The sequence below is a fragment of the Dankookia rubra genome (assembly GCF_004355005.1).
Lineage (GTDB): Bacteria > Pseudomonadota > Alphaproteobacteria > Acetobacterales > Acetobacteraceae > Paracraurococcus > Paracraurococcus ruber_A.
This window is the reverse complement of record NZ_SMSJ01000003.1, coordinates 223,631-279,228: the sequence shown is the minus strand read 5'-3', so window position 1 is coordinate 279,228 and position 55,598 is coordinate 223,631. Positions and strand designations below refer to the sequence as shown.

General features: G+C 72.4%; 50 protein-coding genes and 1 pseudogene (2 of these 51 running past the window's edge). 15 read left to right on the top strand and 36 right to left on the bottom strand.

All coding sequences use genetic code 11. The annotated features are described in order from the left end of the window. From E2C06_RS04385 to E2C06_RS04330, 12 genes are all read right to left on the bottom strand, one after another. On the bottom strand, positions 1 to 961 hold the 5' portion of the coding sequence (locus E2C06_RS04385; RefSeq protein WP_133287342.1) for a branched-chain amino acid ABC transporter permease. Its footprint begins 35 nt before the window's first position; only the first 961 of its 996 coding nucleotides appear in the window; its start codon is at positions 959 to 961; the stop codon falls past the left edge of the window. A 2-nt stretch (positions 962 to 963) separates the two neighbouring features. After that, a complete protein-coding gene (locus tag E2C06_RS04380; RefSeq protein WP_133287341.1) occupies positions 964 to 1,848 on the bottom strand; it encodes a branched-chain amino acid ABC transporter permease in 885 nt (294 codons plus the stop codon). A gap of 30 nt (positions 1,849 to 1,878) precedes the next feature. Next, positions 1,879 to 3,099, bottom strand: a complete 1,221-nt coding sequence (locus tag E2C06_RS04375; RefSeq protein WP_133287340.1) for an ABC transporter substrate-binding protein — start codon at positions 3,097 to 3,099, stop codon at positions 1,879 to 1,881. Positions 3,100 to 3,121: 22 nt separating this feature from the next. Further along, the gene (locus E2C06_RS04370; protein WP_133287339.1) at positions 3,122 to 4,351 is read right to left on the bottom strand and encodes an ABC transporter substrate-binding protein; all 1,230 of its coding nucleotides are present in this window, start codon (positions 4,349 to 4,351) and stop codon (positions 3,122 to 3,124) included. A gap of 57 nt (positions 4,352 to 4,408) precedes the next feature. Next, complete coding sequence (locus tag E2C06_RS04365; protein WP_133287338.1) at positions 4,409 to 5,638, bottom strand: ABC transporter substrate-binding protein; 1,230 nt, start codon at positions 5,636 to 5,638, stop codon at positions 4,409 to 4,411. 20 nt (positions 5,639 to 5,658) lie between these two features. Next, positions 5,659 to 6,897 carry an ABC transporter substrate-binding protein gene (locus tag E2C06_RS04360; RefSeq protein ID WP_133287337.1) on the bottom strand — a complete coding sequence of 413 codons (1,239 nt, stop codon included), beginning with the start codon at positions 6,895 to 6,897 and terminating at the stop codon, positions 5,659 to 5,661. A gap of 64 nt (positions 6,898 to 6,961) precedes the next feature. Beyond that, the gene (locus E2C06_RS04355) at positions 6,962 to 7,654 is read right to left on the bottom strand and encodes an ABC transporter ATP-binding protein (protein ID WP_206664429.1); all 693 of its coding nucleotides are present in this window, start codon (positions 7,652 to 7,654) and stop codon (positions 6,962 to 6,964) included. 50 nt (positions 7,655 to 7,704) lie between these two features. Further along, entirely contained in the window at positions 7,705 to 8,481 is a 777-nt protein-coding gene (locus E2C06_RS04350) for an ABC transporter ATP-binding protein (RefSeq protein ID WP_133287335.1), read from the bottom strand. 258 nt (positions 8,482 to 8,739) lie between these two features. Continuing rightward, entirely contained in the window at positions 8,740 to 9,324 is a 585-nt protein-coding gene (locus E2C06_RS04345) for an amino acid synthesis family protein (protein WP_133287334.1), read from the bottom strand. 91 nt (positions 9,325 to 9,415) lie between these two features. After that, a complete protein-coding gene (locus E2C06_RS04340) occupies positions 9,416 to 10,525 on the bottom strand; it encodes a radical SAM protein (protein WP_133287333.1) in 1,110 nt (369 codons plus the stop codon). A 3-nt stretch (positions 10,526 to 10,528) separates the two neighbouring features. Beyond that, positions 10,529 to 11,488 carry a lysylphosphatidylglycerol synthase domain-containing protein gene (locus E2C06_RS04335; protein ID WP_165982209.1) on the bottom strand — a complete coding sequence of 320 codons (960 nt, stop codon included), beginning with the start codon at positions 11,486 to 11,488 and terminating at the stop codon, positions 10,529 to 10,531. 77 nt (positions 11,489 to 11,565) lie between these two features. Further along, entirely contained in the window at positions 11,566 to 12,765 is a 1,200-nt protein-coding gene (locus E2C06_RS04330) for an amidohydrolase family protein (RefSeq protein ID WP_133287331.1), read from the bottom strand. 140 nt (positions 12,766 to 12,905) lie between these two features. Between E2C06_RS04330 and E2C06_RS04325 the strand changes: the two genes are divergently transcribed. Genes E2C06_RS04325 through E2C06_RS04310 form a run of 4 tightly spaced genes read left to right on the top strand, consistent with a single transcriptional unit; the run spans position 12,906 to position 18,779 of the window. Further along, positions 12,906 to 13,769 carry an FAD binding domain-containing protein gene (locus E2C06_RS04325; protein ID WP_133287330.1) on the top strand — a complete coding sequence of 288 codons (864 nt, stop codon included), beginning with the start codon at positions 12,906 to 12,908 and terminating at the stop codon, positions 13,767 to 13,769. Continuing rightward, positions 13,766 to 16,462, top strand: coding sequence for a molybdopterin-dependent oxidoreductase (locus tag E2C06_RS04320; RefSeq protein WP_133287329.1), 2,697 nt, complete (start codon positions 13,766 to 13,768; stop codon positions 16,460 to 16,462). Before E2C06_RS04325 ends, E2C06_RS04320 begins: the two co-directional genes overlap by 4 nt. Further along, positions 16,459 to 17,943, top strand: a complete 1,485-nt coding sequence (locus tag E2C06_RS04315; RefSeq protein ID WP_133287328.1) for a 6-hydroxynicotinate reductase — start codon at positions 16,459 to 16,461, stop codon at positions 17,941 to 17,943. Before E2C06_RS04320 ends, E2C06_RS04315 begins: the two co-directional genes overlap by 4 nt. Further along, positions 17,928 to 18,779, top strand: coding sequence for a UPF0280 family protein (locus E2C06_RS04310; RefSeq protein WP_133287327.1), 852 nt, complete (start codon positions 17,928 to 17,930; stop codon positions 18,777 to 18,779). Before E2C06_RS04315 ends, E2C06_RS04310 begins: the two co-directional genes overlap by 16 nt. Here E2C06_RS04310 and E2C06_RS04305 read toward each other — a convergent pair. The 11 genes and pseudogenes from E2C06_RS04305 to E2C06_RS04260 form a co-directional block, all read right to left on the bottom strand. After that, the gene (locus E2C06_RS04305; RefSeq protein WP_133287326.1) at positions 18,776 to 19,477 is read right to left on the bottom strand and encodes an ABC transporter ATP-binding protein; all 702 of its coding nucleotides are present in this window, start codon (positions 19,475 to 19,477) and stop codon (positions 18,776 to 18,778) included. The two genes, E2C06_RS04310 and E2C06_RS04305, sit on opposite strands and share 4 nt — an antisense overlap. Beyond that, positions 19,477 to 20,235 carry an ABC transporter ATP-binding protein gene (locus E2C06_RS04300; protein WP_133287325.1) on the bottom strand — a complete coding sequence of 253 codons (759 nt, stop codon included), beginning with the start codon at positions 20,233 to 20,235 and terminating at the stop codon, positions 19,477 to 19,479. Before E2C06_RS04300 ends, E2C06_RS04305 begins: the two co-directional genes overlap by 1 nt. Continuing rightward, positions 20,222 to 22,069: an ABC transporter permease gene (locus tag E2C06_RS04295; RefSeq protein WP_133287324.1), complete on the bottom strand. Its 1,848-nt coding sequence runs from the start codon at positions 22,067 to 22,069 to the stop codon at positions 20,222 to 20,224. The genes E2C06_RS04300 and E2C06_RS04295 overlap by 14 nt, the downstream gene beginning before the upstream one ends. Before the next feature lie 10 nt (positions 22,070 to 22,079). Then, positions 22,080 to 23,282 (bottom strand): ABC transporter substrate-binding protein, encoded by a 1,203-nt coding sequence (locus E2C06_RS04290; RefSeq protein WP_370451413.1) that lies wholly within the window; start codon positions 23,280 to 23,282, stop codon positions 22,080 to 22,082. 204 nt (positions 23,283 to 23,486) lie between these two features. Further along, positions 23,487 to 24,632: an acyl-CoA dehydrogenase family protein gene (locus tag E2C06_RS04285; RefSeq protein ID WP_133287322.1), complete on the bottom strand. Its 1,146-nt coding sequence runs from the start codon at positions 24,630 to 24,632 to the stop codon at positions 23,487 to 23,489. A gap of 6 nt (positions 24,633 to 24,638) precedes the next feature. Next, positions 24,639 to 25,841 carry an acyl-CoA dehydrogenase family protein gene (locus E2C06_RS04280; RefSeq protein WP_133287321.1) on the bottom strand — a complete coding sequence of 401 codons (1,203 nt, stop codon included), beginning with the start codon at positions 25,839 to 25,841 and terminating at the stop codon, positions 24,639 to 24,641. Between the two features lie 13 nt (positions 25,842 to 25,854). Further along, positions 25,855 to 26,436: an AMP-binding enzyme gene (locus tag E2C06_RS39145; RefSeq protein ID WP_241671109.1), complete on the bottom strand. Its 582-nt coding sequence runs from the start codon at positions 26,434 to 26,436 to the stop codon at positions 25,855 to 25,857. 22 nt (positions 26,437 to 26,458) lie between these two features. After that, positions 26,459 to 26,836, bottom strand: a pseudogene (locus E2C06_RS39140) (AMP-binding protein); the annotation flags it as partial. Next, positions 26,836 to 28,923 carry a 3-hydroxyacyl-CoA dehydrogenase NAD-binding domain-containing protein gene (locus tag E2C06_RS04270; protein WP_133287320.1) on the bottom strand — a complete coding sequence of 696 codons (2,088 nt, stop codon included), beginning with the start codon at positions 28,921 to 28,923 and terminating at the stop codon, positions 26,836 to 26,838. The pseudogene E2C06_RS39140 and the gene E2C06_RS04270, both read right to left, overlap by 1 nt. A 75-nt stretch (positions 28,924 to 28,998) precedes the next feature. Further along, positions 28,999 to 29,544 carry a chromate transporter gene (locus E2C06_RS04265; RefSeq protein ID WP_133287319.1) on the bottom strand — a complete coding sequence of 182 codons (546 nt, stop codon included), beginning with the start codon at positions 29,542 to 29,544 and terminating at the stop codon, positions 28,999 to 29,001. Next, positions 29,537 to 30,091 carry a chromate transporter gene (locus E2C06_RS04260; protein WP_206664425.1) on the bottom strand — a complete coding sequence of 185 codons (555 nt, stop codon included), beginning with the start codon at positions 30,089 to 30,091 and terminating at the stop codon, positions 29,537 to 29,539. The genes E2C06_RS04265 and E2C06_RS04260 overlap by 8 nt, the downstream gene beginning before the upstream one ends. Positions 30,092 to 30,219: 128 nt before the next feature. Between E2C06_RS04260 and E2C06_RS04255 the strand changes: the two genes are divergently transcribed. The 3 genes from E2C06_RS04255 (at position 30,220) to E2C06_RS04245 (ending at position 33,641) form a co-directional block, all read left to right on the top strand. Beyond that, a complete protein-coding gene (locus E2C06_RS04255) occupies positions 30,220 to 31,158 on the top strand; it encodes a Bug family tripartite tricarboxylate transporter substrate binding protein (RefSeq protein ID WP_133287318.1) in 939 nt (312 codons plus the stop codon). Positions 31,159 to 31,172: 14 nt separating this feature from the next. Next, entirely contained in the window at positions 31,173 to 32,138 is a 966-nt protein-coding gene (locus E2C06_RS04250; RefSeq protein ID WP_165982208.1) for a Bug family tripartite tricarboxylate transporter substrate binding protein, read from the top strand. Between the two features lie 171 nt (positions 32,139 to 32,309). After that, complete coding sequence (locus E2C06_RS04245; protein ID WP_133287316.1) at positions 32,310 to 33,641, top strand: MFS transporter; 1,332 nt, start codon at positions 32,310 to 32,312, stop codon at positions 33,639 to 33,641. Positions 33,642 to 33,714: 73 nt separating this feature from the next. On the opposite strand, the gene E2C06_RS04240 is transcribed toward E2C06_RS04245, so the two are convergent. From E2C06_RS04240 to E2C06_RS04225, 4 genes are all read right to left on the bottom strand, one after another. After that, the gene (locus tag E2C06_RS04240) at positions 33,715 to 34,716 is read right to left on the bottom strand and encodes a hypothetical protein (RefSeq protein ID WP_133287315.1); all 1,002 of its coding nucleotides are present in this window, start codon (positions 34,714 to 34,716) and stop codon (positions 33,715 to 33,717) included. Positions 34,717 to 34,782: 66 nt separating this feature from the next. Then, positions 34,783 to 35,817: a Bug family tripartite tricarboxylate transporter substrate binding protein gene (locus E2C06_RS04235; protein ID WP_133287314.1), complete on the bottom strand. Its 1,035-nt coding sequence runs from the start codon at positions 35,815 to 35,817 to the stop codon at positions 34,783 to 34,785. A 34-nt stretch (positions 35,818 to 35,851) separates the two neighbouring features. Further along, on the bottom strand, positions 35,852 to 37,012 hold the full coding sequence (locus E2C06_RS04230) for a benzoate/H(+) symporter BenE family transporter (protein ID WP_133287313.1): 1,161 nt from the start codon (positions 37,010 to 37,012) through the stop codon (positions 35,852 to 35,854). 114 nt (positions 37,013 to 37,126) lie between these two features. Then, positions 37,127 to 38,230 (bottom strand): mandelate racemase/muconate lactonizing enzyme family protein, encoded by a 1,104-nt coding sequence (locus E2C06_RS04225; protein WP_165982207.1) that lies wholly within the window; start codon positions 38,228 to 38,230, stop codon positions 37,127 to 37,129. Positions 38,231 to 38,302: 72 nt separating this feature from the next. Between E2C06_RS04225 and E2C06_RS04220 the strand changes: the two genes are divergently transcribed. After that, a complete protein-coding gene (locus E2C06_RS04220) occupies positions 38,303 to 39,271 on the top strand; it encodes a Bug family tripartite tricarboxylate transporter substrate binding protein (RefSeq protein ID WP_133287311.1) in 969 nt (322 codons plus the stop codon). A 17-nt stretch (positions 39,272 to 39,288) separates the two neighbouring features. On the opposite strand, the gene E2C06_RS04215 is transcribed toward E2C06_RS04220, so the two are convergent. The 3 genes from E2C06_RS04215 to E2C06_RS04205 all read right to left on the bottom strand — a co-directional run bounded on the left by E2C06_RS04215 (position 39,289) and on the right by E2C06_RS04205 (position 41,867). Continuing rightward, positions 39,289 to 40,131, bottom strand: coding sequence for a TauD/TfdA dioxygenase family protein (locus tag E2C06_RS04215; RefSeq protein WP_133287310.1), 843 nt, complete (start codon positions 40,129 to 40,131; stop codon positions 39,289 to 39,291). Positions 40,132 to 40,198: 67 nt separating this feature from the next. After that, the gene (locus tag E2C06_RS04210) at positions 40,199 to 41,167 is read right to left on the bottom strand and encodes a Bug family tripartite tricarboxylate transporter substrate binding protein (protein ID WP_165982206.1); all 969 of its coding nucleotides are present in this window, start codon (positions 41,165 to 41,167) and stop codon (positions 40,199 to 40,201) included. A 52-nt stretch (positions 41,168 to 41,219) separates the two neighbouring features. Then, positions 41,220 to 41,867 (bottom strand): histidine phosphatase family protein, encoded by a 648-nt coding sequence (locus E2C06_RS04205; protein WP_165982205.1) that lies wholly within the window; start codon positions 41,865 to 41,867, stop codon positions 41,220 to 41,222. A gap of 65 nt (positions 41,868 to 41,932) precedes the next feature. Between E2C06_RS04205 and E2C06_RS04200 the strand changes: the two genes are divergently transcribed. Next, a complete protein-coding gene (locus tag E2C06_RS04200; protein ID WP_133287308.1) occupies positions 41,933 to 42,709 on the top strand; it encodes an SDR family NAD(P)-dependent oxidoreductase in 777 nt (258 codons plus the stop codon). An 11-nt stretch (positions 42,710 to 42,720) separates the two neighbouring features. Further along, positions 42,721 to 43,443, top strand: coding sequence for a substrate-binding domain-containing protein (locus E2C06_RS04195; protein ID WP_165982204.1), 723 nt, complete (start codon positions 42,721 to 42,723; stop codon positions 43,441 to 43,443). A gap of 40 nt (positions 43,444 to 43,483) precedes the next feature. On the opposite strand, the gene E2C06_RS04190 is transcribed toward E2C06_RS04195, so the two are convergent. From E2C06_RS04190 to E2C06_RS04175, 4 genes are all read right to left on the bottom strand, one after another. After that, complete coding sequence (locus tag E2C06_RS04190) at positions 43,484 to 44,920, bottom strand: NAD-dependent succinate-semialdehyde dehydrogenase (RefSeq protein WP_133287306.1); 1,437 nt, start codon at positions 44,918 to 44,920, stop codon at positions 43,484 to 43,486. Positions 44,921 to 45,061: 141 nt separating this feature from the next. After that, a complete protein-coding gene (locus tag E2C06_RS04185) occupies positions 45,062 to 46,015 on the bottom strand; it encodes a glycosyltransferase (protein ID WP_133287305.1) in 954 nt (317 codons plus the stop codon). Between the two features lie 172 nt (positions 46,016 to 46,187). Then, a complete protein-coding gene (locus E2C06_RS04180; RefSeq protein ID WP_133287304.1) occupies positions 46,188 to 47,147 on the bottom strand; it encodes a hypothetical protein in 960 nt (319 codons plus the stop codon). Then, positions 47,144 to 48,610 (bottom strand): glycosyltransferase family 4 protein, encoded by a 1,467-nt coding sequence (locus E2C06_RS04175; RefSeq protein WP_133287303.1) that lies wholly within the window; start codon positions 48,608 to 48,610, stop codon positions 47,144 to 47,146. Before E2C06_RS04175 ends, E2C06_RS04180 begins: the two co-directional genes overlap by 4 nt. 113 nt (positions 48,611 to 48,723) lie before the next feature. Here E2C06_RS04175 and E2C06_RS04170 point away from each other — a divergent pair, with 113 nt between their 5' ends. From E2C06_RS04170 to E2C06_RS04155, 4 genes are all read left to right on the top strand, one after another. Further along, positions 48,724 to 50,001 carry a hypothetical protein gene (locus E2C06_RS04170; protein ID WP_133287302.1) on the top strand — a complete coding sequence of 426 codons (1,278 nt, stop codon included), beginning with the start codon at positions 48,724 to 48,726 and terminating at the stop codon, positions 49,999 to 50,001. Between the two features lie 74 nt (positions 50,002 to 50,075). Then, positions 50,076 to 50,837, top strand: coding sequence for an SDR family NAD(P)-dependent oxidoreductase (locus E2C06_RS04165; protein ID WP_133287301.1), 762 nt, complete (start codon positions 50,076 to 50,078; stop codon positions 50,835 to 50,837). 14 nt (positions 50,838 to 50,851) lie between these two features. Next, positions 50,852 to 52,033: an MFS transporter gene (locus E2C06_RS04160; protein WP_133287300.1), complete on the top strand. Its 1,182-nt coding sequence runs from the start codon at positions 50,852 to 50,854 to the stop codon at positions 52,031 to 52,033. Between the two features lie 141 nt (positions 52,034 to 52,174). After that, a complete protein-coding gene (locus tag E2C06_RS04155) occupies positions 52,175 to 52,696 on the top strand; it encodes a hypothetical protein (protein WP_133287299.1) in 522 nt (173 codons plus the stop codon). A 15-nt stretch (positions 52,697 to 52,711) separates the two neighbouring features. Here E2C06_RS04155 and E2C06_RS04150 read toward each other — a convergent pair whose 3' ends face one another. Continuing rightward, positions 52,712 to 53,938, bottom strand: coding sequence for a CaiB/BaiF CoA transferase family protein (locus E2C06_RS04150; protein WP_133287298.1), 1,227 nt, complete (start codon positions 53,936 to 53,938; stop codon positions 52,712 to 52,714). Continuing rightward, positions 53,935 to 54,894, bottom strand: coding sequence for a hydroxymethylglutaryl-CoA lyase (locus E2C06_RS04145; protein WP_133287297.1), 960 nt, complete (start codon positions 54,892 to 54,894; stop codon positions 53,935 to 53,937). Before E2C06_RS04145 ends, E2C06_RS04150 begins: the two co-directional genes overlap by 4 nt. Before the next feature lie 150 nt (positions 54,895 to 55,044). Between E2C06_RS04145 and E2C06_RS04140 the strand changes: the two genes are divergently transcribed. Then, positions 55,045 to 55,598: the 5' portion of an enoyl-CoA hydratase/isomerase family protein gene (locus E2C06_RS04140; RefSeq protein WP_133287296.1), read on the top strand. The gene runs 253 nt beyond the window's last position; the window shows 554 of its 807 coding nt (coding positions 1-554); it begins with the start codon at positions 55,045 to 55,047; the stop codon falls past the right edge of the window.

Here is a 55,598-nt window from a genome sequence, read left to right as displayed (position 1 = left end):
CGATGAGCCCGCGCCGGAAGGCCAGCACGCAGGCAACGAAGATCACGCCCTGGATGACGGTGACCCAGGCGCCCATCTCCGCCAGGTAGTTCTGCATGGTGACGATCACCGCGGCGCCGACCACCGGCCCGAAGACGGTGCCGAGCCCGCCGACCAGCGTCATCAGCACGACCTCGCCCGACATGGACCAGTGCACGTCGGTCAGCGTGGCGATGCCGAAGACGATCGACTTGGTGGCGCCGGCGACGCCGGCCAGCGTCGCCGAGAGAATGAAGGCCATCAGCTTGTAGTCGTCGGTCCGGTAGCCGAGCGAGGTGGCGCGCGGCTCGTTCTCGCGGATCGACTTCAGCACCTGGCCGTAGGGCGAGTGGATGATGCGGTGGATCAGCAGGAAGCCGAGCAGGAAGATGCCGGCCACCATCCAGTACATCGCCATGTCCTGGTCGAGCGGGAAGAGGCCGAGGAAGCTGCCGCGCGGGATGGCCTGGATGCCGTCCTCGCCGCCGGTGAAGGGCGCCTGGACGCAGAAGAAGTAGACCATCTGCGCCAGCGCCAGGGTGATCATGGCGAAGTAGATGCCCTGGCGGCGGATGGCGATCCAGCCGGCGACCACGCCGAGCAGCCCGGCCGTCGCGCCGCCGATGATGATCGAGACCTCCGGCGTCAGCCCCCAGGCCTTGGCGGCATGGCCCGCGAGGTAGCCGCCCATGCCGAAATAGGCGGCATGGCCGAAGCTGAGCAGCCCGACATAGCCGATCAGCAGGTTGAAGGCGCAGGCGAAGAGCGCGAAGCAGAGCAGCTTCATCAGGAAGACGGGGTAGAGCACGAAGGGCGAGACCACCAGGAAGGCGACCAGGACCCCGAGCGCCACGAGCTGCGCCCGGGTGAAGCCCCAGACGCCGTCGGATTCCTTGGCGTGGTCCGGAATGGCGAGCGCGGTGATGGAGGTGGTGTCGGCCATGCTCAGGCCCTCCCGAAGAGGCCGGCGGGACGTGCGAGCAGCACGATCGCCATGATGACGAAGATGACGGTGGCGGAGGCTTCCGGCCAGAAGACCTTGGTCAGTCCCTCGACGATGCCCAGCGCGAAGCCGGTGAGGATGGAGCCGAGGATCGAGCCCATGCCGCCGATGACGACGACGGCGAAGACCACGATGATGAGGTTCGAGCCCATCTGCGGGTTCACCGAGTAGATCGGCGCCGCCAGCACGCCGCCGATGGCGGCCAGCGCCACGCCGAAGCCGTAGGTCAGCGTCACCATGCGGGGCACGTTGACGCCGAAGGCCTGGACCAGCGCGGCATTCTCGGTCGCCGCGCGGAGATAGGCGCCGAGCCGGGTCTTCTCGATGATCAGCCAGGTGGCGAGGCAGAGGATCAGCGCCGCGACCACGACCCAGCCGCGGTAGATCGGCATGAACATGAAGCCGAGGTCCCAGGCGCCCGAGAGCTCCGGCGGGATGCGGTAGGGCAGGCCGGAGGAGCCGAATTCGTTGCGGAACACGCCCTCGATGATCAGGGCGAGGCCGAAGGTCAGCAGCAGCCCGTAGAGGTGGTCGAGCTTGTAGAGCTTACTGATGAAGAGCTTTTCCAGCACGATCCCGGTGAAGCCGATGATGATCGGCGACAGGATCAGCGCCCACCAGTAGCCGATGCCGGCCCAGGCGAGCAGCATCCAGGCGCAGAAGGCGCCCATCATGAACTGCGCGCCATGCGCCATGTTGACGATGTTGAGCAGGCCGAAGATCACCGCGAGGCCAAGCGAGAGCATCGCATAGAAGGCGCCGTTGATCAGGCCGAGCAGCAACTGCCCGAAGAGCAGCGGCGCGGGGATGCCGAAGATGTCGTCCATGCGGGTGGTCTCGGTCCTTGGTTTCTTGGATCAGCTGCGGACGAGCGGGCAGCCGCCCTCGGCGAGCGGCCGGAAGGCCTCCTCGCCCGGGGTGGTGGCGGCCAGCTTGTAGAGGTCCCAGGGATTGCGGGATTCGCCCGGCGCCTTGACCTCGAAGAGGTAGGCCGGGTGGATGCAGCGCCCGTCGGGCCGGATGGTGCTGGCGCCGAAGGCGTCGTCGTCGGCCGGCATCGCCTTCATCCGGTTCACCGCCTCGACGCCGCTCGCCTTGGCCGCCGGGACGCCCATGTCGGCCACCGCCTTCAGGTAGTGCAGCACCGCGCCGTAGCAGCCGGCCGGCACCATGGCGGGCGGGCGGCCCTCGTTCTTCGCCCGCACGCGCTCGGTCAGCGCCCGGGTTCGGTCGTTGAGGTCCCAGTAGAAGGCCTCGGTCAGGTTGAGCCCCTGCCCCGCCTCGAGCCCGAGCGACTTGACGTCGACGATGCCCATCAGCAGCGCGGCGAATTTCATCGACCGCTGCAGCCCGAATTCGCGGGCGCCCTTGATGCAGTTGACCGTGTCGGTCGAGGCATTGGCGAAGCCGAGCACCTTGGCGCGGCTGGCCTGCGCCTGCAGCAGGAAGGCGGAGAAGTCGGTGGTTGCCGGGAAGGGATAGCGCACGTTGCCCAGCACCCGGCCGCCCGCCGACCTGACGAAGTTGGAGGTGTCGCGTTCCAGCGCATGGCCGAAGGCATAGTCGGCGGTGATGAAGAACCAGCTGTCGCCGCCGGTCTTGACGATGGCGGCGCCGGTCGACTTGGCCAGCATGTAGGTGTCGTAGGTCCAGTGCACCGTGTTCGGACTGCACTGCGCACCGGTCAGGTCGGAGGTCGCGGCGCCCGAGTTCAGGTGGACCTTGTTCTTCTCGCGGGCGATCTGGTTGACCGCCAGCGCGACGGAGGAGGTCGGCAGGTCGACCACGGCGTCGATGCCCTGGTCGAACCATTGCCGGGCGATGTTGGCGCCGACATCGGGCTTGTTCTGGTGGTCGGCCTGCAGCACCTCCACCTGGAAGCCGCGGCTGCCGAAATCCTGCACCGCCTGCTGGGTCAGCACGACGCTGCCCGGTCCGGTGGTGTCGCGGTAGGGCCCGGACATGTCGGTGAGGACGCCGAGGCGGATCACCTGACCACCCTGGGCGCGCGCCCGCGGCAGCCCGCCGAGCGCCGTGGCGGCCCCGGCGGCAAGCATTTCGCGCCTGTTCAACGACATGTCCGTTCCCTCCCGTTCGATGCTATGCCTTCACGAGATTGCAGCCACCCTCGTTCAGCGGCCGGAAGGCTTCCTCGGCCGGCGTGGTCTGCAGCAGCTTGTAGTAGTCCCAGGGCGCCTTGCTCTCGGCCGGGGATTTCACCTCGAAGAGGTAGGACGGGCAGAGCTTGCGGCCGTCCTCGCGGATGCGGCCCGCACCGAAGGCGTCGTCGTCGCAGGGTATCGCCTTCATGCGGCTGACGACATCGATGCCCGAGGCCTTGGACGCCGCGACGCCCATGTCGGCGACCGCCTTGAGGTAGTGCAGCGCCGCCGAGTAGTTGGCGATCGACGCCATGTTCGGCTTGATGTCCTTCAGCCGCGGCTTCAGCCGCTCGGTCACCGCGCGGGTGCGGTCGTTGAGGTCCCAGTAGAAGCTCTCGGTCAGCACCAGCCCCTGCGCGGTCTGCAGGCCGAGCGCGTGGACGTCGGGCAGGAACATCAGCAGCGCGGCCAGCTTGGTGCCGCCCTTCATGATGCCGAACTCGGCGGCCTGCTTGATGCTGTTGACGGTATCGGCGCCGGCATTGGCCAGGCCGATGACCTTGGCGCGGGAGGATTTCGCCTGCAACAGGAAGCTGCTGAAGTCGGAAGTCGCCGGGAAGGGATAGCGCACCGCGCCGTTGACCTTGCCGCCGGCGGCCTTCACGAAGGTGCCGGTGTCGCGTTCCAGCGCATGGCCGAAGGCATAGTCGGCGGTGATGAAGAACCAGCTGTCGCCGCCGGCCTTCACCATGGCGCCGCCGGTCGACTTGGCCAGCATGTAGGTGTCGTACATCCAGTGCACGGTGTTCGGGCTGCACTGCGCGCCGGTCAGGTCCGAGGTGGCCGAGCCGGTGTTGATGTACGCCTTGTTCTTCTCCTTGGCGACGTTGTTCACCGCCAGGCCGACCGAGCTGGTCGGCACGTCGAGGATCAGGTCGACGCCCTGGTCGTACCACTGCCGGGCGATGTTGACGCCGACATCGGGCTTGTTCTGGTGGTCGGCGAAGATGACCTCGACGTTGAAGCCCTTGTTGCCGAACTCCTGCACCGCCTGCTTCGTGCATTCGACGCCGTAGGGGCCGGAGATGTCACGGTAGGTGCCGGACTGGTCGTTCAGGACGCCGATGCGGATGGTATTGGCGGCCTGGGCGTGGGACAGGCGCGACAGGGCCGGCATCATGGTGGCGCCGACCGAGGCGGCAAGCAGGCTACGACGCGACACACTCATACAGACTTCTCCTGTGGGGCAGTGACGCCGCGGGGGGCCTCCCCCGGACGCTTGGATCTAGCTGCGGACCATCGGACAGGCGCCCTCGGCCATGGGCCGGAAGGCGTCCTCGGCCGGCGTGGTCTGCAGCAGCTTGTAGTAGTCCCAGGCGCCCTTGCTCTCGTTCGGCGCCTTCACCTCGAAGAGATAGGAGGGATGGATCTTCCGCCCGTCGGCGCGGATGGAGCCGGCGCCGAAGCAGTCGTCCTCCGTCGGCATCGCCTTCATCCGGGCGACCGCGGCGGCGCCGTCCGCCTTCGCCGCCGCCGCGCCCATGTCGGCCACGGCCTTCAGGTAGTGCAGCGCCGCGGCGTAGCAGCCGGCATGCGACATCGAGGGCAGGTTGCCCGCCAGGTGGGGCTTCACCTTCGCGGTGAAGGCGCGGGTGCGGTCGTTGAGGTCCCAGTAGAAGGTCTCGGTGCAGACCAGCCCCTGCGCCGCCTGCAGGCCGAGGCCGTGCACGTCGTTGATGAACATCAGCAGCACCGCCAGCTTGGTGCCGCGCCGGGTCAGGCCGAACTCGGCCGCCTGCTTCACCGCGTTGATGGTATCCGCCCCGGCATTGGCCAGCCCGACCACCTTGGCGCGGGAGGACTGCGCCTGCACCAGGAAGGAGGAAAAGTCGGTATTGCCGAGCGGGTGGCGCACCGTGCCGATGACCTTGCCGTTCTGCGCCTTGACGAAGTTCGAGGTGTCGCGCTCCAGCGCATGGCCGAAGGCATAGTCGGCGGTGATGAAGAACCAGCTGTCGCCGCCGGCCTTCACCATGGCGCCGCCGGTGCTGCGCGCCAGCATCCAGGTGTCATAGGTCCAGTGCACCGTGTTCGGGCTGCATTGCGGCCCGGTCAGGTCGGCGGTCGCCGCGGTGCTGTTCAGGTAGACCTTGTTCTTCTCCCGCACCACGCCGTTCACCGCCAGCGCCACGGCGCTGTTGGGCACGTCTAGGATGACGTCGACGCCGTCGCGGTCGATCCATTGCCGGGCGATGTTGGAGCCGACATCGGGCTTGTTCTGGTGGTCGGCGACCAGCACCTCGACGTTGAAGCCGTGGCTGCCGGCATCCTGCACCGCCTGCCGCACGCAGGCGACCGAGGTCGGGCCGGAGATGTCGCGGTAGACGCCGGACTGGTCGTTCAGCACGCCCAGCTTGATCGTGTTCGCAGCCTGCGCGCGGGGGGACCGTGAGGCGAGGCCGCCCAGCGCAAGCGCGGACCCGCCGGCAATCAGGCTGCGACGATCGAATTGCATGAGGGTGCTCCCTCCCCGGTTCAGGCCTTGACGAAGCTGCAGCCGCCGTCGCCGAGCGGCCGGAAGGCCTCCTCGGACGGGGTGGTCTGCAGCAGCTTGTAGTAGTCCCACTCGCCGCGGCTCTCCTCGGGCTTCTTCACCTCGAAGAGATAGGCGGGGTGCAGCTTGCGGCCGTCCTGGCGGATCTGCCCGGGGCCGAAGCAGTCGTCGTCGCAGGGCATCGCCTTCATGCGGTTCACCGTCTCGACGCCGTTGGCGCGCGCCTGGGCCACGCCCATGTCGGCCGCGGCCTTCAGGTAGTGCAGCACCGCGGCATAGCCGCCGGCGTGGTTCATGCAGAGCGGCACGCTGATGTTCGGCCGCATCTTTTTCGTGAAGGCCCGGGTGCGGTCGTTGAGGTCCCAGTAGAAGGTCTCGGTGCAGATCAGCCCCTGCGCCGTCTGCAGCCCGATCGCATGCACGTCCGGCAGGAACATCAGCAGCGAGGCCAGCTTGATCCCGCGCTTGGTCAGCCCGAATTCCGCGGCCTGCTTGATGCAGTTGACGGTGTCCGACCCGGCATTCGCCAAGCCGATCACCTTCGCCTTCGAGGCCTGGGCCTGCAGGATGAAGGAGGAGAAGTCGGTGGTGCCCGGGAAGGGAGTCCGCACGCTGCCGAGGACCTTGCCGCCCGCATTGCGGACAAAGGTCGTGGTGTCGCGCTCGAGCGCGTGGCCGAAGGCATAGTCGGCGGTGACGAAGTACCAGGTGTCGCCCCCGGCCTTCACCGTCGCGCCGCCGGTCGACTTCGCCAGCATCCAGGTATCGTAGGTCCAGTGCACCGTGTTGGGGGAGCACTTCGACCCCGTCAGGTCCGAGGTGGCGGAGGAGGTGTTGAGGAAGACCTTGTTCTTCTCCCGCACCACGTCGTTCACCGCCAGCGCGACCGAGGATGCCCCGCCATCGACGACGACGTCGACGCCGTCCCGGTCGATCCATTGCCGCGCCAGGTTGGAGCCGACATCCGGCTTGTTCTGGTTGTCGCCGTAGAGCACCTCGACGTTGAAGCCGCGGTTGGAGAACTCGGCCGCAGCCTGGCGGATGCAGGCGAGTTCGGTCGGCCCCGTCACGTCGCGGTAGGTGCCGCCGAAGTCGCAGAGCAGGGCGATCTTCACCGTGTTCGCCGCCTGGGCCCTGGCGCTCCGCCACGGCAGGCCGCCCATCGCGGGCAATGCCGCTGCGGCCTTCAGGATCCCTCTGCGGCTCGTGCACTCCGTCATCTCCCGGTCCCTCCCTGTCGCGCCGCTTCTTTTGGCGGCATCGGTTACGCGTCGTGCTGCTCGGTCAGACGCCGAGATACTCGTGCAAGCGGTCCATCGAGGCGGCGAGGTCGGCATTCGCCACCTCGGCCACCACGCGGCCGTGTTCCATGACGTAGTGGCGGTCGGCGACGGTCTGGGCGAAGCGGAAGTTCTGCTCGACCAGCACCACGGTGAAGCCGCGGCTCTTCAACTCTCGGATCGTCACGCCGATCTGCTGCACGATGACCGGGGCGAGGCCTTCCGAGGGCTCGTCCAGCAGCAGCAGCTTGGCGCCGGTGCGCAGGATGCGGGCGATCGCCAGCATCTGCTGCTCGCCGCCCGACAGCTTGGTGCCGGGGCTGTTCGCCCGCTCCTTCAGGTTGGGGAAGAGCTTGTAGATGGTGTCGAGCTCGAGCCCGCCGCCCCGCACCACGGGGGGAAGCATCAGGTTCTCGGTCACCGTCAGGCTGGCGAAGATGCCGCGCTCCTCCGGGCAATAGCCGATTCCGGCGCGGGCGATCTGGTCGGACCGCGCGCCGACCGTCTCCTTCCCGTCGAAGCGGATGCTGCCGGCGCGGCGGCCGACCAGGCCCATGATGGCGCGGAGCGTCGTGGTCTTGCCGGCACCGTTGCGGCCGAGCAGCGTGACCACCTCGCCCGGCCGCACCTCGAGCCCGACGCCGTGCAGGATATGGCTCTCGCCGTACCAGGCCTCGAGATTCTTCACCTCGAGCATCGCCTGACCGGCGGCGGCGGCGGTTCGGGTCGCTTCCAGGGTCGCGGACATCAGACCGGCACTCCCTCGGTCACGGTATGCGCCTCACTGCCCAGATACGCGGCGACAACGTCGGGGTTCTTCGCCACCGTCTGGTAGTCGCCCTCGGCCAGCACCGTTCCCCGCGCCAGCACGGTGATGGTGTCGCAGAGGCCGGAGACCACCTTCAGGTTGTGCTCGACCAGCAGCACGGTGCGGCCGACCGCGACCCGCTTCACCAGCGCGACGATGCGGTCCACGTCCTCATGCGTCATGCCGGCGGTGGGTTCGTCGAGCAGCATCATCTGAGGGTCCATCGCCAGCGTCGTGGCGATCTCGAGCGCCCGCTTCCGGCCATAGGGCAGCTCGCCCGCCGCCAGGTGCTCGTAGCCGGTCAGGCCGACATCGGCGAGCAGCGCCATGGCCCGGTCGTCGTATTGCCGCAGCAGCGAATCGGACCGCCAGAAGTCGAAGCTGCCGCCGCGCTGGCGCTGCAGCGCCACCCGCACGTTTTCCAGCACCGTCAGGTGAGGGAAGACCGCCGAGATCTGGAAGCTGCGCACCAGCCCCAGCCGTGCCACCTCGGCCGGCTTCAGCCGGGTGATGTCGCGGCCGTCATACCGGATCGTCCCGCGCGTCGGCTGCAGGAATTTGGTAAGCAGGTTGAAGCAGGTTGTCTTGCCGGCCCCGTTCGGGCCGATGACGCCATGGATGCTGCCGCGCTGGACCTTCAGGGAGACATCGCCGACGGCGACGAAGCCCATGAACTCCTTGGTCAGCCCCTCGGTCTCCAGGATGGTGTCGGACACCCGGATCGATCTCCCTGTTCAGCCTCGTGCCTTCCAGGCGCCAAGCCGCGGGGGCGTCCCCTGGGCGGCCATGATCCCCGGAATGCGGTTGGGCGGTTTCTGGCGTGCCCGCCACCCCGGCGCCATGCTGGCGCGGCAGGGGTGCGTAACACCGTCCGTCGTTGCGCCAAGGTATGGCTGTCTATCGCGCCCAATGCAAGGGAGGGCGCGGGATTCGCCGCGTTACGGGAGGTCGCGGGCGGGGCGGAAGCGCGCCGGTCAGCGCAACCCGTCGCGGCCCTCAACCTGGTCGTGCGTCAGCCCGCCGACCCGCGGCAAGGGCCGGCCGCCATCGGTCAGCGCCAGGCAGACCAGGATCTCGTCGGCGCGCGGCGCGTCCGGCACCCGCGCCTCGATCGCGTCGAAATGGCTGCGCACGAAGGCGGCATCCTTGTGCCCGAGCGGCACGTCGATGGCCGTGCCCGGCCCGCCCGACTTCTTGGCCGAAGGAATCAGCGCCGGCCCCTTCCCGAGCGCCGCCCGCACCGGCGCACCCATCTTCGGATGTAAAAGTGCCGCGGCATGTTCCAGCTCGCCCGCCTCCCCCACCACCGCGGCCTTGCCGAAGCTCTGCACCTGCTCGCCCGGGATGCCGAGCGCGGCGATGCCGCGCGCCGCCAGCAGCGCGCCGAGCTCCTCGCCCTGGGCGACGAGGTCCGACAGGTCCTCGGCGTAGCGGCCGGCGAAGGGGTTCTCGATCACCGCGCAGCAGACCACGCGGCGGATCGGGGCGGCGAGGTCGCGGCGCATCTCGCGCCGCGTCTCGTCGAGGATGGTGACCAGCTTGCGGATGATGGCGGGCATGGCGGCGATCCTGTCAGGCTGCGATCGCCCGGGGCGACGGCCGCGGGGCGTCGGTCGCGGGCTTCGCATTCATGCCCGGAGCTTGCCCCGGTCAGCCCGTTCCCGCCAGCCGGGACAGCCGGCTGCCATGCCCGGCGATGGCGCCGATCGAGCCCAGGATCCGCTTGTCCGCCAGGGCCCGGAAGGCGGCGACAGGCCGCCCCTGCCGCATCTGCGCGAAGGCGTCGCCGATCGCGACCGGAAAATGCAGCATGATGCTGGCATCGCGGTAGCAGTCGGTGGTGCAGGCCTGGCAGGCATCCCGCAGCATCTTCTCCGGCGTGAAGTCCCAGACCGAGGAGATCGGCTTGTCCCAGTCCTCGCAGCGCCAAAGGTCGTAGTTCCAGTCCATGTAGAAGTATTTGTAGCCGGCATGGCAGGTGAAGCGTTCGCCCTGCCCGGTCAGCCGCCGCCGCATGTCGGCGAGGCCGGCGCGCGGGTTGTGCACGGGGATGATGCCGCGCGCCGACTCCGCGCCGTCGAAGGCGGCGATCAGCTCGGCGGTCGACATGTCGACCAGCTCGCTATCCTCGGACCAGACCAGGGAATTCGACCCCAGCGCCGCCTTCCGGGGGTAGGAGAAGGTGATGGCGGAGAAGCCGAGCTCCTTCACGAAGCGCGCGAGCGCGAGGTAGTTGGGGATGAGCCGGGTCATGGCGACCGAGGCGATGACGGTGACGCCGCGGGCCTGCAGCTTCGCCGTCGCCTCCCGGATCCGCTCGCAGACGCCTTTCAGCCCGCGGTTCTTCTCGTGCACCAGCGGGTCGGCGGCATCGATCGAGATGAACAGCGTGGTGATCCCGGCATCGGCAAGGGCGTCCGCCTTGGGCGGCAGCAGCCAGCCGTTGGTCACCATGGTCGGCTGCACGCCCATGTCGGTCGCGGTCTGCACCATCTCGACGATGTTCTTGTGCAGCAGCGGCTCGCCGCCCATGAAGGTGACGAAGCGGACCCCGGCCTGTTCCTTCAGCCGGGCCAGCGAATCGGCGAAGCGGCTGGCGTCCAGGCTGCGGCGATCGGTGACGAAGCCCTTGTCATGGGCGAAATTGCAGAAGTCGCAGGTGGCATTGCACAGGTTGGTGACCGAGACGTTGCAGATCGCCGGCCCGCCCTGCGGCACCAGCCGCAGCAGGTCGATCACCCCAGAACGCGAACTGCCCATGCCCTAATCCCCCGGCTCGGGGGCCAGGGGCCCCGTCGGGTGTCGCATAGCCATGCCTTCGGCCCGCTGCCAAGCCAGAAGTCCCGGCAGGCTGAGCAGGACTTCGCGCGCCCGCCGCGCCAGCGCCATCCCGAGCGCCAGCCCCGGCGGCACCCCGACCAGGGCGGCGGCGCCGATGATCGCCCCCTCCTGCACCGCCAGGGCGCCGGGCAGCATGAAGCCGGCATTGCGCAGCGCCTGGGCCAGGCTCTCGATCACCATCGCTTCGGCCAGGGTCACCGGGCTGCCCATCAGCCAGAGGATCCCGGCCACCTCGATCACCCCGGAGAGCCAGGCGGCGGTGTGCCAGAGCGTGGCGGCGACCAGCCGCGGCCAGTCGGCATGCAGGGCGAGGATCGCCGCCTGCAGCTCGCGGATCCATTCCGGCCGCAGCGCCGGCCAGCGCCGGGCCAGCCGGGTCAGGCCGCGCTCCAGCAGGGCGAGCGGCAGGTTCCGCTGGAAGACCAGCATGGCCGCCGCACCGCCCGCGGCGATGCCGAAGCCGGCGGTGGCGAAGCCGAGCAGCCCCTGCCCCTCCCCGGCGCCGAGCAGCAGGGCGACGCCGGCCAGGGTGAAGAAGAGCTGGGAAACCGCCTCCAAAGTCAAGTCCACGGTCGCGGTGGCCCCGGCCATCTCCCCGGGGATGCCGCGCCGGGACAGCAGCCGGGCGGCGGCGGCCTGGCCGACCAGGGCGCCGGCCGGCAGCAGGGCATTGGCGGATTCGCGGTACCAGCGCAGCAGCGCCATGGCCGGGATGGACGGCCGCGCCCCCGGCGGCAGCAGGCTGCGCCAGGACAGCGAGGTGAGCAGGATCTGCGGCACGTGGACGGCCACCGAGATGGCGATGGCGAAGGGCGCCTCGGCCAGCATGCGCCGCAGCGCCGGGATGTCATCCCAGTTGAGGGCAACCGCCGCCAGCAGCACGAAGCCGCCCAGCAGCAGCCCGTTGCGGACGCCGCGGCCCCACCAGGGGGCGCGGGCGTATTCCCCGGTAGCCTGGGTCAGTGGCCCAGCACCTCGGGGACCCGCTCGGCCGGCGGGGTGTTGCGGCTGCGGCCGCAGCGCATCGCGCCGTCGATCATCACCCCGCCGATGCCGGGGATGTCGCCGAGCTCGACGCTGTGCAGCAGGTCCCGCCCGGCGCTGTGCTGGGCGCGGTCGAGGAAGACCAGGTCGGCGGCCCGGCCCGGCTCGATCAGCCCGGCATCGAGGTTGCGGATGCGGGCGGTATTGCCGGTCGCCATGGCGAAGGCCTGCGCCGCCGGGATGCCGCCGAGCGAGGCCAGCAGCGAGATCATCCGCAGGATGCCGAGCGGCTGCACGCCGGAGCCCGCCGGGCTGTCGGTGCCGAGGATGACCCGGTGCAGCTGGCCGAGGTCGCGCGCCGCCTGGACGGCCGCGATCGCCACCCGCTCGTTGCCGTTGTGGACCAGCTCGATGGCGCGGCTGCTGCGCTCGCAGAGCTCGCAGACATGCGCCTCCGGCAGGCTGGTATGGCCGCCGTTGATATGGCCGATGATGTCGGCATCCGCCTCCAGCACCGTGTCGCGGTCGATCATGCTGCTGCCGGGGACCGAGGGGCCGCCGGTATGGATGGTGCTCTGGATGCCGTATTGCCGCGCCCAGGCGACCATCTCCCGCGCTTGGTAGCCGGTCCTGACCGAGCCGAGGCCGACCTCGCCGAGCAGGGTGACGCCGGCGGCGGCGAGCTCGGCGAAGTCGTGCTCCTCCATGCCGAGTTCCAGCACCGGCGCCCCGGCCAGCACCTTCACCCCCGCGGGGCGGGCATTGAAGAAGGCGCGCTGGGCGGTGATGGCCAGCGCCTTGAGCCCGACGATGTCCTTGGGACGCCCGGGCAGGTGGACCTCGCCCGCCGAGATCATGGTGGTCACGCCGCCGTTGAGGAAGCTCTCGACCCAGCCGATCTGGTTCTGCCGCGGGGTCCAGTCGCCGAAGACCGGGTGGACGTGGCTGTCCACGAGGCCGGGCGAGACTGCGCAGCCATGCGCGTCGATCACGCTGTTGACCGGGCCGCGGCCGGCCAGCTCGGCGCCGCGGCCGGTGGCGGCGATTTTCCCGTCCTCGACCAGGATGGCGTCCGCGTCCAGCACCGGCAGGGCCAGGTCGCCCGAGAGCAGCAGGCCGATGTTCCGCACCAGGGTCCGGCCCTTCGCGGGGCCCGCCGCCTGTTCCACCGCCATCGCCGACCCCCGCCTGCTGCGCCGGGCCTTAGGCTAGCGAGCGGCCGCGCGGGAGGATAGCCCGGCGCCCCGGCCCGTGGTTTGCTACACCCGGTACGAAGGTGCCGCGCCGCGGTGCCGGCTGACGATCCCGGAGGGGCATGACCGCCTATCGCCGCCCGACGCGCCTGACCGAAGCGCTGGCCCTGCTGGCCGAGGCCCCGCTGCCGCCCCTGCTGCTGGCCGGCGGGACGGACATCTACCCGGCGCGCGCCGCGGCCGAGGCCTGGATGCGCCCGGTCGACCGGCCGCTGCTCGACCTTTCCGCCCTGCCGGAATTGGCGGGGATCGAGGACCGCGGCGACTACCACCGCATCGGTGCCCGGGTGACCTGGGCGGCGCTGCGGGAGGCTGCCCTGCCACCCTGGTTCGACGCGCTGCGCCAGGCGGCATCCCAGGTCGGCGGGGCGCAGGTGCAGAACCGGGCGACGCTGGTCGGCAATCTCTGCAACGCCTCCCCCGCCGCGGACGGCGTGCCGCCGCTGCTGGCGCTGGATGCGGAGGTCGAGCTCGCCGGCCTCGGCGGGGTGCGGCGCCTGCCGCTCGGCGGGTTCATCCGGGGCAACCGGCAAACCGCGCTGGCGCCGGGGGAGATCGCCACCGCCGTGCTCGTGCCGAAGGCGGCACCGGATGCGGCGGCACGGTTCGAGAAGCTCGGCGCCCGCGCCTATCTCGTCATCTCGATCGTGATGGTCGCCGCGGTGGTCGAGGCCGCGGTCGGCCGCATCACCCGCGCCCGCATCGCCGTCGGCGCCTGCTCCCCGGTGGCGCAGCGGCTGCCGGGGCTGGAGGCGGCGCTGGCCGGCCAGCCGCTGGCGCAGGCGGCGGCGGTGCCGGCGGCGGCTCATCTCGCGGCGCTGGCGCCGATCGACGACGTGCGGGCGACGGCCGCCTATCGCCGCCAGGCCGCGCTGGTGCTGCTGCGCCGCGCCCTCACCCTCCCGGCCGAGGCGCACGCGGCATGACCGCCCAGGCGATCCTGCTGACGGTGAACGGCACCGCCCAGGCGGTCACCGCGCCCCCTGCCACGCGCCTCAGCACCGGGTTGCGCGACCATCTCGGCCTGACCGGCACCAAGGTGGGGTGCGACGCCGGCGATTGCGGTGCCTGCACCGTGCTGCTGGACGGCGCCCAGGCCTGCGCCTGCCTCGTCCCGCTGGCCCAGGCCACGGGCCGCGCCGTGACCACGGTGGAGGGGCTGGCGGCGACGCCGATGGGCGCCGCGCTGCAGCGCGCCTTCCTGCATCACGGCGCGGCGCAATGCGGCATCTGCTCGCCGGGGATGCTGATGGCGGCGAGCGAGCTGCTGGCAGCGGTGCCGCGGCCGGATGAGGCGCAGGCCATGGCCGCGCTCGGGGGCGTGCTCTGCCGCTGCACCGGCTACCGCAAGATCCTCGAGGCGGTGCTGGAGGCGCATGCCTTCCTGGGCGACGCGCCCCTGGGGAATTGGCCGGCGCCGCCCCCGCCTGCCGCCGGCTGCGCCGTGGGCGCCCGCATCCCGCGCGCCGATGGCGTGGCGAAGGTCACCGGCGCCGACCTGTTCGGCGCCGATACGGCGCCGGCCGATGCGCTCTGGCTGCGCGCGGTGCGCAGCCCCACCCCGCGCGCCCGCTTCAGCTTCGGCGACTGGGCGCCCGTGCTGGCCCGGCATCCCGGCCTGGTGCAGGTGCTGACCGCGGCGGACGTTCCGGGGCGGAACGGCTTCGGCATCTACCCGGACATCAAGGACCAGCCGGTCTTCTCCACCGGCGAGCTGCGCTACCGCGGCGACGTGGTCTGCGCCCTGGTCGGCGACCGCGCGACCCTCGACGCCATCCACCTCGACGACTTGCCGATCGCCTTCGAGAACCTGCCGCCGGTGACGCTGGCGGGCGGCGACGCGCTGCACGACCGCTGGCCGGACAACCTGCTGACCACCGGGCGTGTGGTCTCCGGCGATGCCGAGGCGGCGCTGGCCGCCAGCCCCCATGTCGCCGGGATCGAGATCGAGACGGGCTTCGTCGAGCACGCCTATATCGAGCCCGAGGCCGGCTGGGCCCAGCGGGTCGGTGACCGCATGGAGGTCTTCGCCTGCACCCAGGCGCCCTGGATGGACCTCGAGGAGGTGGCGGGCGTGCTCGGCATCCCGCACTCCGACGTGCGGATCATCCCCTCGGCCTGCGGCGGCGGCTTCGGCGGCAAGCTCGACGTCTCGATCCAGCCGATGCTGGCGATCGCCGCCTGGCTGCTGCGGCGGCCGGTGCGCGCGGTGCTGCCGCGGTCGGAGAGCATGGCCAGCAGCACCAAGCGCCACCCCGCGCGCATCACCGCGCGCGCGGGCTGCGACGCGGCGGGGCGGCTGACCGGCTTCGCCTTCGAGGGTGCCTTCGACACCGGCGCCTATGCGAGCTGGGGGCCGACGGTTGCCGGCCGCGTACCGGTGCACTGCATGGGTCCCTATCGCGTCCCGGCGGTGGCGGCGCGGGCGCGGGCAATCTTCACCAACAACCCGCCCTCCGGCGCCTTCCGCGGCTTCGGCGTGCCGCAGGCGGCGATCGCGCAGGAGGCGCTCTGGGACCGGCTGGCCGATGCCGCCGGGCTGGACCGGCTGGAGTTCCGCGTGCTGAACGCGCTGCGCGCCGGCGACGCGACGGCGACCGGGCAGGTGCTGGAACACTCGGTCGGCCTCGTCGCCTGCCTGGAGGCGCTGCGGCCGCGCTGGCTCGCGCTCCGCGAGGCGGCCGCGGCGGCGAATGCGCGCGGCGGCCCGCGGCGGCACGGCGTCGGCATCGCCTGCATGTGGTACGGCATCGGCAATACCGGCATGTCCAACCCCTCCACCATGCGGGTGACGCTGGGGCCGGAGGGACTGGTCTTCCACAACGGCGCCGTCGATATCGGCCAGGGCAGCACCACCGTGCTGCTGCAGATCGCCGCCGACGCGCTCGGCCTGCCGGTCGATGCCTTCCGCCTGGTGCTGGGCGATACCGACCTGACGGCCGATGCCGGCAAGACCAGCGCCTCCCGCCAGACTTTCGTGAGTGGCCGCGCGGCGCAGTCGGCGGGCGCGGCCTTGCGCGACGCGATCCTGCTGCGCGCCAATGCCGGGCCGGAGGCGCGGCTCGACTGGCGCGGCGGCACGCTGCTGGTCGATGGCCGCCCGCTGGCGCTCGACGCGCCGCTCGAGGGCATCGGCCGCTTCGACCCGCCGACGGTGCCATTGGACGCCGATGGCCAGGGCATCCCCTACGCGACCTACGGCTTCGCCGCGCAGATCGCGGCGCTGTTGGTGGACACCGAGCTCGGCACCGTGCGGCTGCAGCGCATCGTCGCGGCGCATGACGTCGGCCGCGCCATCAACCCGACCCTGGTCGAAGGCCAGATCCATGGCGGCATCGCCCAGGGCATCGGCCTCGCCCTGACGGAGGAATACCTGCCCGGGCGGACCGAGAACCTGCACGACTACCTGATCCCGACCATCGGCGACGTCCCCGCGATCGAGTGCATCCTGGTCGAGGACCGCGAGCCGCTCGGCCCCCATGGCGCCAAGGGGATCGGCGAGCCGGCGCTGGTGCCGACCGCGCCGGCGATCTTCTCGGCGATCCGCGACGCGACCGGGATCGAGGTCACCCGGATCCCCGCCCTGCCGCACCGGCTGCTGGAGGCGATGCCGCGATGATCACCGACCGGACGGCGATCTTCGGAGCGCGCGAGGGCAACGAGGGAATCGTCCGCTGCGACGCCTGCCCGGTGCTCTGCCGCATCCGCCCCGGCCGCGCCGGCGCCTGCAGCCGCTACGCCAACCAGGACGGCGCGCTGGTCCGCACCGACCCCCTGGTGCTGATGACCCGCACGGTCGAGGCCGGCGGCGGCACGGTGCCCTTCCTCGAGGGCGCCGAGGACTGGGCCGGCGGGCTCGCGCCACGGAGCGAGACCTTCGTCACCGCCATTGGCGCCGGCACCACCTATCCCGACTACAAGCCGGCGCCCTTCATCGTGGGATCGCGGCATGCCGGCGTCGATACCGTCACCGTGGTGACCGAGGGCATCTTCAGCTATTGCGGACTGAAGGTGAAGATCGACACCGACCGGCATCTCGGCGCCGAGACGGCGGCCGTGCGCGTCGACGGCGAGCAGATCGGCCATGTCACCACGGCGGAATACGGCAGCCAGATGCTCAGCCTCGGCGGCGTGCGGCACCTGACCGGCGGCTCCAAGCGCGAGGGCAACGTGACCTGCGCCGCCATGCTGAAGCTCTGCGGCAAGCAGGCGGTGGAGGTCTCGGTGGACGGCGGCGCCAAGCTGGTGCTGCAGGCCGGCGCCGCGCCGATCGTCAACGGCGTGCCCGAGCAGCGCATGCGCGTCGGCTGCGGCAGCGCCGCCATCGGCATCTTCGCCCAGCAATGGCACGGCCATGTGGACGAGGTGATCGTGGTCGACGACCACATCACCGGCGTGCTGTCGGAACACCAGGCGGGCAAGTGCCTCGACGTGCCGCCGACCGGCATCCGCGTGCGCGGCCGGCGCTCCACCCCCGGGCGCTACTTCCAGGTGGCGCATCCCGGCACCGGCTGGGGCGGGACCGACATCACCGACCCGCTGAGCATCATCGAGAGCATCGACCCGAAGACCGCCTGGCCCGGCCTGCGGCTGCTGCTGACCAGCACCACCGGCGAGGACTTCCTTTATGTCGAGCTGGACGAGACCCTGCACCCCGTGCCGGCGCAGGCGCCGCCCGCGGTGGTGCGGACGGTCGAGCGCATCGGCGAGAATTGCGAGCCTGCGCTCACCTCGGTCCTCTTCATGGCCGGGGCCGGCGGCAGCCTGCGGGCCGGGGTCACCGAGAACCCGGTGCTGCTGACGCGGGAGGTGCAGAGGTCGCTGGTCCGCGTGACCATCGGCGGCGCGCCCTGCACGCTCTGGCCCGGCGGCGGCATCACCATCATGGCCGACGTGCTGCGGGTGCCGGACGGCGCCTTCGGCTATGTCCCGACGCCGGCGCTGGTGGCGCCGATCGAGTTCACCCTGCGCGCCGACCTTTATGCCCGGCTCGGCGGCCATGTGGACCATGCGGTACCGCTGGAACGCGTCCTGGCGGACTACGGCGACACGGCGCGGCAGGAGGCTTGGCTGGCGCAGAACCCATGGCCGGCGCCATGATCGCCGCGCTGCCCGATGGCCGCCTGCACCTGCAGGAGGGCCCGATCGACCTCGTCATCGGCCTCGATGGCACCCGCGCCGCCGTGGCGGAAGCCGCCCGCCGCGCCGCCGCCGCCTTCGAGGGGCTGCTGGCCGGACTCGCGGCCGAGCTGCCGCTGCTGCGCGCGCCGCTCGGCGTGGATCCGCCGGCGCTGCGCGGCCCGGTCGCCCGCCGCATGGCCGCCGCGGTCTGGCCCTTCCGCCGCGGCTTCATCACGCCGATGGCCGCCGTCGCCGGCGCGGTGGCGGAGGAGGTGCTGGAGACGATCGCCGCCATCCCCGGCCTGCTGACGGCGCATGTCAACAACGGCGGCGACATCGCGCTCTTCCTCGCCCCCGGCCAGGTGCTGCGCATCGGCCTGGTGCCGAGCCTCGAACGCGCCGCGCCGGAGGGGCTGGTGCGGATCGCCGCGGCGGATGCGGTGCGCGGCGTCGCCACCTCCGGCTGGCCGGGCCGCAGCTTTTCCCGCGGCATCGCCGATGCAGTGACGGTGCTGGCCGCGACCGCGGCGCAGGCGGATGCAGCGGCTACGGTGATCGCCAATGCGGTCGACGCGGACCATCCGGCGGTGCAGCGGGCGCCGGCTGACAGCCTCGATCCCGACAGCGACCTCGGTGCGCTGCCGGTCACCGTCGCGGTCGGCGCGCTGCCGCCCGAGATGATCGGGGCGGCGCTCGATGCCGGGGAGGCGGAGGCGGAAATGCTGCTGCAGCGCGGGCTGATCGAGGCCGCGCTGCTGGTGGTGCAGGGCGCGATGCGCGTGGTGGGCGCGCCGCGCCTGCTGCCCGGCTGCTAGACCGAAAGGTACTGCTCGCGCACCGCATCCGCCGCCATCAGCTCGGGGATCGTCCCGCCCCAGCGGATGCGGCCCTTCTCGATGATCGCCGCGCGGTCGCTGACGACGCGGGCGAAATGCAGGTTCTGCTCCGACAGCAGGATAGACAGGCCCTCGGCCTTCAGCGCGCGGATCGCCTTCGCCATGCGTTCCACCACCACGGGGGCCAGCCCCTCGCTCGGTTCGTCCAGCAGCACCAGGCGGGGGTTGCCCATCAGCGTGCGGGCGATGGTCAGCATCTGCTGCTCGCCGCCACTCATCCGCCCGCCCGGCCGGTCGCGCATGCCGCCGAGGCTGGGGAAGAGCGCGAAGAGCCGTTCCGGCGTCCAGGGCGCAGTGCCCGGCGGCGCGACCCGGCGGCCGACCTCGAGGTTCTCCATCACGGTCAGCTCGGCGAAGATCCGCCGTTCCTCCGGCACGTAGCCGAGGCCACGGCGGGCGATCTCGAAGGGCTCCCGCCCGGCGATCTCCTGGCCGAGGAAGCGGATGCTGCCCGCGCTCGGCGGCACCAGCCCCATGATGGCCTTCATGGTGGTCGACTTGCCCGCGCCGTTGCGGCCGAGCAGCACCACGACCTCGCCAGCGCCGACTTCCAGCGCCACATCGTCCAGGATATGCGCGCGGCCGTAATGCGCGGAAAGGCCGGTCACGCTCAGCATCAATGCCCGCCCTGCGTGGCGCCCGAGCCGAGATAGACTTCCCGCACGCGAGGATCGGCGCGGACCGCGGCAGGCGCGCCTTCGGCGATCAGCGCGCCGCGGTCGAGCACCAGGATGCGGTCGGCATGGGAGAAGACCACGTCCATGTCGTGCTCGGTGAAGAGCACGGCGATGCCGCGTTCCCGGGCGATGCCGGCGGTCAGCGCCATCAACCCGACGCGTTCCTGCGGCGCCATGCCGGCGGTGGGCTCGTCCATCAGCAGCAGCTTCGGCTCGTTGGCGAGCGCAATGGCGAGCTCGACTCGCTTGAGGTCGCCATAGGCCAGGATGCCGCAGGGCCGCGACGCCTGCGCGGCCATGCCAAGCCGGGCGAGCAGCGCCTCGGCCGGCGCGCGATCCATCCGGGAGACCGGGGTCCAGAGCTGGCCGAGCCTGCGGTGGTGCGAGAGCAGCGCCATCTGCACGTTCTCGAGCACCGTCATCGAGCCGAAGGTGGCGGTGATCTGGAAGGTGCGGCCGACGCCGAGGCGCCAGACCCGGCGCGGCGCCAGGCCGGTGATGTCCTGGCCGAGCAGCCGGACGCGGCCGGCATCCGGGCGCAGCTGGCCGTTCAGCATGTTGAAGCAGGTTGACTTGCCGGCGCCGTTCGGGCCGATCAGCGCCAGCATCTCGCCGGGCTGCACCGCGAAGGAGACGCCGCGGACCGCCTGCACGCCGCCGAAGCTTTTCCGCAGCGCCTCGACCTCAAGCGTCGCCACGGGACGCCTCCCATCGAGCACGGGCAGCGCCGGCCAGGCCCTGCGGGAAGAACAGCACCAGCGCGACGATGATGCCGCCGAGGATCAACCGCCACAGGTCGGTCAGCCGCACCAGCTGTTCCTGCAGCCCGGTATAGGCAAGCGCGCCGATGATCGGGCCGCTCAGCGTCTGCACCCCGCCCAGCAGCACCATCAGCAGCGCATCGACGCTGCGCGGAATGCCGAGGAAGGTCGGAAAGACGCTGCCCTTGGCATAGGCGAAGAGCCCGCCGGCGATGCCGGCCATCACCGCCGCCAGGGCGAAGGCCAGCCAACGGGTGCGGAAGGCGTCGATGCCGATCGCCTCGGCCCGCAGCGCGCTGTCCCGCTGGGCGCGCAGCGCAAAGCCGAAGGGCGCGTGGATCACCCGCCGCAGCAGCAGCGTTGCGCCCAGGCAGAGCGCCAGCGTCAGGTAGTAGTAGACCAGCTTCGGCGCCGCCCAGGAGTCGGGCCAGACGCCCAGGATGCCGTTGTCACCGCCGGTGACCTCGACCCATTGGAAGGCGACCGACCAGGCGATCTGCGCGAAGGCGAGCGTCAGCATCGCCGAATAGACGCCGGAGAGCCGCACGCAGAACCAGCCGAACAGCAGCCCGAAGAGCCCGGCGGCGAAGGGCGCCGCGGCCAGGCCCAGCAGCATCGGCGCCGCCAGCCACTTCGCTGCCAACGCCGCGCCATAGGCGCCGAGCCCGAAATAGGCGGCATGGCCGAAGCTCGCCATCCCGCCCGGTCCCATGATGAGGTGCAGGCTGGCGGCGAACAGGACGAAGATGGCGAACTCCGTCAGCACCGAGAGCGCATAGTCGCCGGCCAACAGCGGCAGCAGCACGGCCGTGGCCAGCGCCGCCGCGCCGAGCCACAGCAAGGGCCGCGGCGCCGGGCCGATCACGGGCTCCGCCGACCCTGCCCCGCCATGCGCCGGCCCGGGTGCCTTCCCCAGCAGCCCGTGCGGCCGCACCACCAGCACCAGCGCCATCACCAGGAAGACCAGCACGAGGGTGATCTTCGGCAGCACCAGGATGCCGAAGGCGTGCAGCTCGCCGATCAGCAGCGCCGCCAGCGCCGCGCCGCCCAGGCTGCCGAGCCCGCCGACCACCACCACCACGAAGGCCTCGGTGATGATCGAGAGGTCCATGTGCAGGTTCACGCTCTCCCGCGGCAGTTGCAGGGCGCCGCCGAGGCCGGCGAGGACGCTGCCGAGGAAGAAGACCGAGGTGAATAGCATGCGCTGGTTCACGCCGAGCGCCCCGACCATCTCGCGGTCCAAGGTCGCCGCACGCACCAGCGTGCCCCAGCGCGTGCGGTGGAAGAGCAGCAGCAGCAGCCCGAGCACGACGGGCCCGACGACGATGAGGAACAGCTCATAGTCGGGGAAGCGCAGGCCGAGGATCTCCGTCCCGCCGCGCAGCCCCGGCGCACGCGGGCCGAGCAGGTCCTGCGCCCCCCAGGTCAGCAGGGCGAGGTCCTGCACGATCAGCACCACGCCGAAGGTCGCCAGCAGCTGGAACAGCTCCGGCGCGCGGTAGATGCGGCGCAGCAGCAGCACCTCCACCACCAGCCCGATCAGCCCGGTGGCCAGCGCCGCGGCGACGACGCCGCCCCAGAAGCCGAGATGGCCGCGCGGCAGTGTCGTGACCAGCGTCCAGGCGAGGTAGGCGCCCAGCATGTAGAAGGAGCCGTGGGCGAAGTTGACGATCCGGCTGACGCCGAAGATCACCGTCAGCCCGGCCGCGACGAGGAAGAGCGAGGACGCGCTCGCCAGGCCGCTGAGGGCCTGGAGGACCAGGTTCTCCAAGGCGCCGTGTTCAGCTCTGCGGGCGCAGCGCGCGCACCACGTCGTCCGGCGGCAGGTAGTCGCGGCCATCGGCGTAGCGCCAATCGGCCATGGTGCCGCGCCCGTTCTTCAGCACGGTGCGGCCGACAAAGGCGCCCATGGTGGATTGGTGGTCGATGGCGCGGAACTCGACCGGGCCGAAGACCGAGCCGAATTTCAGCCCGGCCATGGCATCCACCATCGCCTCGGTCTCGACGGCGCTGGTCTGCTTCAACATCGCGGCGATCGCCATGACCGTATCGTGGCCGACCACGCTGCCGAGCCGGGGGGTGTCGTTCCAGCGGCGGCGGTAGGCCTCGCGGAAGGCGGCATGTTCCGGCGTGTTCACCTGGTCCCAGGGATAGCCGGTGACGATCCAGTTCTCCGGCGCCTCGTCCTGCAGCGGGTCGAGGTATTCCGGCTCCCCGGTCAGCAGGGAGACGACGCGGCGCCGCTCGAACAGCCCGCGGGTCAGGCCCTGCCGGACGAAGTTGGTGAGGTCGGCGCCGAAGGTGACGTTGAAGATCGCCTCCGGATTCGTCGCCGCCAGCGCCTGCACCGTGGCGCCGGCATCGATGCGGCCGAGGGCGGGGAATTGCTCGGCGACGAAGGTCACGTCCGGCCGCGCGCGGGTGAGCAGTTCCTTGAACCAGCGCACCGCGGACTGGCCGTATTCGTAGTTCGGCGCGACGGTCGCCCAGCGCTTCGCCGGCAGCTTCGCGGCTTCCTCGACCAGCATCGCGCTCTGCATGTATGTGCTGGCGCGCAGCCGGAAGGTGTAGCGATTGCCGCGCGACCAGACGAGCGCGTCGGTCAGCGGCTCGGACGCGACGTAGAGCATGCGGTTCTGGTTGGCGTAGTCGGCGATGGCGAGGCCGACATTCGACAGGAAGCCGCCCGAGAGCAGCGCCACCTTCTCGGCATTCACCAGCTCGCCGGCAAGGCGGACGGCGTCCTCCGGCTTACCGGCATCGTCGCGGTGCAGGGTCTCGAGGCTGCGGCCATTGACGCCGCCGGCGGCGTTCACCTGTTCCACCGCCATGGTCCAGCCATAGCGGTAGGGTTGCAGGAAGGCCGGCTGCGCGGTGTAGCTGTTGATCTCGCCGATCCGGATGGGCGCGCCCTGCGCCCGCCCGAGGACGGGGGCCGCCAATGCTGCGCCGGCGCCTGCCAGGACCTGGCGGCGCCCGATCACCCAACCCGTCATGCTCTACCCCGGTCGCGTCGTTTGCTGCGGTGCAGCCATGCAACCGCAAGGCACGCAGGGGCGCAAGGGCGGAACGCCGTTACCGGGCCTCAACATGATGCGGTGCGGCCGCATTCGGCCCAGGCGACGGGCAAACCACCCCGCCGCCTGCCCGTGGCGGGAGCGTCCGGATCCGGTCGAGGGACCGCCCGTTCAGGCGGCGGCGACCAGGCCGCCGCTGTTCGCCAGGAAGCGCACCCAGTAATCGGCATCACCGAACATGGCATCGTTCACCGTCAGCCGCTTGAAGTAGTGGCCGCAGGCATATTCCACGGTCATGGCGATGCCGCCATGCAGCTGGATCGACTGCTGCCCGACGAAGCGGGCGGAACGGCCGATCTGTGCCTTGACCGAGGCCATGTTCTTCCGCCGCTCGGCCGGGTCGCGCTCCTCGACGCCCATGGCGGCGAAGTAGGACATGCTGCGGGCCTGCTCGAGCTGCACCAGCATGTCGGCGGCGCGATGCTGCAGCGCCTGGAAGCTGCCGATGGGACGGTCGAACTGCTTGCGGGTCTTCATGTAGTCGATGGTCATGTCGTGCGCGACCTGCATGCAGCCGACCGCCTCGGCGGCCAGCGCCACGATGGTCTCGTCCACGACCTGGTCGACCAGCGGCAGCCCGTCCTCGGGGTTGCCGAGCACGGCCTCGGCCCGGGCATTGGCGAACTCGACCTCGGCCGCGCGCTGGCCGTCGACGGTGCGGTAGCCGCGGCGGGTGACGCCGGGGTCCTTGGCATCCACCAGGAAGACGCCGATGCCCTTGTGGTCGCGCTGGCCGCCCGCCGTGCGCGCGGTGACCACCAGCTTGCCGGCGCTGTCGCCGTGGATGACCATGCCCTTGCGGCCGCTGATCACCCAGCCGCTGCCATCCTTCTTCGCCGTGGTCGCCACGTCGTTCAGGTCGTAGCGCGACTGCCGCTCGGTCTGGGCAAAGGCCAGCATCAGCTCGCCGGCGGCGATCTGCGGCACCAGCTCGGCACGCAGCTCGGCCGAGGCGCCGGCGCGCAGGAAGCCGCCGCCGATGACCACGGTCGGAATCCAGGGCTCGAGCGCGATCGCCTTCCCCAGCTGCTCGGCGACCAGCATGGTCTCGACATGGCCGCCGCCGAAGCCGCCCTCATCTTCGGCGAAGGGCAGGCCGAGCAGGCCGAGCTCGGCATACTGCGCCCAGATCTCTCGGCTCCAGCCCTCGGGCGACTTCATGTAGCCCTTGCGCTGCTCGAAGCCGTACTTGTCGCCGAGCAGGCGCGCCACGCTGTCCTGGAGGAGACGCTGCTCTTCCGTCAGGTCGAAGTCCATGTTCGCTCAGAGCCCCAGAAACGCTTTGGCCATGATGTTCCGCTGGATCTCGTTGGACCCACCGTAGATCGACTGCTTGCGCCAGTTGAAATAGACGCCAGCCAGGCCGAAGGCCCAGTCGGGCGCCACGTCGATGTCGTTGCTGCCCTCGGCCTCCGGGTCGCCGTCGACCCAGGCATAGGGCCCGGCCGCCTTCATCAGCAGCTCGGAGCACATCTGCTGGATCTCGGTGCCCTTGATCTTCAGCACGCTGGTGGCCGGGTCGGGCTTCTTGTCCTTCCGCTTCGACTCGGTGGCGATGACGCGCATCACGGTCATCTCCAGCGCCTTCAGCTCGACCTCGATCTCCGTCACCTTGCGGGCGAAGTCGGGGTCCTGCATCAAGGGCTGGCCGCCATCCATGCTTTCCGTTGACGCAATCCGCTTCAGCCGGCGGATGCGCTCGCGGCTGGCGCCGACCCGCGCCTGGCCGAAGCGCTCGTTGCCCAGCAGGAACTTGGCGCAGTCCCAGCCGCGGTTCTCCTCGCCGACCAGGTTCTCGACCGGCACCTTCACGTCGTCGAGGAAGACCTCGTTGACCTCGTGCCCGCCCTCGATGGTGATGATCGGCCGCACCGTGATGCCCGGCGTCTTCATGTCACAGAGCAGGAAGCTGATTCCCTCCTGCTTCTTGGCATTCGGGTCGGTGCGGACCAGCAGGAAGATCCAGTCGGCATGCTGCGCCAGCGTGGTCCAGGTCTTCTGGCCATTGACGACGTAGTGGTCGCCCTCCCGCACCGCGCGGGTCTTGAGGCCGGCGAGGTCGGAGCCGGCGCCGGGCTCGGAGAAGCCCTGGCACCACCAGTCATCCAGGTTCGCCATCCGCGGCAGGAAGCGCTTCTTCTGCTCCTCCGTGCCGAATTCGGCGATCACCGGGCCGCACATGTTGGTATTGAAGGCCAGCGGCTGCGGCGCCGGGGCCTGCTGCAGCTCCTCGCGGAAGATGTAGCGCTGGCCGAGCGTCCAGCCCGGGCCACCCCATTCCACTGGCCATTCCGGCACCGCCCAGCCCTTGGCGTTCAGCTTGCGCTGCCAATCCACCACCATCTGCTTGGTCGGCGACTTGCCGGCGAGCATGCGCTCATGCGTCTCCTTCGGCAGTTCCTTCGCGATGAAATCGCGGACTTCCTGACGGAAGGCGATCTCGGCCTCGTTGAAGCGCAATTCCATGGGTCTCTCCCCGTCAGGCGGCGGCGCTGCGGCCCCGCTCCTCCTCGATCAAGTCCAACTTCGCCAGCTTGCCGACTGGCGTGCGCGGCAGGGCGTCGCGGAATTCCAGCGCCGCCGGCAACTCATGCTCCCCAAGTCGGTCGGCCAGGAAAACCCGCAAGCCCTCCAGCGTGAACGGCGTGGCGCCCGGCCGCAGGGTAGCGAATGCCTTGGCCACCTGGCCGCGATAGTCGTCCGGCACGCCAATCACGGCGCAGTCCAGCACGTCGGGGTGCTCGTGCACCGCGTCCTCGATCACCCGTGGGTAGACGTTGAAGCCCCCCGACAGGATCATGTCCTTCTTCCGGTCGGTCAGGAAGAAGAACCCTTCGGCGTCCATCCGGCCAATGTCGCCAGTCAGGAAGAAGCCGTCCACGACGCCGCGCGCCGAATCCTCCGGGCGGACCCAGTAGCCCTGGAAGACATTCGGTCCACGGATCGCCAGCTCCCCCGTCTCGCCCGGGGGCAGGCGGCGCGGCCGGGCCGGTGCCCCAATGCGCGTCGTCGCCGACCACCAGCGCCTCGACCAGGCCTTGCGCCTGCAGCGCGCCGGCAAGCTTCAGCAGCCCCTCCTGCGCCAGGGTCACCAGCACCCACGCGCCGCTGTCCTGCAACTTGTGGAGGATGGTGCGCGGCGCGTCGATCGGCGAGAGCTGCGTCACCCGCAGCCCGGCCAACGCCGCGCCGAAGACCACCGCGGGATGGAAGACGGTATTGCCCAGCAGCAGCGCCACGCCGTCCCGCGCCGCCGGCAGCGCGCCGGCGACCCGCTGCGCCATCGCCTGCAGCTCCGCATATGTGACGTCGGCATCGCGGTAGCGCAGTGCCACGCGCGGCCCGTGTTCGGCCGCGCTCCGCGCCAGCAGCCCGCCAAGCGTCCCCTGCTCGATCGGCGTGCCCAAGTCGAGCCCGGGCGGGTAGCTGGCCTCCCAGGCGAAGGGACGGCCCTCCGGCATCACACCTTGCCCGGACCCTTCAGCGTGGCGAAGCTGCCGCCCTCCTTCGCCAGCTGCTCGATCAGCGCCGCCGGCTGCAGGTTCCTGTCACCGGTCGCCTCGGCGTAATGCGCCAGCTTGTCGCGCACCGCCTTCAGGCCGAGCCGGTCGGCGAAGAACATCGGCCCGCCGCGGAAGGCCGGCCAGCCGAAGCCGTTGACGAAGATGACGTCGATGTCGATGGCGCGGTAGGCGATTCCCTCCTCCAGGATCCGGGCGCCCTCGTTCACCATCGGCAGCAGCACGCGCTCGAGGATCTCGCCATCCTCGATCTTGCGGCGCCGGACCTGCATCTTCTCGGCCAGGTCGAGGATGATCTGCTCGACCTCCTTCGACGGGATGCGCTTGCGGTTCTCGTCGTAGTCGTAATAGCCCTTCGAGGTCTTCTGCCCGAGCCGCCCGGCGGCGACGACCGCATCCGCCACCGGCGCCACCGTGCCGCGCGCCTTCCGCACCGCGGCGCCGATATCGAGCCCCGCGAGGTCGCCGGTGGCCAGCGGCCCCATGGCCATGCCGTAGGCTTCCATCACCCGGTCGATGTCCTGCGGCAGGCAGCCTTCCAGCAGCAGCTTCTCGATCTGCGGGCCGCGCTTGCCGGTCATCCGGTTGCCGACGAAGCCGTCGCAATTGCCGACCAGCACCGGCAGCTTGCCGATCCGCTTGCCCACCTCGGTCGCGGTGGCGATGGCGGTCGGGCCGGACTTCGTGCCCTTCACGTTCTCCAGCAGCCGCATGACATTGGCCGGGCTGAAGAAATGCATCCCGACGACCAGCTCGGGCCGCTTCGTGGCGCTGGCGATCTCGTCGATCGAGAGAGTCGAGGTGTTGGAGGCCAGCACCACGCCGGGGCGCGCGACCTTGTCGAGCCGACCGAAGATCTCCTTCTTGACCTCCATGTTCTCGTAGACCGCCTCGATCACCAGGTCAGCCTCGCCGACCGCCTTGCCGAAGTCGGTGGTGCCGGTCAGCAGCGCGCGGCGCTTCTCGTACTCCGCCTGGGACAGGCGCCCGGAGGAGACGGTGCGCTGCCAATTCGCCTCGCAACGCGCCAGGCCCTTCTGCAGCGCGTCCTCGGAGGTCTCGACGATCGTCACCGGCAGGCCGTTGTTGGCCGCCGACATGGCGATGCCGCCGCCCATGGTGCCGCCGCCGATCACGACCAGCTTGCTGACGGTCGCCGCCCTGGCATCCGCCGGCAGGTCGGGGATGCGGACCGCCTCGCGCTCGCCGAAGAAGATGTGCCGCAGCGCCTGGCTCTGCTCGCCCTGCACGAGGCGGGTGAACTGCTCGCGCTCGACGTTCAGTCCGTCCTCGAAGGGCCGGGTAAAGGCGGCGCGAACCGATTCGACGCAGCCCTTCGGGCTTTCCTGGCCGCGGCTGCGCGCGGTCAGCTTCTTCGCGGCGTCGTCGAACTTCGTCGCGTCATAACCGGCGATCTTGTCAGTGCGGTTCTTCGCCAGGACGAACCTGTCGCCGGCATGCTCGCGCGCCCAGGCGACCGCCGCGTGCTCCAGATCGCCCTGCAGCACCGCGTCGACGAAGCCGAGCTTCACCGCTTCCTCCGCGCTGACCGGATCGCCGGAGACGATGAGCCGCAGCGCCTCCATCCCGATCAGCCGCGGCAGCCGCTGGGTGCCGCCGGCGCCCGGCACGAAGCCGCGCTTGACCTCGGGCAGGCCGACCTGCGCGCCCGGCGCGGCGACGCGGGCATGGCAGGCGAGCGCGAGCTCGAGCCCGCCGCCCAGCGCATTGCCGTGGATCGCCGCGATCACAGGGATCCTGGACTGCTCGATCGCGTCGAAGACCTCCGGCAGGGAGGGCGGCTTCCGCGGCTTGCCGAACTCGGTCATCTCGGCGCCGGCCGAGTAGTTGCGGCCGGAGCCGATCAGCACGATCGCCCGGGCGCCCTCGCGCGCCGCCGCCTTGATGCCGTCCAGCAGCCCGGCACGCACTTCGGTCCGCAGCGTGTTCACCGGAGGATTGGCGATGCGGAGCACGTGCACGTCGCCGTCGCGGGCGTGCTCGACGAATGGCTGCTCTCCGGCCATGGGGTGTCCTCTCCGGTAAGGTCTTGTTTTATGGGCTGGCGTCGGACCGCAGTTTCGGGCGGCGGCCCCCCTGCGTCAACCGCCGCTGCCGATCGCCCCGGCCTGTTGCAGCCCGGCATAGAGCAGCGCGACGACCAGCATGACGAGATAGGGACTCGCCCCGCGCAGCAGCGCGGCGGCGCTGGCCAGGAGCGTGGCGACCTCCAGCCAGCCGGCGCCATCCGCCCGCAACAGGGTGAGCACGCCGGCGAAGATCAACCCGACGGCGAGCGGGGCCAGCCCGCGCTCGATCACCTTGCGCGCCGGGCTATCGCCGCGCCGCCGCCACCAGTGCCCGACCGCGAGCATCATCAGGGAGGACGGTCCATAGAGCCCGAGCGCCGCGGCCAGCGCCCCGGCGAAGCCTGCCGCCTGCCAGCCGACCAGCGCACTTATCAGTGAGCCAGGCCCCGGCGCGGCACGCGAGATGGCGAAAAGCTCAGTGAACTCCTGCGGGGTCATCCAGTGGTGCACCTCCACCGCCTGGCGCTGCATCTCGGCGAAGATCGAGGGTCCACCACCCAGCGAGACCAACGAAAGCGGCGCGAAGACCAGGAACAGCGCGAGCAGCCGGTCAGGCATGCCGCGCGCTCCACCAGGCAAGGCCGACGCTGGCCGGGCCGAGCACCAGCACCACCGGAATCATCGGCAGCCGCAGCAGCCCGACCGCGATGAAGGTCGCGCCGGCGATAGCCCAGGGCCAGAGCCCGCGCATCCGCCACGCGGTGCGCAGCCCGACGGTCAGCGAGTTGGCCAGCCCAGCCACCGCGACGCCGCCCAGCACCACGCCGAGCCCGGCCAGGTTGCCGCCCCAGACATAGAGCAGCGCCAGGCCGAGGATGAAGAGGAAGGGCGGGCCGAGGATGCCGAGGAAGGCCAATGCCGCCCCCGGCCATCCCCGCAATTGCTGGCCGATGTAGAGCGCGAGGTTGACGCTGTTTGGCCCCGGCAGGACCTGGCCCAGGGCGATGCCGGCGAGGAAGCTCTCCTCCGACATCCAGTCGCGCTTCTGCACGATCTCGCGGTGCATCCAGCCGGGCAGGCCGCCGCCGAAGCTGGCCATGCCGAGCGTGGTGAAAACGCGGAGGATCGCGCCGAGCGTCGCCTGCGGCCGCTGCGTATCGGGCACCCGGGGAGTCTCGTCCTGCTGCTGCCCGCTTGTCCCGCGCCGCCGCGCCGCTGTCGAGGGTGCCGGCCCTTGGCGGCGCGCCGGCTTGCGTATCATCATGCGTCGCAAGCAACGACGGAGGAGACGCCATGCGCGCCATTCTGGCGGCACTGGCCCTGTGGCTTTCGGCCGGGGCGGCCTCGGCGCAAGGCGTCCGGCTGGTCATTCCCTTCGCGGCCGGCGGGCCAGCCGACCAGCTCGCCCGGCTGGTCGCGCCGGGGATGGCGCAGGCGCTGGGCCAGCCGGTGGTGGTGGACAACCGCGGCGGCGCCGGCGGCGTGCTGGCCAGCGAGATCGTCGCCAAGTCGGCGCCGGATGGGCAGACCCTGCTGGTGGGATCGCTCGGCGTCGTGGTGCTCGGCGCCTCGCTGCAGCCGAAGCTGCCCTACGACCCCGCACGCGACTTCGAGCCGGTGGCGCTGTTCGGCCGGGTGCCGAGCCTGCTGGTGGTGCAGCCGGCGCTGGCGGAGACGCTGGGCGGCCTGGCCGCGGCGCAGCGGAAGCTGGGCCGGCCGCTGACCTATGGCTCGGCCGGGCCGGGCACGACGATGCACATCGCCGGGGAGATGGTGCGGCTGGCGACCGGCCTGCCGATGACCCACGTGCCCTACCGCGGCGCCGGTCCGGCGGTCGCAGATTTCCTCGCCGGCAACATCGACCTGATGATCGCCGACACGCCGGTGCTGCTGCCGCAGGTGACGGCGGGGAAGATGCGCGCGCTAGGCGTCTTCGGCAGCGCCCGCACGCCGCTGCTGCCCGATGTGGCGACCGCGCCGGAACAGGGCCAGCCATCGCTGGTGATGGAGAACTGGTACGGCGTGCTGGCGCCGACCGGCGTTCCGGCGGAGCGTCGCGCGGCGCTGGAAGCCGCCATCCTGCAGGCCATGGCGGCGCCCGAGGTCGCGGCGCGCCTCGCCGCGGCGGGGCTGCAGGCCGGCACCGGCGCGGCCGGCTTCCGCGCCCAGCTCGATCGCGACCAGGCGCAATGGCCGGCGCTGCTGAAGCAGCTCGACATCCGGCTCGATTGAAGGACACGCCTCCGATGCAGCGACGCGATTTCCTCGGCGCCCTCGCGGCCTTGCCCGCGGTACCCGCCCTGGCCCAGGGCGCCTGGCCGAACCGCCCGGTCCGCACCGTCGTCCCCTACCCGCCCGGCGGGCCGAACGACATCATCGCCCGGCTCTACGCCCCGGCGCTCGGCGCCGCGCTTGGCCAGAGCGTGCTGGTGGAGAACCGCGCCGGCGGCTCCGGAGTGATCGGCGCCGACTACGTGCTGAAGTCGCCGCCGGATGGCTATACACTCGGTACCATCGATGGCGGATCGCTGGTGATCGCGCCGCATACCCAGCCGAGCATGCCCTACCGCGTGCCGGAGGACGTGACGCTGCTGAGCGTGGTGGCGACGGTGCCGGAGGCGCTGGTGGCCACGCCCGGCCTCGGCGTGAAGACCCTGCCGGAGCTGCTGGAGCTGGCGAAGCGCCGACCGGGCACGCTCAACATCGCCACCGCCGGCGCGGCCGGGATCAGCCACCTCACCGCGCATCTCTTCCGCCAGCAGACCGGCGCGCAGGTCGAGGTGGTGCCCTATCGCGGCGCGGCGCCGGCGGTGACCGACCTGGTTGCCGGCCAGGTGCAGCTGCTCTTCGCCGACCTGCCGGTGATCCTGCCGCATATCAAGGCCGGGGCGCTGGTGCCGCTGGCGCTGGCGGCACGGCAGCGCAGCCCGTCCCTGCCCGAACTGCGCACCACGGTGGAATACGGCTTCCCCAAGCTTCTGGCGGAGAACTGGTACTGCACCGTCGCGCCACGCGGGCTGCCGGCGGCGGTCACCCAGCGGGTGACGGAGGCGCTGAAGGCGGCGAGCGAGACGGCTTCGGTGCGCGACGGGCTGGCGGCGCAGGGGGCCGAGGCGACCTGGACCTCGCAGGCGGATTTCGCCGCGCTGCTGCGCGAGCAGTCGGAGACCTGGCGGCAGGTGGTGGCGGCTTCCGGCGTGAAATCGGAATAGCCGGCCGCGGCGCATGACGGGATCGACATGCGCCGCGCCGCCCCGTCCATCTGGCCCTCCCGCTCGAGGCCGCTATAAGGCGCGCCCGGATCGGGCGCCCGGGCCCGCGGCAACCGCCGCGGGCCGGCCGCGCTCCATCGCGGCCATTTCAGCACGGGAGGACACGGCGCCATGGAAGCCGTCGAGACAACAACGATCCGCAAGGTGATGTGGCGGCTGATGCCGTTCCTATTCGTCTGCTACTTCGTCGCCTACCTGGACCGGGTGAATGTCGGCTTCGCCAAGCTGCAGATGAACGCCGCGCTCGGCCTCTCGGAAGCCGCCTACGGGCTCGGCGCCGGGCTCTTCTTCATCTCCTACTTCCTGCTCGAGGTGCCTTCGAACCTGGCGCTCGACCGCTTCGGCGCGCGGCTCTGGATCGCCCGCATCATGTTCAGCTGGGGCCTCGTCTCCGGCATGTTCGCCTTCATCGGGCCGATCGCGACCTGGACCGGCCTCTCGACCGAATGGGTCTTCTACATCCTCCGCTTCATCCTCGGCGCGGCGGAAGCCGGGTTCTTCCCCGGCATCATCTTCTATCTCACGCTGTGGTTTCCCTCGGTCTACCGCGCCCGCGTGGTGGCGCTGTTCATGCTGGCCATCCCCTTCTCCTCGATCCTCGGGGCGCCGGTCTCGGGGGCGCTGCTGAACCTTTCGGGCGCCGGGCTGCAAGGCTGGCAATGGCTCTTCATCATCGAGGCAATTCCCTCGATCCTGATGGCGCTCGGCGTGGTCTTCTACCTGACCGACCGGCCGGCGCAGGCGACCTGGCTCAGCGAGCCGGAGCGGAGCTGGCTGCAGGACCGGCTGGACGCGGAACACAGGCACAAGCAGGACGCCGAGCATTTCGGCATCCTCAAGTCGCTCAGCGATCCGCGCGTGTTGGCCTGCGCCTTCGTCTATTTCTGCCTGAACGCCGCCAGCTACGGCGTCGCCTTCTTCCTGCCGACCATCGTCAAGGGCTTCGGCGCCAGCAACGTCCAGACCGGCTTCCTGGCCGCCCTGCCCTTCGTCTTCGGCGCTGTCGGCATGGTGCTGCTGGGCCGCAATTCCGACCGCACGCTGAAGCGGCGGGAGCATGTCTGCTTCGCCATGATCCTGGCCGCGGTCGGCGTCGCGGGCGCCGGGCTGGCCTCCTCGCCCTATCTCGTGCTCGGCCTGCTCTGCCTCAGCCAGATCGGCGTCTCCGCCACGCCGCCGCTGCTCTGGCCGATCCCGAGCGCCTTCCTTACCGGCACCTCGGCGGCGGCCGGCATCGCCGCGATCAATGCGCTCGGCAACCTCTCGGGCTTCGCCGGGCCCTACCTGATGGGCTACCTGCGCGACCTCACGGGTAATTTCACCGCCGGGCTGCTGGTGCTCGGCGGCTGCACCCTGGTCGGCGGGCTGGTGGCGCTGACGCTGAAGGTCAGCACGCACCTGGAAACCGCCGCCAGCCGCAGCAAGGAGGCGCTGGCGCACTGACCAGGCGCCGTCCCGGCTGCCCTTGGGGCACCGGGGCGGCGCCGGTCCGGCCGCGCCGCCGGGGCGACGCGGATCAGGCCTCGATGATCGCGACCTGACCCTCGAGCGCCTCGCGCACGGCCTCGATGTCCAGCGCATCCTCCTCGTCCTCGCCGAAGACGCGGCTGTCCAGCACGCGGCCGGCTTCGGTGAGCACGGTGATCGCCACGCCGGCCTCGCGCGACGCCAGCCGCACGGCGACCGCCTCGCCGCCGGCCTCCGCCCGCGCCGCGTCCACGAAGTCGAGGATCTCCTCGACCGCGGCCTCGCCCGGTTCCTCGATCAGGCTGCGGATCTCATCCGCCAGCTCGGACGGCGCGCAGAGGCCAAGCACCAGCGCGCCGCCGGTCTGCCCGGGCGTCAGTGCCTCGCGCCACTCCGCGAAGGCCTCGAGGCTGGCATCGGCCTTGGCCTCGGCCAGCGCGTCCAGCGCATCGAGGTCGGCGTCCGGGTCCTCGGCCGGCGGCGCGGCACGGAAGATGGCGGCGCCGACCAGCAGCGCGATGCTCCCCTCCTCCGGCACCGCGTCCTCGAGAGGCGGAAGGTCCGCGGGCGGGCGGCCCGCGGCGACATCCTGCAGCACGCGGCGGAGCGCGACGGGCGACAGGCCGCCGACCGCCTCGGCCGAGCGCCAGCCGGCGAGGAAGGCGATCTCCGCCTCCGCCGGGAAGGCGCCGGAGGCGGCGAGGCCGCTGGCGAGCGGCGCCGGGTCCGGCAGGGCGCCGGTGGCGAGCACCGGCAGCAGCACCAGCTCGGCCATGTCGAAGCCCGGCCCCGCCTCGGCGACTTCGGCAATCTCGGTCAGCGCCAGGGCGAAATCCTCGACCGCGTCGTCCTCGTAGCGCTCGGCCAGCTTGCGGAGCGTGGCCTGCAGCACGCCGTCGCGGCCGCGGGCGATAAGCTCCTCGGCCTGCTCGGCGAAGGCCTCGTCATCCTGGTCGAGCCAGGCGCGGAGGAGGCGGTCGGCGGGGGTGCCGCTGCCGGCCTTCCCCTCCGGCGGGCGGCGCGGCGGTGGCTGCCTGGACTTGCGCGACATGGCGGGGCTCCTCGGGGGCGGCCTCGGTAGGGCAGAACCGCGTGGCGCCGCAAGCCGCGCTGCGCGCTAATCCGCGGTGGCGCCGGCGCGTTGCACCAGGGCACCCCAGCGCGCCTGCTCGCGGGCGATGAAGCCGGCGAATTCGGCCGGGCTGGCGCTGGCCAGGGGCTCGGTCGCTGCCTGGGCGAAGCGGCGCTTCACCTCGGCCAGCTGCAGCACCTGCACCAGCGCCGCGTGCCAGCGGGCGACGATCGCGGCCGGCACGCCTGCGGGCAGCAGCATCCCCTGCCAGGAGCTGGCGACGAAATCCGGGTAGCCGCTCTCGGCCATGGTCGGCATCGCCGGCAGCACCGCGGCGCGGCGCGCGGTGGTGACCGCCAGCCCCTTCAGCCGCCCGGCCTGCACCTGCCCGACCGCCGAGGAGAGCGTCACGAACAGGCAGTGCACGTCGCCGGCGACGGCTGCCGTCACAGCCGGGCCGGCGCCGCCGGGATAGGGGACATGCACCATGTCGAGCCCGCCGGCCAGTTCGCGCAGCAGCTCCATCTCCAGCCGGTTGAGGCTGCCGGCGCCGGGCGAGCCGTAATTGACCTTGCCAGGATTGGCCTTCGCGAAGGCCACCAGCTCCGCCAGCGTGCTGAACGGCGCGGAAGGATGCGCCACCAGCCCGTCCGGCGTGTCGGAGACCAGCGAGACGGCGGCGAAATCCTCGGTCGGGCGGACCTTCAGGGTGCGGCTGAAGACGCTCGGGTTGAGCGCCAGCGTGCCGACATTGCCGAGGTACAGCGTATAGCCGTCCGGCGCGGCGCGGGCGGCGACTTCCATCCCGACATTGCCGGCGGCGCCGGTGCGGTTCTCGATGATGATGGGCTGGCCGAATGCTTCCTGCAAATGCGGCTGCAGGATGCGGGCGGCGAGGTCGGTGGCGCCGCCGGGCGCGAAGGGGACGACGATGCGGACGGGACGGTCGGGATAGGCTTGCGCCCACGCGAGCCCCGGCGCCAGTCCCGGCGCAAGTCGCGGCACAAGTCGCGGCAGAAGCAACGGCGCGGCCAGCAGGGCGCGCCGCCCGGCCATGACCCTGTCGCGGCGGTTCCGCATGGTGTCCTCCCCCCGTCGTTGGGGGCAGGCTGGCTCAGCCCCGCCCACGGTGCAACGCCAGCATGGCCCCGCCCGCCAGCAGGCCCCAGAAGGCGCCGCTGATGCCGAAGGCCGTCAGGCCCGATGCGGTGACGAGGAAGGTGATCACCGCTGCTTCGCGCATCTCCGGCACGGCGATGGCCGCCTGCAGCGCGCCGGCGAAGGCGCCGAGCAGGGCGAGGCCGGCGACCGCCTGGATGAGGATCGGCGGCGCGGCGCCGACGAAGGCGGTGGCGGTCCCGGCCAGCAGGCCGAAGGCCACGTAGACCGCGCCGGCGACCACCGCCGCCTGCCAGCGGCGGGCGGGATCGGGCTCGGCATCCGGGTTGGCGCAGAGCGCGGCGGTTATGGCGGCGAGGTTGACCGCATGGCCGCCGAGCGGCGCCGCCGCCAGGGTGAAGAGCCCGGTGACGGTGAAGAGCGGCCCCGGCGCCGGGCGGAAGCCATTCACGGTGAGCACCGCCATGCCGGGGATGTTCTGCGAGGCCATGGTCACCAGGAACAGCGGCAGGGCGATGCCGATGATCGCGGCCAGGGAGAATTCCGGCATGACGAGCACCGGCACCGGGCCGGCCGCGGCCAGCAGGCCGGGCGGGAGTTCGACCGTCGCCGCGATGGTGAGGACGGTCACCAGTACCGCCGCCGGCACCGCCATCAGCCGGTTGAAGCGGCCGACCAGCGCCCAGGCCAGCACGATGGCCAGACCCGCCGCCGGCGCCTGCGCCACCGCCCGCACCGGCGCGAGGCAGAGGCCGAGCAGCACCCCGGCCAGCATGGCGCTGGCCAGCGGGCCCGGGATGGCGGCGACCCCGCGGCCGAGCGGCTTCCACAGCCCGGCCAGCACGATCATCCCGGCCGAGACGAGGAAGGCGCCGACCGCCACGGGGAAGCCGCCCGCGGGCATGGCGGAGGAGGCGAGCAGCGCCGCGCCCGGCGTCGACCAGGCGATGCTGATCGGCATCCGCCGCCAGAGGCTGAGCGCGATGCCGCAGAGCCCCATGGCGATCGAGAGCGCCATCAGGCCCGAGGCCGCCTCGGCCGGGCTGGCGCCCATGGCGGTCAGGCCCTGCAGGACGACGGCGAAGGAGGAGGCGAAGCCGACGAAGCCGGCCAGCAGCCCGGCGGCGAGCGCCGGGGCCGAGAGGGAGGCGATCATGCCGGGGCGTGTAGCAGGCGGCGAACGCCGGCGCGCCTCCCGCGGGTGCCTGCGCCCCCACCCCGTCCCGCGCCGGCCCGGCCTGCGGATCCGTCCTGCGGCGGGCCGGCCGCGCTACGCCGCCGTGGCGAGCAGCGCCGGGTCGATCTCGAGTCCGAGCCCCGGCGCCTGCGGCACCGCGACGAAGCCGTCACGCGGGACCAGCGCCGGATAGGGCGGCGCCGCGAGGTCGGCGAAATAATATTCCAGCGGCTCCTCCACCGCGACGGCGGCCAGGACATGGAGGCTGGCCAGCAGGCCGGGGCCGTAATAAGGGCAATGCGGCACCAGCGCCGCGCCGTGCCGCGCCGCCAGGTCGCGCACCGCCAGCATGGCGGTGACGCCGCCCATCTTCGTGATGCTCGGTTGCACCACGTCCACGGCGCCGGCCGCGAGCATGGCGCCGAGGCTTTCCGGGCTGCCGAGGCATTCGCCCGCGGCGATCCCGACGCCCGCCTCGCGGCGCACCGCGGCGATCCCGGCGAAATCCTCGGGCGGCCAGATCGGCTCCTCGACCCAGCGCACATTCATGCCGTGGACGGCGCGGCAGAAGGCGATGCCCTGCTCCACCGTGTCCCAGGCGCAATTGATGTCGAGCATCAGCGGCACCTCGGGCGGCGCCGCGTCGCGCGCGGCGCGGATGCAGGCGAGGTCGACCTCGTGCAGCTTGATCCGGCGATAGCCGCGGGCGATCGCAGCCGCGGTGTTGCGCGCCACCAGCGCCGGGTCGCCGTAGCGCAGCAGGCTCGCATAGGCCGGCACGCGGTCCCGCTTCGCTCCGCCGAGCAGCGCATGCAGCGGCTTGCCCACGGTCTTCGCCGCGATGTCCCACAAGGCGATGTCGAGCCCCGAGAGCGCGAAGGTCACCGCGCCGTTGCGGCCGAAATTGTGGAAGCGGCGTTCCAGCCTGCGCATCAGCCCGGGCGTGTCGCCCAGTTCCTCGCCCCGGCAGACCGGGGCGATCAGTTCCGTCAGCGCCTGCCGGGTGGTGCGGACGAGGTTGAAGCCGAAGCCCTCGCCCCAGCCGACGATGCCGGCATCCGTCTCCACCCGCACCAGCAGGGTGTCCATGTTGCGGAGATGCAGGTTGCCGCCCCGGCTCGCGCCATGCGGCCCGGCCGGGTTGCCATAGGTGAAGGCACTGCTGAGGACATGGCCGGTGACGGCGGTGATGCGCATGGACGGGTTCCTTCGCTCGACCCGATACTCGCAGCGGGGCACCGCCCGCGGAAGGCCCGGACCGGAGGAGACATGACCATCCATCGCCGCGCCCTGCTCGCGCTGCCCGCCCTCGGCGCCCTGCCCGCGGCGGCCGAGGACGCCTTTCCCAGCCGCCCCATCCGGCTGATCGTCCCCTTCGCCACCGGCGGGCCGAGCGACATCGTCGCCCGCCTCATGGCGCCGAAGATGTCGGCCGTGCTGGGCCAGCCGGTGGTGGTCGAGGCACGCCCCGGGGCCGGCGGCGTCACCGGGCTGGACGCGGTCGCCAAGGCGGCGCCGGACGGCCATGTGATCGGGCTCGGCAGCGCCGGGGGCCTGGTGATCTCGCCCGGCCTGCCGCAGCCGATGCCCTATGACACGCTGCGCGACCTCGCCCCGCTGACGCGCGCCGTCCTCGTGCACGAGCCGCTGGTGGTGCCGGCGGGGATGCCCTGGCGGAGCCTGGGCGAGCTGGTCGCGGCGGCGAAGGCAGCGCCGGGGACGCTGAATTTCGGCTCCAGCGGGCCGGGCAGCATGCCGCACCTGGCCGGGGAGTCGATGAAGCTCGCCGCCGGGATCGACCTCACCCACGTGCCCTACAAAGGCGGCGCGCCGCTGGCGCTCGCGCTGATCGCCGGAGAGGTCGAGCTCGGCTTCGCCGACCTGCCGATCCTGATGCCGCACCTGCGCTCGGGGGCACTCCGCGCACTGGCGATCGGCGGGACGGAGCGCGACCCGCTGCTGCCGGACGTCCCGACCATGGCGGAAGCCGGGCTGCCCGGGGTGATGACCGACAATTGGCACGGGCTGGTGGCCCCGGCGCGCACCCCGCCCGCGGTGCAGGCGGCGCTGCACCGGGCGGCGACCGCGGCGCTCACCGACCCCGGGGTGATGCGACTGCTGCGCGAGCAGGGCGCGGTGCCTGCGGCGCAGTCCCAGGCCGAGTTCGCCGCCTTCATCCGCGCCGAGACGACCCGCTGGGGCGAGGTGATCCGCCGCGCGGGGGTGAAGGCGGAATAGCGCCGCGCGACGCCGGTTCAGGCCAGCGGCACGCCTTCCAGGGTGATGCGGTGCATCAGCCGCCGCTCGCCCTGGTAGTCGTTTGCGGCGTAGTGCCAGGTGGCGCGGTTGTCCCAGAAGGCGATGGAGCCTTCCCGCCATTGGAAGCGGCACTGGAATTCCGGCCGCTGCGCATGGCGGTAGAGCACATCGAGCAGCCCGCGGCTCTCTTCCTCCGTCCAGCCTTCGAAGCGCAGGGTGAAGCCGGGATTCACATACAGCGCGCGGCGGTTGCTGCCGGGATGGCGGATCACCACCGGGTGGACGGCGTCCTGCACCGCCTGCTCCGCGTTGCGGTAGCGACCGTCTGCATGCGCCTCGGTCTGCACCTTCGGGCCGAAGACATGCCGGCTGGAATGCACGGCGCGCAAACCCTCGAGCGTCGCCTTCAGACCGTCCGACAGCGCGTCGTAAGCGGCGTACATCGACGCGAAGAGCGTGTCGCCGCCGCGCGGCGGCAGCTCCCGCGCCAACAGAACGGAACCGAGCGCCGGCACCTGGTCGTAGCTGTGGTCGGTATGCCAGCCGCCGCCGATGTTCTTCGTCTGCGCCGGCTCCTTCCGCACCTCGGCGATCGCCGGATAGCCCTCGGCGGCGCGGAAGAAGCGGTTGATGTTGATGGGCGCGAATTGCTCGGCGAAGGCGATGTGCTGCTCGGGCGTCAGCGACTGGCCGTGGAAGAAGACCACGCCGCGGTCGAACAGCGTCTCGCGGATCAGCCCGACCGCCTCGGGCCCAAGCGGCGCGGCCAAGTCGATGCCCTCGATCGTCGCGCCGACCGCGCTGCCGACCGGCTCGACGCGGATGGAATTGCTCAGCATGGCGGTTTCCTTTCGCTCCCCAGCGGACAGGGTGCCGGGGGCGGGGGCTTCGCCGCAAGCTGTGGTGTCAGTCGGGCCTGATGTCGGCGCGGCGGACCACCTCGCCCCAGCGGTCGATCTCGGCGGCGATGAAGGCGGCGGCCTCGGCCGGCGTGCCGCCGATGACGCGGGCACCCTGCGCGGTGAAGCGCGCCGCGGTCTCGGGCTGCGCCAGGGCGTCGCGCAGCGCCGCCGAGAGCACCGCTAGGCGGTCGGCCGGGATGCGGGCCGGCGCCATCACCGCGTACCAGTTCTCCACCTCGACCCCGGCGATGCCGGCCTCGGCCACTGTCGGCACCTCCGGCAACGCCGGGGCGCGGGCGGCGGCAGCCAGCGCCAGCGGCCGCAGCGCGCCGTCCCGCACATGCGGCAGCAGCACCGAGAGGTCGAGGAAGGCCATGTCCACCTCGTTGCCCAGCAGCGCGGTGATGGCCGGCGCCGCGCCGCGATAGGCGACATGGACGATGTCGAGCCCGGCCCTGAGCTTCAGCAGTTCGGAGGCCAGGTGCGGCGTGCCGCCGGGGCCGGTGCTGGCGAAGGTCAGCCCGCCCGGCTTCTGCCGCACCAGCGCCAGCAGCCTGGCCATGTCCCGCACCGGCAGGCCGGGCCGCACCACCAGCAGGGAGGGCACGCCGGAGACCATGCCGACCGCCGCCAGGTCCCGCCGCGGGTCATAGGACAGGGTCGGGATCAGGCTGACATTCACCGCGACCGCGCCGGTCGAGCCGAGCGCAAGCGTCAACCCGTCCGGCGCCGCCTTGGCCACCGCGTCGATGCCGACCGAGCCGCCGGCGCCCGAGCGATTGTCGACCACCACCTGCTGGCCGAGCAGCGGCGCCAGCGCCTGCGCCACGATCCGCGCGGCCGCATCCACCGGCCCGCCCGGCGGGAAGGGCACGATCAGCTTGACCGGCCGGTCGGGGAAGCCCTGCGCGCCGGCCGCGAATGGCGCCATGCCCAGCGCGAATGCGGCGCGCCGCCCGAATCCCTGTGCCATGGTCCTGGTCTCCCCGCGACAGAGTAGAGCCGCCGGCCAGGCCGGGCGCAACCTACCCGCAGGCGTGGAAGCCGCCCTCCGGCAGCGGCGCGAGCAGCAGGATGCCGAGCAGCGTGGCGCTCTCCTTGCCGGGCACGAGGACCAGCGCCGCCCCTTCCGGAAAGGCCCGGCCGGCGACCGCATCGCCCAGCACCATGATGGCCGGCGTGCGGTGCCCGACCAGCACGCGGTTGCCGCCCGGCGGCACCGGCGCGGCCAGCAGCCGGCGGTGCTCGGCGAGGACCCAGTCCAGCCGCGCGCCGGCATAGTCGTCCGCCAGCAGGCTGTCGGTCACCGCCACGCGCGCCGCGCCGAAGGCGAGTTCCGCGGTGTCGCGGGCGCGGGAGACCGGGCCGGCGAGAACAGGCTCGGCGACGGGGATGCCGAGTTGCGCGATCCGGGCGCCGAGCCGCACCGCCTGGGCACGGCCCTCCGGCGCCAGGTTGCGCTGCCCGGCGCGGTCGCCGATGCGCCAGGTGCGGTCGCAGGGCTCGCCGCGCGTGTCGGCATGGCGGAAGAACAGCACCAGCCCGCCCACCCGCAGCCGGGCCACCAGCGCATGGCCCTCCGGCGCCTCGGCCGGCACCGGACGCGGCCGGTCCTCCGCCGCGGCAGGGCCGGGCAGCAGCAGGGCGGGCAGCAGGCGGCGCGGGATCGGCACCGGCCGAGCTTGCCGCAGCCGGGACTTCGGGCCAATCACTCGGCAAGGCACGAACGGGGGACGCCATGACGGAGGCATTGCTCGCGGGCGACACCGCGCTGGTCACCGGGGCCGCCAACGGCATCGGCCGGGCGATCGCCCAGGCCCTGGCGGCGGAGGGCGCCCGCGTCGTCCTCGCCGACGTCAATGCCGGACAGGGCGAGGCGACCGCCGCGGCGCTGCGCCAGGCCGGCCGGGACGCTTGCTTCGTCGCCGCCGACCTTGCCGCACCCGGCGGGGCGGAGGCGCTCTTCGCCGCGGCGCAGGCGGCGCTCGGCCGCGTCAGCATCCTGGTCCATTGCGCCAGCCCGCGGCGGCAGGAGAGCGAGACGGCGCTCGAGGTCACGGCCGAGGCCTGGCGCGCCATGGTCGGCGTCAACCTCGAGGCCGGCTTCCGGCTCGGCCAGCTCGCCGGCCGGCACATGCGGGACAGGCGGGCGGCGGGGCCGCCGGGGCGGATCGTCTTCGTCACCTCGCTGCATGCGGAAAGCCCGCGCAACCTGCCGCACTACAGCGCCAGCAAGGCCGGGCTGACCATGGTGATGAAGGAGTTCGCCCGCCTGCTCGGCCCGCACGGCATCCGGGTCAATGCGATCGCGCCGGGGGCGATCGCCGGCGGCGGCTTCCAGGCCAATCCCGAGCTGGCCGCGAAGATCGCGCTCGGCCGGCTGGGCGGGCCGGAGGACGTGGCGCGCGCCGCGGTCGGGCTGCTGGCCGAGCGCTTCTCCGCCTATGTCACCGGCACGACGCTGGTGGTGGATGGCGGCCTGGCGCTGCACAACTGGATCGCCCCGCCGGCATGAGGATCCCCAGGATGCAGCGCCGCGCCCTGCTCGCGCTCGTCCCGCTGCTCGCCGCGCCGTCGGCGTGGGCCGCGGAGCTCAGCGTCCTCAGCGGCGGCGCGGTCGAGCCGGGGCTGGCGGCGGCGGTCGAGGCCTTCCGCGCCGCGGGCGGCGCGCCGGTGCGGATCGCCTATGCCACCGCGCCGCAGCTGCGGGAGCGGATCCTTGGCGGCGAGACGCCCGACCTCCTGGTGGCGCCGCTCGCCCTGCTGGCCGAGCTGGCCGACCGGCTTTCCGGTCCCGCCGTGCCGATTGGCAAGGTCGGCGTCGGCGTGGCGGTGCGGCCCGGCGCGCCGGAGCCGGCGATCCGCGACGCGGAAACGCTGCGCGCCGCGGTGGAGCAGGCGGATGCGGTGGTCTTCAACCGCGCCTCGACCGGGCTCTACATGGACCGGCTGTTCGAGCGGCTGGGCCTGACGGCGGTGATGGCGCCGAAGGCGCGGCACTACGCGACGGGCGCCGAGGTCATGCAGCACCTGCTGCACGGCACGGGGCGGGAGATCGGCTTCGGTGCCGTCACCGAGATCAGGCTGGTGCCGGGGCTGCGCTATCTCGGCCCGCTGCCGCCCGGGTTGCAGAACACCACCGTCTATGGGGCGGCGCCACTGCCCGGCCAGGACGGTGCCGCGCTGCTGCGCTTCCTGGCGGGACCGGAGGCGCGCCGCGCGCTCGACGCTGCCGGCGTCGAGGGGTGATGGAGACGAAGCGCGGGGGCGAACCCCCGCGCCGTTCGGGTCAGAGACCCGCCTGCGACACGAACTTGGTGTTCAGGTAGGCCTCGATCGCCTCCGACCCGCCTTCCGAGCCGTAGCCGCTGTCCTTGATGCCGCCGAAGGGCACTTCCGGCAGCGCCAGGCCGAGATGGTTGATCGTCATCATCCCGCTCTCGACCTTGGCAGCCAGCGCATTGGCGGTCTTGGCGCTGCGGGTGAAGGCGTAGCTCGCCAGGCCATAGGGCAGCCGGTTGGCCTCCTCGACCACCTCGTCAAAATCCTTGAAGGAGGCGATCATGGCGACCGGGGCGAAGGGCTCCTCGTTCATCATGCGGGCGTCCTTGTTGACGCCGGTCAGCACGGTCGGCTGATAGAAATAGCCCTTGTTTCCGATCCGCTCGCCGCCGGTGCGGACCTCGGCGCCGCGCTGCCGCGCATCGGCCATCAGCCCGTCCACCCAGGGGATGCGCCGGTCATGCACCAGCGGACCCATCTGGGTGCCCTCGTCCATGCCGTTGCCGACCTTGATCGCCTTCGCGGCGGCGACGAACTTGTCGACGAAGGGCTCGTACATCGCCTCCTGCACCAGGAACCGGGTGGGGGAGACGCAGACCTGGCCGGCATTGCGGAACTTTGCCGCCGCCAGGGTCTTCGCCGCGAGGTCGAGGTCGGCATCGTCGAAGACGATCGCCGGCGCGTGGCCGCCGAGCTCCATCGTCACCCGCTTCATGTGCTTGCCGGCCAGCGCCGCCAGCTGCTTGCCGACCGGGGTCGAGCCGGTGAAGGTCACCTTGCGGATGACCGGGTGCGGGATGAGGTACTCGCTGATCTCGGCCGGGTCGCCATAGACCAGGTTCATCACGCCGGCGGGCAGGCCGGCATCGGCGAAGCAGCGGATCAGCTCGGCCGGCGAGGCGGGGGTATCCTCCGGCGCCTTGACGATGATCGAGCAGCCCGTGGCGATCGCCGCCGAGAGCTTGCGGACCACCTGGTTGATCGGGAAGTTCCACGGGGTGAAGGCGGCGACCGGGCCGACCGGCTCCTTGATCACCAGCTGGTAGACGCCCTCGGCGCGGGCCGGGATGACGCGGCCATAGGCGCGGCGGGCCTCCTCGGCAAACCAGTCGATGACGTCGGCGCCGGCCAGCACCTCCATCTTCGCCTCGGGCACCGGCTTGCCCTGCTCCTGGGTCATCAGCACGGCGATGTCGCCGGCCCGCGAGCGCAGCAGGTCGGCGGCCTTGCGCATCAGCTTCGAGCGCTCGAAGGCCGAGACCTTCTTCCACAGCGCGAAGCCCTTGTCGGCCGCGTCCAGCGCCTCGTCCAGGTCGTCCTTGCCGGCATGCGCGAAGGTACCGATCACTTCTTCCGTCGCAGGGTTGAGGACCGGCGAGGACCGGCCGGACCGGGCATTGCGCCATTCGCCGTTGATGTGAAGTTGAACGTTCGGATAGGCCATCGGGGATCTCCTCCATCCCCGACCTTGAGGCCGGGGCGATTTGGGGGCCGCACTTTGGCCGTGCCGGGCGCCGCCGGCAATGGGGCGCCCTGCCCCGCCCGCTATATTCGGCGGGAGCGAACGAGCGGGGCCGTTGCGGCCTCAGACCAGGGCGTGCAGCCGCGCTGCCAAGGCATCGTGCTGCGTCGCCAGTTCCGCCGCATAGCGCAGCGCCATCAGCCGGGAGGCCCGGGCCAGCTCGGTCCGGAAGGCCGCGCTGTCGCGCCAGGCGCGCATCAACTCCACCATCTCCGCCACATCCGCGGCGCGATGCCCGGGATGCTCCGCCGGCAGGCCGGAGAAGGCATGCCGGGTGCCGAGCACGGGCATGCCATGCGCCAGCGCCTCCACCGTCTTGATCTTCAGCCCGGTGGCGGGGACCATCGGGTTCAGCACGCAGTCCACCGACCGGTAGAACACCCCGGGGTCGGGCACCTGCGGCAGCAGCACCGGCGCGCTGGCCAGCGACAGGTCGCGCCGCTGCAGGATCCGCCCGGCCAGCAGCCAGGGCAGCCCGGGCTCCGCCGCCAGCGCCGCGTCCAGCATGCGGACGGAGGCGAGGTTCCAGGGATTGGCGCTGCCGAGATAGCCGAAGGCAGCGCGCGGGCGCTGCGCCGGCACGGCTTCGAGGAAGTCGAGCGGCGGCAGGTGGCCGACGGTCGCCACCGGCGTCGGGCTGCGCTGCCGCAGGGTGTCCGCCTCTTCCTGCTGGATGGCGAGCACGAGGTCGGCGCGGCCGAGCCCCCGCCCTTCCTCCGCCACCGAGGTGAAGAACCAGGACGGATCAATGCCGGCCGCCAGCGCCACGAGGTGCCGGTCGCCGAAGAGGTCGTGGGTGTCGATGATCCGGCAGGCATCCGGCACCGCCTCGAGCACCCGCGACATCAAGACATAGTTCACCAGCACCGCGTCGTAGCGCCAGCGCCGCTGCAGGTCCGCCACCTGCTCGACCACCGATGCGTCGCACCAGTCGTCAAGCGCCCAGAGGCCGGGAAAGCCCATCGGCCCGGTCGGCACCGGCGGCAGCACGTGCAGCGCGTGCCAGAACCCGGCCATCGCCGTGCGCTGTGCCGGGCTGCAGCCCTCGAGTAGAGGAGGTCGCAGACCACGCCGCGCGCCATCAGCGCCGCGCCGAGCGCCTGGATGCGGGCCGAATTGCCCTGGTCCGCCGGATGCGAGGGGGCCGGCGAGACCACCAGCAGCCGCGGCGCCCGGCCCGCACCGAGGCTCATGGCCCGACCTCCAGCCCGAGCAGCAGCGCGCCGGGCGGCGCCCGCTCCGGCAGCGCGAGGCCGACCACCGCCGCGCGGTCGGGCCGCAGCCCGACCGGGGCTTCGAGCAGCCAGTCCCGGCCCTCCGGCCGCAGCTGGGCGTCCAGCCGCAGCCCGTCGAGGAACAGCCCGGGCCCCAGGTCGGGGTCGATCCCGCGCAGCCGCAGCCGCAGCCAGGCCGGCCGGGCCGGCAGCGCGCCCAGCAGCAGCCGCAGCCGCCGCGCCGTGCCGAGCGGCAGTTCCGGCCCCGCGGCGAGGTGCGGCAGGTCGTGCGCCAGCGCCGCGCCCGGCAGGCGGAGCGGCGGCAGCTGCTCGGTGCCGAGCGCCAACATGCCGATGCTGGCCAGCTGCTCCATCACCGTGCGGCCGCCGATCTGCCATTGCGCGGCACCGCCCAGCGCCGCCGCCAGCGGCTGCGCCGCGGCCTGCATCCGGCCGAAGACCGGCCCGAGTTGCGCCGCCGGCAGCAGCAGGTCCCAGCGCTCGATGCGACTGACGCTGCCGCCGAGCAGCATGATGCGGCCGCGCGGCGGGCCGGGCGGCGGCGCCATGGCCTCGGTCAGGCCGTGCTGCAGCAGCATGGCCCCGGCGTCCAGCAGTGGGGTCAGCGCCGCAGGGGCCGCCCCTTCCACCACCAGCAGCGGCGGCCAGACCCCGCCGAGTGCAGCCGGCGCGCCCGCCAGCAGCGCCGCATCCGCCGCCGCGTCGAGCCCGCAGACCGGCAGGCCGGCCGGCCCCAGGCGGAAGCGGCGCAGCAGCGCGGCTTCGGCCGGCGGCAGGGCGGCGGGATCGGCGATGCCGCAGCGGGCGCCCGGCCACCAGGGGAAGACACGGCCCGCGGGCAGGCCGAAGTCCAGCACCGTGGCCTCCGGCAGCGCCTCCCGCAGCAGGCTGGCGAGGATCGCCGCGGCGCTCATGCCGCCCCGCCGAGATCGAGGTCGAGCAGCAGGCCGGGCCGCGGCGCGGCCTCGACCCGGACCGAGACGAGCCGGGCGGCCAGCGGCAGCAGATCGCCCAGCAGCCCCGGCCGGTCGAGCGTGAGGTCGGCGAGCGCCGCGAGGTCGGGCACCGCGAGCAGCAGCCGGCAGGGCCCCCGCCGGCCGGCCAGGACGGCCTCCAGGTCCCGGGCCAGCAGCCGGGGACCGGCCTCCAGCACCAAAGTCGACACCACCTCGCGCGGCGCGTCCGGGGCAACCGGGCGGCCGAGCGACTCCTCGATCACGTCGCGGTAGCGCGCGGCGACGGCGGGCAGCGCCATCTCCGCCTCGGCGTGGCGGCGGCCGAGCGCGCCGATCGCCGCGGCCCGCGCCGGCTCGGCCGCCATCGCGCACAACGCCTCGGCCAGCAGCCCGACGCTGCCGGTCAGCGGCAGGTGCAGCACCGCGTCGCGCGGCAACTCGGCATAGGCGGCGGTGTCGGAGACCATGCAGCAGGTGCCGGCGGCGAAGGCGCGGGCGAGCGAGCCGGAACTCTCGCCGCCGGAGGGGAAGCGCAGGTTCACCAGCAGGTCCGCCGCGGCGATGTGGTCGTCGAGCGCCGCCTCGTCGAGATAGCCGGTGACATGCGCCCGCGCGGCGACCGCGGGCCGCGCGGCGATCGCCGCGCCGAGCGCATACTCCTCCGGCCGCTCCGCGCCGGCATGGATCCAGCGCAGCGCGGCGCCCTGACCGATGGCCAGCGCGAGCGCCTCGATCAGCCAGTCGAAACGCTTGACCGCGGTGGCGAAGCCGGCAGTCAGCACCAGGAACCCGTCCTGCGGCAGGCCGAGCCGGGCGCGCGCCGCCGCGCGGTCGGGCAGCGCGCCGGGCGGCACGAAATGCGGGATGACGGCGACATGCGCCGTCGCCGCCGGCCCGTGCACCAGCCGCAGCCGGTTGCGTGCATAGGCGGAATGCACGACGACGGCGCGCGAGCGCGCCAGCACCTCGCCGGCCAGGTCGAACAGCAGATGGTTGGCGCGGGTCTGGATGCCATGCTCGCGGTGCTGCCTGCCATAGACCGCGGCGAGGCCCGGCAGCGCCGCCGCCATCCCGGCGCGGATCGTCGCGCCAGCCGCGCCCATCGTCTCATGCAGGTAGAGCAGGCCGGGATCGTGCAGCGTGGTGACGCCGGGCATGCCGCGCAATCCGTGCAGAACGAAGCCATGGCCTGGGTTGTTGCCGATCTGGTGCAGCACGCGCGGACCGGCGCCGCGATGCGCCAGCGCCGGATCGACGACCGCGATCCCGGCCGGTGTCAGGCCAAGCCAGTCGTCGCAGGCGACGCGGCAGTCGTAATGCGCGGCAAGCCCGCCGAGCAGGATTGCGCTGTAGTCGGCGATCCCGTTCCGCTCCGGCGGCAAGGGCGTCCAGACGGTCAGGCCATTGCGCGCAGGCGTCATCGAGGCGTGGAGTACCCGGGAAGCGTCGTCACCGGGCGGTTAAGCCGTGAGATGGTCGATGTCCAGAAAACTCGTTCCTTGTCGCCGTCCCGGCGCCATGGTAGCGCGCCCGCATGGATGGCACCCAGGCTGGTTATTTCCCGTTTCTTGCCATCGGCCTGAGCCGCGACGGGCTGAGCCTCAGAACCATCCGCGCGTTCAGCAGCGCCGCGCCGCTGCTGCTGCATTGCCGCGGGATCGAGGTCGGGCGGCGTCAGCTCGACGGTCCGTTGCGCGAAGGCGCGGTCATCGACATCCCGGTCGAGCGCTTGCCGCGCGTACCGCTGCCGGCCGAATTGCGGCTGTCGACAGCGCCGGACGCAGCCGACCTGGTGGCACCCTGGCGGATCGAGTCCGCCGAGGTCGCGCTGTCGCTGCTCGGGGCACCCGATCTGCGGATCGAGGACCTGCGGCTCGACCACGGCGTGCTGCGCGGCACGGGGCGGGAGGCGCGCAACGGCCTGCTCGATCCGGTGCTCTATGCCCGCATCAACGGCAGCGGCGCGCGGATCGTCGGCACCGAACCGCCGATCGCGCTGCCCGAGGGCGGCTGCGCCTTCCGGCTGTCGGTGCCGATCCTGCCGACCGACCTGACGGAATCCGGCCTGTCGGTGACGCTGATGCTGGTCGGCCAGGATGCGCCGGCCGCCAGCATCGCCTGGGGTCGCAGCGGTATCGGCGAGGCCGAGCGCCGGCTGATCGAACTCGAGGGCCGCATCCGCCAGATGGAAGACGAAGCCGCCGCCTCGCAGCAGGCGCTGCAGGCGACGCTGCAACGGCAACTGGCGCTGCAGCAGGACCGCATCGACGCCTTCATCGCCGCTGCGTCGACGCTGCTGCTGGACCGGCTGGCGGCCGCGCCGGGGCGCGAGCCGGATGCGCTGCGCGCGCTGCTGGAGACCGCCGGCCCGGCGCAGGCCGGCGATCCGGTGCTGGACGTGGCGGCGCGGCGGCTCGCGGTGCCGCCCGAGGCCGCGCTGTTCGGCACCGGCTGGCACCGCGAGGAGATCTACCCGTCCGGCAGCTTCCGCTGGATGGGCCCGCGCGGCCTGCTGCTGAATCCGGCGCCCGACCGGGCGGTGGCCAGCGTCACGTTGGACATTTGCCATCTTTATCGCGCCAGCCTGCCCTCGGTCACCGCGCAGATGGACGCGGCGGCGGCCGAGGTGACGGTCGCCGAAGCGGGCGGCGGCTTCACGGTGCGGCTGACCCATCCCGAGGGACCGCAGCCGCTGCGGCTGCTGCGGCTGGCCAGCCTCACCGGTGGCAGCCCGGCCGAGGACGGCGCCGGCAGCGACCGCCGGCAGCTCTCCTTCGCGGTCTCCCGCGTCGTCTTCGAATACGCCGACTAGGCTCCGCCCGGTGCGTTGACCCGGCGGGGCTTTGGGCGGAGCCTCCCGCCCGGGACAGGGCCAGGGGAAGCGGGATGGAACTCACGGGCATCGCAGCCCTCGTCACCGGCGGCGGCTCCGGGCTCGGCGCCGCGACCGCCGAGGCGCTCGCGGCGGCCGGGGCCAGGGTGGTGGTTCTCGACATGCGGGCCGAGGCGGCCGAGGCCGTCGCCGGCCGGATCGGCGGCGTCGCCGCGGCGGGCGACGTGGCCGACCCGGCGGCGGTGGGCGCGGCGCTGGATGCGGCGGCGAAGCTCGGGCCGATCCGCCTCGCGGTCTCCTGCGCCGGCATCGCGCCGCCGGCCCGCGTCGTCGGCCGCGACGGGCCGCACGACCTGGCGCTGTTCGAGAAGGTCATCCGCGTCAACCTGATCGGCACCTTCAACGTGCTGCGGCTGGCGGCCGAGCGGATGCAGGCGGGGCAGCCGGCGGGGCCCGACGGAGAGCGCGGGCTGATCATCAACACCGCCTCGATCGCCGCCTATGAGGGCCAGTTCGGCCAATGCGCCTATGCCGCCAGCAAGGCCGGCGTGGTTGGCCTGGCCCTGCCGGCGGCGCGGGAGCTGGCGCGAAGCGGCATCCGGGTGATGACCATCGCGCCCGGGCTGATGGAGACGCCGATGCTGGCCGGCCTGCCCGACCCGGCGCGCGACGCCCTGCTGAAGCTGCCGCTCTTCCCGAAGCGGCTGGGCGAGGCCGGGGATTTCGCCCGGCTGGTGCTGGCGATCGCCGGCAACTCGATGCTGAACGGAGAGGCCATCCGGCTCGACGGCGCGCTGCGGCTGCCGCCGCAATAGCGGCTGGCCGCGCCATGCTCGGCGGGCTCGGCGCGGCGCTGGCGGCGACCACCGCGGCGCAGGCGCTGGCGACGCTGACCGTCTTCCTGCTGCCGGTCCTGGCGCCGATCGCCGCGCGCGACCTCGGCGCCGCGCCGCACTGGATCGGCTGGCAGGTGGCCTGCGTCTACCTCGCGGCCAGCGCCACCTCGATGCTTTCGGCCGGGGCGCTGCGGCGCTTCGGTTCGGCCCGCTGCACCCAGCTGGCGCTGGCGGCGGCCGGGCTCGCCTGCCTCGGCGTGCTGGCCGCGGGGCTGGCCGGGGCGGTGCTGGGATCCTTCCTCATCGGCTTCGGCTATGGCCTGACCAATCCGGCGGCGACCGAGGTGCTGGCCCGGCTGGCCCCGGCAAAGCGGCGCAACATGGTCTTCGCGGTGAAGCAGACCGGGGTGCCGATCGGCGGTGCCCTGGCCGGGCTGCTGCTGCCCTCGCTCGCCGACCGGGTCGGCTGGCGCGGCGCGGTGCTGGCGGTGGCGGCGCTGCTGCTGCTCGCGGCGCTGGCCTTCGGCGTCTTCCACCGCCCCTGGGCGGCCGAGCGCGATCCGGCGGCGTCGCTCGGAGCCGGCGCTGGCGGCGGCTGGCGGGCGCTGCGCGACCAGCCAGGCATGGCCGGGCTAGCCACCATCTCGGCGCTCTACTCCGGTTTCCAGCTGGCGCTCGGCGCCTACACGGTGACGATGCTCGTCGAGGAATTCGGCTGGACCCCGGTGGCGGCCGGTGCCGTCGCGGCGGTGACCCAGGCGACGGGCGCGCTGGCCCGGCTGGGCTGGGGGCTGGTCGCCGATGCCTGGGGCGACGGCATGCGGACCCTGGCGGCGATCGGCGCCGTCACCCTCGCTGGCGGCCTGCTGCTGCCCTTCGCCATGACCTGGCCGGAGGCCGCGGTGGTCGGGCTCTTCGGCCTGCTGGGCGGCAGCGCCGCAGGCTGGAACGGGGTGCTGATGGCCGAGGCCGCGCGGCTGGCGGCGCCGGGCCGCGCCGGGGAAGCGGCGGGCGGGGTGCTGGCGGTCGCCTTCGCCGGCGTGGTGGTCGGCCCCTCACTGCTCGGGGTGCTGATCGGCGCGGCGGGATCCTATGCGACCGGCTTCGCCCTGCTGGCCCTGCTGCCGGCCCTGGGCGTGGCGATCGCCTGGCGGAACTCGCGCCTCGGCCGCTGAATTTTCCGGCCCGTCAGGAAGCGTTAAACAAACTGTGCGCAAGAGCACATTCACTAAATTGTGAACATTGGTATGTTTGATGCTGCAGGGGCGGCGCCGGTCTGCAGCGCCGCCCCGCCCCATAGCCGAAGGGAGACGCGCATGGCTGATCATCGCTTCGACGACGCCAACGCCCCGCGCCGCCGCCGCGGTCCGCCGCCGCGCCTCTACGTCCTCCTCCCGACGCCGCGGGTTCCCTGGCTGCGGGTGCGCCGCCTGGGCGAGCCCGACCGCGCCGCGCTGCTGGCACATCTCGGCCGGCTCGCCGCAGCCGCACCGCCCGGCGACCGCCCCGCGGTCGACGCGGCCGGGATCGCCGCGCTCTGCGCAGGGCTCGACTTCGGCCGCGTGGTCGTCCAGGGCGCCTTCGCCGGGAACGCGGTGATCGCCGCCGCCTGCGGGCTGCCGGGGCTGGAGATCGTGGCGACCGAGGAGCCTGTCTATCGCGGCCGCGACCTCGGCGCGATGCTGGCCGCGCAGGTCGTCGAAGCCGGGCCGGGCAGGATCGCCATGACCCTCTGCCCCGGCGATTCGGAGCCGGCCCTGCTGCGGCTGCTCCGGTCGCTCGGCACCGGGGCGGAGCAGGCCGCCGCGGCGGCGCCGGACCTCGCGCAAATCGCCTGAGGGGGGGCGCGTCGGTCAGGCCTCGGGCGGCGGCTCCGTCGCCATCACCACGCCGGCGGCCGAGAGCGCGGTGATCTCGGCGGCGGCATAGCCGGCCTCGGCCAGCACCTCGGCATTGTGCTCGCCCATCCGCGGCGGCTGCCGGCGCAGGGTGACGCGGCCGCGCCCCTCGCCGAACTCGAGCGGCAGCGCCGGCAGCCCGACCTGCGCGCCGCCGCCGAGCGCCGAGATGGCGGTCTGCAGCAAGCCGCCGCCGGCCAGCAAATGCGGGTCCTCGAACAGGTCGGCCGGCTTGCCGACCGGAGCCCAGGAAATCCCGGCCCCCTCGCAGAGCGCCTCGACCTCCGCCTGCGGCAGCCGGCCGACCACCGCCTGCAGCGCCGGCAGCAGCCAGGACCTCTCCTTTGCCCGCTGCGCATTGGTCGCCAGCCGCGCATCCGCCGCCAGGTCATCCAGGCCGAAGGCGCGGGTGAAGCGGGCCCATTGCTGGTCGCTGGTGACGCCGATGAAGAGCTCGCCGTCGGTCGCCTCGAAGACGTCGTAGATCCCCCAGGCGCCGCGCCGCGCCGGCATCGGCGGCGGCGCCTCGCCGGTCGCGGCGGCGCCGGCCATGTGGCTGCCCATCAGGAAGACCGCGCTCTCGAACAGGGATGAGCAGACCCGCTGCCCCTGCCCGGTCGCGTCGCGCTCCCGCAGCGCCGCCAGCGTAGCGGTCACGCCGAAGACCGCGCCGAGGATGTCGATGACCGAGGCGCCGGCGCGGAGCGGCCGGCCGGGCGGGCCGGTCATGTAGGCGAGGCCGGACTGGAATTGCACGACCTCGTCGAGCGCCGGGCGGTGCTCATAGGGGCCGGCGAGGAAGCCCTTCAGCGCCAGGTAGACCAGGCGCGGGTTCACCGCCCGAAGCTGTTCCCAGCCGCAGCCGAGGCGCTCCATGGTGCCCGGGCCGTAATTCTCCAGCACAATGTCGGCCTGCGCCACCAGCCGGTGCGCGGCGGCCTGCCCCTCGGCCGATTTCAGGTCGAGCGCGAGGCTGCGCTTGTTGCGGTTGAAGGTGGCGAAGAAGCCGGAGGCGAAGCCGGGCAGCCGCCGGGTGTGGTCGCCGGCCGGGGCGGGCTCGACCTTCACGACATCGGCGCCGAGGTCGGCCAGCAGCAGCCCGGCGCAGGGTCCCATGATGGTGTGGCTGAACTCGAGGACCCTGAGGCCCCGCAACGGCTGCGGCCCGGCTTCGGCGCTCATGCCGCCTTCCGGCGGAAGGCGTCGAGGCTGCCGGCGCGGAGCAACTCGGAGGGCAACTGGTGGCCGACGATGCGCTCGGCCAGCCGGCCCACCTCGATCAGCGCGTCGAGGTCGATGCCGGTGGCGATGCCCATCTCCTCGCAGAGCAGGGCCAGCTCCTCGGTGCAGATATTGCCCGCCGCGCCTTTCTGCCCGGCGAAGGGACAGCCGCCCAGGCCACCGACCGTGCTGTCGAACCTGGTAACGCCGAGCCGCAGCCCGGCATGCGCGTTGGCGACCGCCAGGCCGCGCGTGTCGTGCAGGTGCAGGCCGATGCGCATCCCCGGCCAGCGCTCGCGCACCGCGGCGACGCCGCGCTCGATCCGGATCGGCGTCGCCCAGCCCATGGTGTCGGCCAGCGAGATGTCGGTGATGGCGACGCCGGCCTCGGCGGCGACGGCCAGCCCGTCCGCAACCGTCTGCACCACCTGGGCCGGGGTGATATCGCCCTGGTAGTTGCAGCCGAAGGCGGCCATGACGCCGAGCCGCGTCACCGGCACGCCGGCGGCGAGGTGCGCCGCGGTCTGCTTCCGCATCGCCTCCAGGTTCTCGGCATGGCCGCGGTTGAGGTTCTTGCGGGAGAAGGCGTCGGAGGCCGCCAGCGAGATCGACCCGGTCGTCGTCAGCCGGTCCTTGAACGCCAATGCCCGCCGCAACCCGTTCTCGTTGAACCAGAGCGCGGTGTAGTGGACACCCGGCCGCGGCGCGAAGCCGCCCGCCACCGCCTCGGCATCCGCCCAGCCGGGGACGAGCCTGGTATTCACGAAGGAGCAGACCTGGATGTGGCGCAGCCCGGTCGCCGCCAGCGCCTCGATCAGCGCGACCTTGTCGGCGGTCGGGATCGGCCCGGGCTCGATCTGGAAGCCCTCGCGCGGGCCTTCCTCATGGATGTCGACATGGCTCGGGAGATCGGACACGGGCGCCCTCCGCTGGCGGGATTTGGCCGCGAGAGTGGCGCGGCGCCGGAAAGGGCGCCAGGGGGTCGTCCCGCGTATTCGCCGACGCTCCACCTTGCCCGCCGCGCGCCCGCCCGGCACAAGGCGGGGAAGCCAGGAGGAGACCAAGCGATGAGCGCTGCCGTGAAGACCCGGGACGAGGGCAGCCTGCCGACGCTCGCCATCTCCGGCAGCCGCGCCACGCTGCACCTGAACCGCCCTGAGGTGATGAACCGCGTCCAGCCCGAGGACATCGTCCGCATCCTCGCCCTGCTGGCCGAGGTCGAGTCGAACCCGGATATCCGCGTGCTCGTCGTCTCGTCCACCGGCAAGGCCTTCTCGGCCGGGGCGCACCTGCACGGCATGGCGCAGCAGGCCGCCGCCGGCGGCATCAAGGACACCCCGGGCGCCACCTTCGAGGACATGATCAACCAGCTTGAGATGCTGATGATCCCGACCATCGCCCGGCTGCATGGCGGGGTCTATGGCGGCAGCACCGACCTGGCGCTGGCCTGCGACTTCCGCGTCGGCGTCACCCCGGCGACCGTGATGTTCATGCCGGCGGCGCGGATCGGCGTGCATTATTACGAAAGCGGGCTGCGGCGCTACGTCTCCCGCCTCGGCTTCAACAATGCCAAGCGGCTGTTCATGCTGGCGGAGGAGCAGAGCGCCGAGGAGCTGCTGCG

Excerpts from the sequence above, each read along its gene's own strand:
- E2C06_RS04380 (WP_133287341.1), bottom strand. The coding sequence starts at position 1,848 with ATGGACGACATCTTCGGCATCCCCGCGCCGCTGCTCTTCGGGCAGTTG.
- E2C06_RS04375 (WP_133287340.1), bottom strand. The coding sequence starts at position 3,099 with ATGTCGTTGAACAGGCGCGAAATGCTTGCCGCCGGGGCCGCCACGGCG.
- E2C06_RS04370 (WP_133287339.1), bottom strand. The coding sequence starts at position 4,351 with ATGAGTGTGTCGCGTCGTAGCCTGCTTGCCGCCTCGGTCGGCGCCACC.
- E2C06_RS04365 (WP_133287338.1), bottom strand. The coding sequence starts at position 5,638 with ATGCAATTCGATCGTCGCAGCCTGATTGCCGGCGGGTCCGCGCTTGCG.
- E2C06_RS04360 (WP_133287337.1), bottom strand. The coding sequence starts at position 6,897 with ATGACGGAGTGCACGAGCCGCAGAGGGATCCTGAAGGCCGCAGCGGCA.
- E2C06_RS04355 (WP_206664429.1), bottom strand. The coding sequence starts at position 7,654 with ATGCTCGAGGTGAAGAATCTCGAGGCCTGGTACGGCGAGAGCCATATC.
- E2C06_RS04345 (WP_133287334.1), bottom strand. The coding sequence starts at position 9,324 with ATGCCCGCCATCATCCGCAAGCTGGTCACCATCCTCGACGAGACGCGG.
- E2C06_RS04340 (WP_133287333.1), bottom strand. The coding sequence starts at position 10,525 with ATGGGCAGTTCGCGTTCTGGGGTGATCGACCTGCTGCGGCTGGTGCCG.
- E2C06_RS04330 (WP_133287331.1), bottom strand. The coding sequence starts at position 12,765 with ATGGCGGTGGAACAGGCGGCGGGCCCCGCGAAGGGCCGGACCCTGGTG.
- E2C06_RS04325 (WP_133287330.1), top strand. The coding sequence starts at position 12,906 with ATGACCGCCTATCGCCGCCCGACGCGCCTGACCGAAGCGCTGGCCCTG.
- E2C06_RS04320 (WP_133287329.1), top strand. The coding sequence starts at position 13,766 with ATGACCGCCCAGGCGATCCTGCTGACGGTGAACGGCACCGCCCAGGCG.
- E2C06_RS04315 (WP_133287328.1), top strand. The coding sequence starts at position 16,459 with ATGATCACCGACCGGACGGCGATCTTCGGAGCGCGCGAGGGCAACGAG.
- E2C06_RS04310 (WP_133287327.1), top strand. The coding sequence starts at position 17,928 with ATGGCCGGCGCCATGATCGCCGCGCTGCCCGATGGCCGCCTGCACCTG.
- E2C06_RS04305 (WP_133287326.1), bottom strand. The coding sequence starts at position 19,477 with ATGCTGAGCGTGACCGGCCTTTCCGCGCATTACGGCCGCGCGCATATC.
- E2C06_RS04285 (WP_133287322.1), bottom strand. The coding sequence starts at position 24,632 with ATGGACTTCGACCTGACGGAAGAGCAGCGTCTCCTCCAGGACAGCGTG.
- E2C06_RS04280 (WP_133287321.1), bottom strand. The coding sequence starts at position 25,841 with ATGGAATTGCGCTTCAACGAGGCCGAGATCGCCTTCCGTCAGGAAGTC.
- E2C06_RS04270 (WP_133287320.1), bottom strand. The coding sequence starts at position 28,923 with ATGGCCGGAGAGCAGCCATTCGTCGAGCACGCCCGCGACGGCGACGTG.
- E2C06_RS04265 (WP_133287319.1), bottom strand. The coding sequence starts at position 29,544 with ATGCCTGACCGGCTGCTCGCGCTGTTCCTGGTCTTCGCGCCGCTTTCG.
- E2C06_RS04255 (WP_133287318.1), top strand. The coding sequence starts at position 30,220 with ATGCGCGCCATTCTGGCGGCACTGGCCCTGTGGCTTTCGGCCGGGGCG.
- E2C06_RS04250 (WP_165982208.1), top strand. The coding sequence starts at position 31,173 with ATGCAGCGACGCGATTTCCTCGGCGCCCTCGCGGCCTTGCCCGCGGTA.
- E2C06_RS04245 (WP_133287316.1), top strand. The coding sequence starts at position 32,310 with ATGGAAGCCGTCGAGACAACAACGATCCGCAAGGTGATGTGGCGGCTG.
- E2C06_RS04240 (WP_133287315.1), bottom strand. The coding sequence starts at position 34,716 with ATGTCGCGCAAGTCCAGGCAGCCACCGCCGCGCCGCCCGCCGGAGGGG.
- E2C06_RS04235 (WP_133287314.1), bottom strand. The coding sequence starts at position 35,817 with ATGCGGAACCGCCGCGACAGGGTCATGGCCGGGCGGCGCGCCCTGCTG.
- E2C06_RS04230 (WP_133287313.1), bottom strand. The coding sequence starts at position 37,012 with ATGATCGCCTCCCTCTCGGCCCCGGCGCTCGCCGCCGGGCTGCTGGCC.
- E2C06_RS04225 (WP_165982207.1), bottom strand. The coding sequence starts at position 38,230 with ATGCGCATCACCGCCGTCACCGGCCATGTCCTCAGCAGTGCCTTCACC.
- E2C06_RS04220 (WP_133287311.1), top strand. The coding sequence starts at position 38,303 with ATGACCATCCATCGCCGCGCCCTGCTCGCGCTGCCCGCCCTCGGCGCC.
- E2C06_RS04215 (WP_133287310.1), bottom strand. The coding sequence starts at position 40,131 with ATGCTGAGCAATTCCATCCGCGTCGAGCCGGTCGGCAGCGCGGTCGGC.
- E2C06_RS04210 (WP_165982206.1), bottom strand. The coding sequence starts at position 41,167 with ATGGCACAGGGATTCGGGCGGCGCGCCGCATTCGCGCTGGGCATGGCG.
- E2C06_RS04200 (WP_133287308.1), top strand. The coding sequence starts at position 41,933 with ATGACGGAGGCATTGCTCGCGGGCGACACCGCGCTGGTCACCGGGGCC.
- E2C06_RS04195 (WP_165982204.1), top strand. The coding sequence starts at position 42,721 with ATGCAGCGCCGCGCCCTGCTCGCGCTCGTCCCGCTGCTCGCCGCGCCG.
- E2C06_RS04190 (WP_133287306.1), bottom strand. The coding sequence starts at position 44,920 with ATGGCCTATCCGAACGTTCAACTTCACATCAACGGCGAATGGCGCAAT.
- E2C06_RS04185 (WP_133287305.1), bottom strand. The coding sequence starts at position 46,015 with ATGGCCGGGTTCTGGCACGCGCTGCACGTGCTGCCGCCGGTGCCGACC.
- E2C06_RS04180 (WP_133287304.1), bottom strand. The coding sequence starts at position 47,147 with ATGAGCGCCGCGGCGATCCTCGCCAGCCTGCTGCGGGAGGCGCTGCCG.
- E2C06_RS04175 (WP_133287303.1), bottom strand. The coding sequence starts at position 48,610 with ATGACGCCTGCGCGCAATGGCCTGACCGTCTGGACGCCCTTGCCGCCG.
- E2C06_RS04170 (WP_133287302.1), top strand. The coding sequence starts at position 48,724 with ATGGATGGCACCCAGGCTGGTTATTTCCCGTTTCTTGCCATCGGCCTG.
- E2C06_RS04165 (WP_133287301.1), top strand. The coding sequence starts at position 50,076 with ATGGAACTCACGGGCATCGCAGCCCTCGTCACCGGCGGCGGCTCCGGG.
- E2C06_RS04160 (WP_133287300.1), top strand. The coding sequence starts at position 50,852 with ATGCTCGGCGGGCTCGGCGCGGCGCTGGCGGCGACCACCGCGGCGCAG.
- E2C06_RS04155 (WP_133287299.1), top strand. The coding sequence starts at position 52,175 with ATGGCTGATCATCGCTTCGACGACGCCAACGCCCCGCGCCGCCGCCGC.
- E2C06_RS04150 (WP_133287298.1), bottom strand. The coding sequence starts at position 53,938 with ATGAGCGCCGAAGCCGGGCCGCAGCCGTTGCGGGGCCTCAGGGTCCTC.